44 protein-coding genes, 1 pseudogene and 2 other annotated features are annotated in these 50,069 nt (G+C 33.6%); of the genes and pseudogenes, 36 read left to right on the top strand and 9 right to left on the bottom strand.

Features of this window, described 5'->3' with window-relative positions:
- Window positions 1-266: 266 nt before the first annotated feature.
- Window positions 267-1,280, bottom strand: a complete 1,014-nt coding sequence (locus tag COE53_RS22850) for a hypothetical protein (RefSeq protein ID WP_069034605.1) — start codon at window positions 1,278-1,280, stop codon at window positions 267-269.
- A gap of 32 nt (window positions 1,281-1,312) precedes the next feature.
- A complete protein-coding gene (locus COE53_RS22845; protein ID WP_069034604.1) occupies window positions 1,313-1,603 on the bottom strand; it encodes a YtpI family protein in 291 nt (96 codons plus the stop codon).
- A gap of 93 nt (window positions 1,604-1,696) precedes the next feature.
- Here COE53_RS22845 and COE53_RS22840 point away from each other — a divergent pair, with 93 nt between their 5' ends.
- Complete coding sequence (locus COE53_RS22840) at window positions 1,697-2,635, top strand: DHH family phosphoesterase (protein ID WP_069034781.1); 939 nt, start codon at window positions 1,697-1,699, stop codon at window positions 2,633-2,635.
- A gap of 48 nt (window positions 2,636-2,683) precedes the next feature.
- Here COE53_RS22840 and ytrI read toward each other — a convergent pair whose 3' ends face one another.
- Window positions 2,684-3,187: a sporulation membrane protein YtrI gene (ytrI, locus tag COE53_RS22835; RefSeq protein WP_084006968.1), complete on the bottom strand. Its 504-nt coding sequence runs from the start codon at window positions 3,185-3,187 to the stop codon at window positions 2,684-2,686.
- Window positions 3,187-3,522, bottom strand: a complete 336-nt coding sequence (gene ytrH / locus COE53_RS22830) for a sporulation membrane protein YtrH (protein ID WP_056472224.1) — start codon at window positions 3,520-3,522, stop codon at window positions 3,187-3,189. Before ytrH ends, ytrI begins: the two co-directional genes overlap by 1 nt.
- Window positions 3,523-3,695: 173 nt before the next feature.
- Between ytrH and dnaE the strand changes: the two genes are divergently transcribed.
- From dnaE to COE53_RS22795, 7 genes are all read left to right on the top strand, one after another.
- Window positions 3,696-7,040, top strand: a complete 3,345-nt coding sequence (gene dnaE / locus COE53_RS22825) for a DNA polymerase III subunit alpha (RefSeq protein WP_069034603.1) — start codon at window positions 3,696-3,698, stop codon at window positions 7,038-7,040.
- A gap of 167 nt (window positions 7,041-7,207) precedes the next feature.
- Window positions 7,208-8,410 (top strand): NADP-dependent malic enzyme, encoded by a 1,203-nt coding sequence (gene ystJ, locus COE53_RS22820; protein WP_175403520.1) that lies wholly within the window; start codon window positions 7,208-7,210, stop codon window positions 8,408-8,410.
- Between the two features lie 370 nt (window positions 8,411-8,780).
- Window positions 8,781-9,581, top strand: a complete 801-nt coding sequence (gene accD / locus COE53_RS22815; RefSeq protein ID WP_069034779.1) for an acetyl-CoA carboxylase, carboxyltransferase subunit beta — start codon at window positions 8,781-8,783, stop codon at window positions 9,579-9,581.
- Window positions 9,582-9,586: 5 nt separating this feature from the next.
- A complete protein-coding gene (accA, locus tag COE53_RS22810) occupies window positions 9,587-10,537 on the top strand; it encodes an acetyl-CoA carboxylase carboxyl transferase subunit alpha (protein ID WP_069034778.1) in 951 nt (316 codons plus the stop codon).
- A 245-nt stretch (window positions 10,538-10,782) separates the two neighbouring features.
- Window positions 10,783-11,742: a 6-phosphofructokinase gene (pfkA, locus tag COE53_RS22805; RefSeq protein ID WP_069034601.1), complete on the top strand. Its 960-nt coding sequence runs from the start codon at window positions 10,783-10,785 to the stop codon at window positions 11,740-11,742.
- 79 nt (window positions 11,743-11,821) lie between these two features.
- Window positions 11,822-13,576 (top strand): pyruvate kinase, encoded by a 1,755-nt coding sequence (gene pyk / locus COE53_RS22800; RefSeq protein WP_069034600.1) that lies wholly within the window; start codon window positions 11,822-11,824, stop codon window positions 13,574-13,576.
- 103 nt (window positions 13,577-13,679) lie between these two features.
- A complete protein-coding gene (locus tag COE53_RS22795; RefSeq protein ID WP_069034599.1) occupies window positions 13,680-14,075 on the top strand; it encodes an FxsA family protein in 396 nt (131 codons plus the stop codon).
- 102 nt (window positions 14,076-14,177) lie between these two features.
- Here COE53_RS22795 and ytvI read toward each other — a convergent pair whose 3' ends face one another.
- Window positions 14,178-15,290, bottom strand: a complete 1,113-nt coding sequence (gene ytvI / locus COE53_RS22790) for a sporulation integral membrane protein YtvI (protein WP_091023594.1) — start codon at window positions 15,288-15,290, stop codon at window positions 14,178-14,180.
- A 123-nt stretch (window positions 15,291-15,413) separates the two neighbouring features.
- Between ytvI and COE53_RS22785 the strand changes: the two genes are divergently transcribed.
- The 4 genes from COE53_RS22785 to mdh all read left to right on the top strand — a co-directional run bounded on the left by COE53_RS22785 (window position 15,414) and on the right by mdh (window position 19,556).
- On the top strand, window positions 15,414-15,872 hold the full coding sequence (locus COE53_RS22785) for a DUF441 domain-containing protein (protein ID WP_098948769.1): 459 nt from the start codon (window positions 15,414-15,416) through the stop codon (window positions 15,870-15,872).
- A 175-nt stretch (window positions 15,873-16,047) separates the two neighbouring features.
- Complete coding sequence (citZ, locus tag COE53_RS22780) at window positions 16,048-17,166, top strand: citrate synthase (protein WP_069034596.1); 1,119 nt, start codon at window positions 16,048-16,050, stop codon at window positions 17,164-17,166.
- Between the two features lie 134 nt (window positions 17,167-17,300).
- Window positions 17,301-18,581, top strand: a complete 1,281-nt coding sequence (gene icd, locus COE53_RS22775) for an NADP-dependent isocitrate dehydrogenase (RefSeq protein ID WP_025568412.1) — start codon at window positions 17,301-17,303, stop codon at window positions 18,579-18,581.
- A gap of 36 nt (window positions 18,582-18,617) precedes the next feature.
- Window positions 18,618-19,556, top strand: coding sequence for a malate dehydrogenase (mdh, locus tag COE53_RS22770; RefSeq protein ID WP_025568413.1), 939 nt, complete (start codon window positions 18,618-18,620; stop codon window positions 19,554-19,556).
- Window positions 19,557-19,613: 57 nt separating this feature from the next.
- Here the strand turns inward: mdh and COE53_RS22765 are convergent, their stop codons facing one another.
- A complete protein-coding gene (locus tag COE53_RS22765) occupies window positions 19,614-20,078 on the bottom strand; it encodes a hypothetical protein (protein ID WP_025568414.1) in 465 nt (154 codons plus the stop codon).
- A gap of 338 nt (window positions 20,079-20,416) precedes the next feature.
- On the opposite strand from COE53_RS22765, the gene COE53_RS22760 reads away from it, so the two are divergent.
- The 17 genes from COE53_RS22760 to rplT all read left to right on the top strand — a co-directional run bounded on the left by COE53_RS22760 (window position 20,417) and on the right by rplT (window position 37,246).
- The gene (locus tag COE53_RS22760) at window positions 20,417-20,887 is read left to right on the top strand and encodes a MaoC/PaaZ C-terminal domain-containing protein (protein WP_025568415.1); all 471 of its coding nucleotides are present in this window, start codon (window positions 20,417-20,419) and stop codon (window positions 20,885-20,887) included.
- A 177-nt stretch (window positions 20,888-21,064) separates the two neighbouring features.
- A complete protein-coding gene (locus tag COE53_RS22755) occupies window positions 21,065-21,781 on the top strand; it encodes a response regulator transcription factor (RefSeq protein ID WP_025568416.1) in 717 nt (238 codons plus the stop codon).
- Window positions 21,774-23,540: a two-component system histidine kinase PnpS gene (gene pnpS / locus COE53_RS22750; protein WP_098948768.1), complete on the top strand. Its 1,767-nt coding sequence runs from the start codon at window positions 21,774-21,776 to the stop codon at window positions 23,538-23,540. Before COE53_RS22755 ends, pnpS begins: the two co-directional genes overlap by 8 nt.
- A gap of 317 nt (window positions 23,541-23,857) precedes the next feature.
- Entirely contained in the window at window positions 23,858-24,037 is a 180-nt protein-coding gene (locus COE53_RS22745; RefSeq protein ID WP_049813519.1) for a DUF4177 domain-containing protein, read from the top strand.
- Between the two features lie 238 nt (window positions 24,038-24,275).
- The gene (gene polA / locus COE53_RS22740) at window positions 24,276-26,903 is read left to right on the top strand and encodes a DNA polymerase I (protein WP_084006976.1); all 2,628 of its coding nucleotides are present in this window, start codon (window positions 24,276-24,278) and stop codon (window positions 26,901-26,903) included.
- 19 nt (window positions 26,904-26,922) lie between these two features.
- Window positions 26,923-27,756 (top strand): DNA-formamidopyrimidine glycosylase, encoded by an 834-nt coding sequence (mutM, locus tag COE53_RS22735; protein WP_069034595.1) that lies wholly within the window; start codon window positions 26,923-26,925, stop codon window positions 27,754-27,756.
- 19 nt (window positions 27,757-27,775) lie between these two features.
- Window positions 27,776-28,459: a sporulation membrane protein YtaF gene (gene ytaF, locus COE53_RS22730; protein WP_286143808.1), complete on the top strand. Its 684-nt coding sequence runs from the start codon at window positions 27,776-27,778 to the stop codon at window positions 28,457-28,459.
- Between the two features lie 76 nt (window positions 28,460-28,535).
- A complete protein-coding gene (gene coaE, locus COE53_RS22725) occupies window positions 28,536-29,132 on the top strand; it encodes a dephospho-CoA kinase (RefSeq protein ID WP_025568422.1) in 597 nt (198 codons plus the stop codon).
- Window positions 29,133-29,224: 92 nt separating this feature from the next.
- Window positions 29,225-30,244 (top strand): glyceraldehyde-3-phosphate dehydrogenase, encoded by a 1,020-nt coding sequence (locus tag COE53_RS22720; protein ID WP_029715263.1) that lies wholly within the window; start codon window positions 29,225-29,227, stop codon window positions 30,242-30,244.
- Window positions 30,245-30,732: 488 nt separating this feature from the next.
- On the top strand, window positions 30,733-31,119 hold the full coding sequence (gene speD / locus COE53_RS22715) for an adenosylmethionine decarboxylase (RefSeq protein ID WP_025568423.1): 387 nt from the start codon (window positions 30,733-30,735) through the stop codon (window positions 31,117-31,119).
- Window positions 31,120-31,953: 834 nt separating this feature from the next.
- Entirely contained in the window at window positions 31,954-32,424 is a 471-nt protein-coding gene (gene nrdR / locus COE53_RS22710; protein WP_025568424.1) for a transcriptional regulator NrdR, read from the top strand.
- A 36-nt stretch (window positions 32,425-32,460) separates the two neighbouring features.
- Window positions 32,461-33,891: a replication initiation and membrane attachment family protein gene (locus COE53_RS22705; RefSeq protein ID WP_098948767.1), complete on the top strand. Its 1,431-nt coding sequence runs from the start codon at window positions 32,461-32,463 to the stop codon at window positions 33,889-33,891.
- A gap of 14 nt (window positions 33,892-33,905) precedes the next feature.
- Complete coding sequence (gene dnaI / locus COE53_RS22700; protein ID WP_025568426.1) at window positions 33,906-34,841, top strand: primosomal protein DnaI; 936 nt, start codon at window positions 33,906-33,908, stop codon at window positions 34,839-34,841.
- A 111-nt stretch (window positions 34,842-34,952) separates the two neighbouring features.
- Window positions 34,953-35,786: a sporulation protein YtxC gene (ytxC, locus tag COE53_RS22695; RefSeq protein ID WP_025568427.1), complete on the top strand. Its 834-nt coding sequence runs from the start codon at window positions 34,953-34,955 to the stop codon at window positions 35,784-35,786.
- Between the two features lie 132 nt (window positions 35,787-35,918).
- Window positions 35,919-36,045, top strand: a sequence feature (ribosomal protein L20 leader region).
- Between the two features lie 74 nt (window positions 36,046-36,119).
- On the top strand, window positions 36,120-36,623 hold the full coding sequence (gene infC / locus COE53_RS22690; protein ID WP_069034593.1) for a translation initiation factor IF-3: 504 nt from the start codon (window positions 36,120-36,122) through the stop codon (window positions 36,621-36,623).
- A gap of 23 nt (window positions 36,624-36,646) precedes the next feature.
- The gene (gene rpmI, locus COE53_RS22685) at window positions 36,647-36,847 is read left to right on the top strand and encodes a 50S ribosomal protein L35 (RefSeq protein ID WP_025568429.1); all 201 of its coding nucleotides are present in this window, start codon (window positions 36,647-36,649) and stop codon (window positions 36,845-36,847) included.
- Window positions 36,848-36,889: 42 nt separating this feature from the next.
- Entirely contained in the window at window positions 36,890-37,246 is a 357-nt protein-coding gene (gene rplT, locus COE53_RS22680; RefSeq protein ID WP_025568430.1) for a 50S ribosomal protein L20, read from the top strand.
- 180 nt (window positions 37,247-37,426) lie between these two features.
- Here the strand turns inward: rplT and COE53_RS22675 are convergent, their stop codons facing one another.
- The gene (locus tag COE53_RS22675) at window positions 37,427-38,248 is read right to left on the bottom strand and encodes an MBL fold metallo-hydrolase (RefSeq protein WP_025568431.1); all 822 of its coding nucleotides are present in this window, start codon (window positions 38,246-38,248) and stop codon (window positions 37,427-37,429) included.
- Between the two features lie 122 nt (window positions 38,249-38,370).
- Window positions 38,371-39,441, bottom strand: a complete 1,071-nt coding sequence (locus COE53_RS22670) for a nitric oxide synthase oxygenase (RefSeq protein WP_025568432.1) — start codon at window positions 39,439-39,441, stop codon at window positions 38,371-38,373.
- Between the two features lie 204 nt (window positions 39,442-39,645).
- Between COE53_RS22670 and COE53_RS22665 the strand changes: the two genes are divergently transcribed.
- The 3 genes from COE53_RS22665 to COE53_RS22655 all read left to right on the top strand — a co-directional run bounded on the left by COE53_RS22665 (window position 39,646) and on the right by COE53_RS22655 (window position 44,199).
- Window positions 39,646-40,737 (top strand): M42 family metallopeptidase, encoded by a 1,092-nt coding sequence (locus COE53_RS22665; RefSeq protein ID WP_483295443.1) that lies wholly within the window; start codon window positions 39,646-39,648, stop codon window positions 40,735-40,737.
- Between the two features lie 515 nt (window positions 40,738-41,252).
- Window positions 41,253-42,455 carry a quaternary amine ABC transporter ATP-binding protein gene (locus COE53_RS22660; RefSeq protein WP_025568434.1) on the top strand — a complete coding sequence of 401 codons (1,203 nt, stop codon included), beginning with the start codon at window positions 41,253-41,255 and terminating at the stop codon, window positions 42,453-42,455.
- A gap of 4 nt (window positions 42,456-42,459) precedes the next feature.
- On the top strand, window positions 42,460-44,199 hold the full coding sequence (locus COE53_RS22655; RefSeq protein ID WP_025568435.1) for a glycine betaine ABC transporter substrate-binding protein: 1,740 nt from the start codon (window positions 42,460-42,462) through the stop codon (window positions 44,197-44,199).
- Between the two features lie 70 nt (window positions 44,200-44,269).
- Here COE53_RS22655 and sspI read toward each other — a convergent pair whose 3' ends face one another.
- Complete coding sequence (gene sspI / locus COE53_RS22650; RefSeq protein WP_025568436.1) at window positions 44,270-44,479, bottom strand: small acid-soluble spore protein SspI; 210 nt, start codon at window positions 44,477-44,479, stop codon at window positions 44,270-44,272.
- 103 nt (window positions 44,480-44,582) lie between these two features.
- Between sspI and COE53_RS22645 the strand changes: the two genes are divergently transcribed.
- The 4 genes and pseudogenes from COE53_RS22645 to COE53_RS22630 form a co-directional block, all read left to right on the top strand.
- Window positions 44,583-45,332, top strand: coding sequence for a TrmH family RNA methyltransferase (locus COE53_RS22645; RefSeq protein WP_098948766.1), 750 nt, complete (start codon window positions 44,583-44,585; stop codon window positions 45,330-45,332).
- A 130-nt stretch (window positions 45,333-45,462) separates the two neighbouring features.
- Window positions 45,463-45,708, top strand: a binding site (T-box leader).
- Window positions 45,709-45,764: 56 nt separating this feature from the next.
- On the top strand, window positions 45,765-46,799 hold the full coding sequence (pheS, locus tag COE53_RS22640; protein ID WP_098948765.1) for a phenylalanine--tRNA ligase subunit alpha: 1,035 nt from the start codon (window positions 45,765-45,767) through the stop codon (window positions 46,797-46,799).
- An 18-nt stretch (window positions 46,800-46,817) separates the two neighbouring features.
- Entirely contained in the window at window positions 46,818-49,232 is a 2,415-nt protein-coding gene (gene pheT / locus COE53_RS22635; protein WP_098948764.1) for a phenylalanine--tRNA ligase subunit beta, read from the top strand.
- Window positions 49,233-49,487: 255 nt separating this feature from the next.
- Window positions 49,488-50,069, top strand: a pseudogene (locus COE53_RS22630) (collagen-like protein); the annotation flags it as partial.

Below are 50,069 nucleotides of genomic sequence, written 5' to 3'. Positions count from 1 at the left end.
CCTATGGGATATGCAGGACGCCTGAGACCCTACAGGAACGAACGTGACGAGGAGGCTAAGGTCTCGCCCCATGGAAAGCGAGTATCCTGTAGTGGAAATCAACATCACACTACTCCTTTACGAAAATTTGGTAATTTAAATTGAGAAGTTTGTTTTTTAACAGCGAGGAAGCTCTATTAGGGCTTCCATTATTTTTTAATTACGTAAAAAAAAAGCAGGAAACCATTCCCTGCCTTTGAAGTTTATGAAAATATCATCCCGTATATTTATTTCGAAAGTAGTTTAGTAACTCGATTAACAAATTCATTATTTTCGTTTCTAGTATCAAAATCTTTTGCTAAGTCATATACAATTTTCTCTAATTTCTCTAAGTCATAAATAAATTCATCTTCATTTATTTTCAATTTTTTCGCCATAAATAATGCTGCTAGCCAAAACTCGAATTTATATGATAGATTTGAAAGATTATCACATAAATCAACATGTTTATAGAACAATTCAATTGCTCTGTCAGGATCACAAAAAGTTAAAAAGATCATTTGTTCACTTAGTTCAGGAATGTATTTTGTGCGATTGTATGTTACAAAATAAGCTTTTTGTTGAATAATTAATGCTTCATCTATTTTGCTTTCTTCTAATAAAGGAAGCAGTAATTTTGAGTAGGATTTGTGAATCGCTTCGTCACAATCAACTGAGCTATTCATTATTTTATTTTGTAAATTTAACGCTTCTTGAAGATGATCCGTTTTTAGTAAATAAATCATTTCACCATACATTTCACATTTTTCGCAATTACTTAAATGATCCTTTGGAGATTTTTTATATAGTTGAAAGTTTTGTTTTGCGTAATCAATTTGATTTAAATATAAATTCATTATAAATAGAGATTGAAAATAAGGTCTTAAAGAATAGTTAGCAATTACTAAACGATTCTTAAAATCCTCGAAATAATGGTGAATTTCTTCTAACGAGAATCTGAGGGACTGAGGTATTATTTCTAACAACCACTTGTACAACCATAGGATCTGCTCTTGCTCGATACGTTCTTCGTTTTGATCATATAAATCTACACACCACAAAAAGGTATCAATAAATAAATCTATTTCACCAATAGAAAAAGCAGTTTCTGCTAATTCCATATTAACGTAATATAGATATCCCCATTCCTCTTGATTTTCTAATTCTTCTGCAAAAGTAAGTAGTTTTTGAAGTTTAATACTAGAATGTGATAATTCTACTAGTTCATCAAATTTAGATGAAAATAGATCTTCTGTCATCATGTAAGTTTTCTCACTTTCTAGATTACTATAGATTAAATAGTTTGTTTATTTTCAATTGCTTTATAATGCTTATTTTGTAAGTATCCACGATATAGATTTGCCGCACCAAATAGAATGAAAAGAATACCGACACAAATTGTGATTAATTCAAGCTTTGCTACCATTTGATTTATACCGTAAAGCAATAAGAATAATCCAAAAGTTAATCTGGCACGTGACCCGGCAATTTTTTTTGTTAATAGTTCGCTTGTAAAGAAAAATTTGGTAACGTAAAATAAGAAGAATAGAAAAGATATAATTACGATTGTTGCAATGCTATTCACTTAGCTTCCACCTTTCAATGACTAATACATAATTCTATTTTACAGTCATAGAAACTATATTTCAAAAGTTTTCATATAAAGGAGAGTTTAATGTTGAAGGAACAAATTTTAAAAGATATACATTCGTTTGATACGATAATCATTCATCGTCATGTTCGCCCAGATCCAGATGCAATCGGTTCACAGTGTGGTTTAGCAGAGATGATTAAAGCAAGTTATCCCGCTAAAAAAGTATATGTAGTAGGACATTTGCCACAATCTCTAGAGTATTTATATAAAATGGATGAAATTGCAGATGAAGTATATGAGGATGCTCTTGTCATTGTTTGTGACACTGCCAATACTGAACGAGTAGATGACGCAAGATATTCATCTGGAAAGAAACTGATTAAAATTGACCATCATCCGAATGTAGATCCATACGGTGACATTATGCATGTAGATACTACTGCCAGTTCAACAAGTGAGTTAATTTTTGAACTGGCAGAGAGTAGTAATGAACAATTAGTCGTAACTGACAAAGCTGCGAGACTAATTTATGCGGGGATTATTGGAGATACAGGAAGATTCTTATTTCCAAGTACAACAGAAAGAACTTTTCATGCAGCTAGTAATTTGATAAAAAAGGATTTTTCAATTAATGAAATATATGACAATATGTACGAAACATCAATTGAGATGGCACATTTAAATGGATATGTTCTTCAAAATTTTAAACTGACAGAAGAGGGAGTCGGTCATATAAACATGACAAAGGCTCTAATGGATGAATACAATGTTAATTCTGAACAAGCTTCGTTGGCTGTAAGTTCACTTGGACATATAAAAGGAGTAAAAGCTTGGGTTATCTTTTTAGAGGAAGAGGATTTAATTCGAGTACGTCTTCGTTCAAAAGGACCAGTTATAAATGGAGTAGCTGCTATGTTTAACGGGGGTGGACATCCGCTTGCTTCTGGAGCGAAAGTCTTCTCATGGGAAGAAGCAGAAAAAGTAGTGGAAGAATTAAAAAAGGTTTGTAGGGAAGAAAAATAAAGCTTAAAAAAATAAATTTGAGAGGCTAATCGAATGCTAGCCTCTCATTTATTTTGTGCTTTTTATTTTTAATGTGATTTCTAATACGGTATCAAAGTAGATTGTATCTATTTCAAGTTTAAAACGCCGATCATCTTTAATATAAACTTTGTTTTCGATTGCACGTCTTAATAATTCCCGATTTTGTGAAACGCTTTTAATATCTTGAGTAAGTAAATTACTTAGATCATCCTTTACATCAGTAACAAGTTGATTATTAGTAAAGGCATTTATATTGTATTGTTTGTAATTTAAAATTGTCACCTTGATATCTTGAACTGTTAAATTTCGTTTCTTTTCCTTGTTCATTCGCTCCATATTTTCAATAAATATATTTTTATCTCTTAAATATTGTTTATTGAGCATTTTTAATTCAGATATTTGTTTTACTTGCTCTTCTTCAGTCACACCATAAAAATAAATAAAAACGAGCCAACTAATGATAAACCCGAAAAAAATGCCTACAAAAAATTTAGCCCAAGCGTGGGAGAGTTGTTCTGGAGGAGCTTTCATTAAACGTGTTCTCCTGTAAACCATTGGATAATGATTGTACCTGTATGAGTTCCTCCCATGGCGGCTATAATCATGAAAATTTGCTTAATGAATTCAATTGTTTCTCCTTCAAATAATCCTTTTTCAAAACTATAGAATGTATCGAATGTTCCACCAATCGCCCCAACAATTGCCCAAATTCGTAACTTCATTGATAAATCATACATGCTGCTAAGTGGTGGCTGTCCAATGACGTAGTAACCGATTGAACCAATTATCGATCCACCTATTATGATTCCTAGTGAAATAAAATACATTGAAATTAATGCTGGTATAAATGGCAACTTAAGCTCCAATTGTCCTCACTCCCTCCATTAATATATATGGACAAAGTGTTATGTGTATGATGAGTATTAAAGTAAGTTTAAAATAAAAGATATGTTTTAATTTTCACGAACAAAAATAGAATGTAAGTTCGTATTTTGTGATAGAATAGATTATATTGAAAAGATGGTAAGGAGGAATGTAGATGAGTTTTGTTCATTTGCAAGTTCAAAGTTCTTATAGTTTATTGCAAAGCGCATGTAAAATAGATGAATTAATTAATGCTGCTGTTAGAGAAGGACATCCTGCGCTTGCTATTGCAGATGAAAATGTCATGTACGGGGTAATTCCTTTTTATCATGCGTGTAAAAAAGCGGGGATTAAGCCAATTATTGGGGTGAAAATCTCAATTTTAATGGATGAACAGCAGTCTTATCCGATGATTTTTCTAGCAAAAGATCTGACTGGTTATCAAAACCTTTTAAAACTTACAAGTATAATAGGGACAAAATCACCAGAAGGAATTCCTAAAAAGTGGTTATCGGCATATAGTAACGGCGTGATTGCAATTACGCCAGGAATCGAGGGAGAAATTGAAAACTTACTACTGAATGGAGAAATAGAAAGAGCTATTGTTCATTTAAAAGAGTATCAATCAATTTTTGATCAATTTTTTGTCAGTATTCAAGATCACGGTTTACCTGAAGATCGTTTGCTATATCCACTCATTAAACAAGTACAAAAAGAAACAAACATCAGTTTAGTAGTTACAAATGACGTTCGATATATTGAAAAAGAGGATGCACTTATTCAAGATGCATTATTTTCAGTTAAAAATGGTACTAAGTTATCGGACGAATCAAGACCAAGATTACATTCCAACGAATATTATTATAAATCAAAAGCCGAATTATTGAAGCTGTTTTCTGATGAGGAAGAAGCATTTCAAAACACTATCCATATTTCAGATATCTGTAATGTAACGATTCCTTTTCATCAGCCGTTATTGCCTAAGTATCCAGTACCTGATGAATATTCAACAGTGGAATATTTAAAAATGGTTTGTGAAAATGGCATGATTGAGCGGTACGGGGAAATAAATGATGAACTTAAACAAAGATTAGAATTTGAGTTAAATACAATCAATAAGATGGGATTTAATGATTACTTCCTCATTGTTTGGGACTTTATTAAATATGCACTTGAACAAGGGATATTTGTTGGACCAGGACGTGGTTCCGCTGCGGGATCTTTAGTGGCTTACGTATTAAAAATTACGAATGTAGACCCAATACATTATAATTTACTATTTGAACGTTTTTTAAATGAAGAAAGAATTACAATGCCAGATATTGATATTGACTTTCCAGATCATCGACGAGATGAAATGATTGATTATGTCGCTTCAAAATATGGTGATGTGCATGTTGCACAAATTATTACATTCGGAACATTAGGAGCAAAAGCAGCTATTCGAGATATTGCCAGGGTAATGGGGCTTACACCAACTGAAATAGATCGGTATTCAAAGTTAATTCCATCATCATTAGGAATTTCATTAAAAGATGTCTTTGAGCAATCAAAAGCATTTAAAAATCATGTTGAACATTCTGGTATTCATAAACGGATATTTGAGGTAGCTTGCCAAGTTGAAGGATTACCTCGTCATACAAGCATCCATGCAGCAGGTGTAATTATTTCTGAACTTCCCTTAACAAATGTTGTCCCGCTACAAGAGGGGAATCATGGAGTGTTTTTAACACAATATCCTGCAGAAATCCTTGAAGAGCTTGGATTAGTAAAAATGGATTTCCTTGGTCTACGTAACTTAAGTTTATTGGAAGAGGTCTGTCGATTAATTTATGAAGCAAAAGGCGAAGTAATTAATTTGGAAGAAATTCCGTTACAAGATCTAAAAACATTTGAAGTTCTTAGTAAAGGAGATACCTCAGGCGTATTTCAGTTAGAATCATCAGGGATGAGAAGAGTACTACAGCAATTACAGCCTAATCAGTTTGAAGATATAGTGGCTGTAAACGCGTTATATCGTCCGGGTCCAATGGAGCAAATCCCTAGATTTATTCAATATAAGCATGGATTGGAGAATGTTACGTATCCTCATCCAGTTTTAGAAAAAATATTAAAACCAACATATGGTGTAATCATATATCAAGAGCAAATCATGCAAATTGCTTCGACACTTTCAGGATTTACTTTAAGTGAAGCAGACTTACTTCGAAGAGCTGTAAGTAAAAAGAAGAAGGAAGTTTTAGATGAAGAAAGAATTCATTTTGTAGAAGGTGCAATAGCTAAAGGTTATGATGAACAAGTTGCAAATGAAGTATACGATTTAATTGTCCAATTTGCTAATTATGGATTTAATAGGAGTCATGCTGTAGCGTATAGTATGATTGCGTATCAACTAGCATATTTAAAGGCAAATTTTCCTCTAGAATTTTATGCAGCACTTTTATCGAGTTTTATAGGAAGTGAAGAGAAAGTATCGAATTATATTGGGGAAGCAAAATTAAAAGGGATCCCAATCTATCCACCTTCAATAAATAAAAGTCAATACGCATTTGTAGTTGAAGGAAATGGAATTCGATATAGTTTATTAGCTATTAAAAATATAGGAATGGCAACTGTAAGAGAAATTCTACAAAAGCGGCCATATAAAGATTTTTTTGAGGTTTGCATTAAAATTTCACCAAAAGCATTAAACCGAAAAAGTATAGAAAATTTAATTTTTTCGGGATGCTTTGATGAGTTTGAGCTCGACCGTGCAACACTATTAGCAAATATTGATATGATTTTTGATTACGTGGATATAGTAAGACCTGAAAATGAAGATCAATTTGATTTATTTCTTGATGAAGATTTTGTGCCTAAACCAGAAATTATTAAAGTGGAGCCAATGAAAATTTCAATCAAGCTTGAACTTGAAAAACAAGCTTTAGGAACTTATTTATCAGGTCATCCGATTAGTCAATACGAGAAGTTGCTGAATGAAAGTAATGCCGGGACTATTACATCAATTATGATGAAGAAAGATACAGAGCATCTACTGTTTGTCTATATTAAGGACTTAAGGATTACAAAAACAAAAAAACAGCAGCATATGGCTTTTTTACAAGTTGAAGATTTAAGTTCTTCAATTGATGCTGTTGTATTTCCAACTACTTTTGAAAAATACCGTCATAAATTAAAAGAAAAAGAAGTAGTTGTAGTTAAAGCAAAAGTTGATGAACGGGATGAAAGAAAACAATTAATAATAAATGAAGTCCTTACAATCGAAGAAATGGAAGAAATAAACGACCAAAAGAAGTATACTTTATTTATTAAAATAACGGGACATACTAATAAAAATATTTCGTACACAATACAGCAAACGATCTCTAAGTATAAAGGGCATGCGAAAGTTGTGCTTTACTATGAAGAAGATAAAAAAGCTGTTCAATTATCTGAACACTATTATGTGAATCCTTCTGTGAATTGTCTTTCGATGTTAAGAAATATTGTAGGAGATGCAAATGTTGTATTAAAGAAATAGACATTCTTCTCTAAACTATTTATTATTAACATACATGTGATATCATACAAAAAGAAATTTTTACCTTTTAAAGAGAAAATCACTAAGAAATATACAGTTGAAAAGTCAACTCGTCAACATTAGGGAGAGTGAATAGTTTGTCATTATTAAGTGAAGAAGCATTACATATGCATAGAGTACATCAAGGTAAATTAGAAACAGTTTCTAAGGTGCCAGTTACAAATGCTAAAGAACTAAGTTTAGCGTACTCACCAGGTGTTGCCGAGCCGTGTAAAGAAATTTACGAAGAAAAAAGCAGAGTGTATGAATACACAATGAAAGGTAATATGGTTGGTGTAGTTTCGGACGGATCTGCCGTTCTTGGACTAGGTAATATTGGTCCAGAGGCTGCATTACCTGTAATGGAAGGTAAAGCTGCGTTATTTAAAAGCTTTGCTGGTGTTGATGCATTTCCAATCTGCTTAAATACGCAAGATGTAGAGCAAATCATTCAAACAGTAAAATTGTTAGAGCCTACATTTGGTGGAATAAATTTAGAGGATATTGCAGCTCCAAACTGCTTTATAATAGAAGAGCGCTTAAAGCGTGAAACAAATATTCCTATATTCCATGATGATCAACATGGAACGGCGATCGTTACACTTGCAGGTTTAGTAAATGCTTTAAAAATAGTGAATAAAAATATGGCTGATATTAAAGTGGTCCTAAATGGTGCAGGAGCTGCAGGTATTGCTATATTAAAATTATTGTATCGTTTTGGTGTTCGTCAAATTATTATGTGTGATACAAAAGGCTCGATTTACGAAGGGCGTCCAAATGGTATGAATAGCGTAAAAAATGAAGTTGCAAAATACACAAATAAAGATAAAATTCAAGGTAGCCTTAAAGAAGTACTCGAAGGGGCAGACGTATTTATTGGGGTTTCTGTAAAAGGAGCAGTAACTCAAGAAATGGTTCGTTCAATGAATGAAAATCCTATTATTTTTGCAATGGCTAATCCAGATCCAGAAATTATGCCTGAAGATGCAAAAGAAGCAGGCGCTTTAGTAATCGGTACTGGTCGCAGTGATTATCCTAACCAAGTAAATAATGTTCTTGCATTCCCAGGAATTTTCCGTGGAGCATTAGATGTTCGTGCTACACATATTAATGAAGAGATGAAAATTGCTGCAGTAAATGCAATTGCAAGCTTAGTAAGTGAAGCTGATCTATCTCCAGATTTTATTATTCCAGCGCCATTTGATCCTCGAGTGGCTCCAAAAGTAGCTGCTAGTGTAGCAAAAGCTGCAATGGAAACAGGGGTTGCGAGACTGAATGTTGACCCGAAAGAAATCGAAGAAAAAACAAAAAAACTAGCTTTAATTAAATAGTTTTATTACCAGATATCAATATTAATGGGGATAGTATTACAATACTAAAATTAAGTAATGTAGTACTATCCTTTTTTATCTGATATAATACTTAGATGTGGTAAAAAAGCGCAAAGATTGTTGGAAATTAAAGGAATTTCATAAAAAATGTATAAATTAATTTTTTTAGATTTTCTACAAATTTCAAGTTGGTTAAATGGTTGTAATGACGAAATTTAGCTGAATTTTATCGACAAATGTTAACAAAAAGTGTATAACATTTATAGTATCCTATTAGTATTTAGTACTAAAAAAGTTAGGAGGAATTAGGTTGCAAATCAAAGACTTATTTTCCAAAAAGAAAAAATATGCATCTATACCTTCAGAAGTAATGAGACAAGATTTACCTGACGGTGTTATGACAAAATGTCCTAAATGTAAAAAAATTAGTATTACAAAAGAATTAATAAAAAACCTAAAAGTTTGTAATAATTGTGGTTATCACCATCAAATGACAGCATTCGAAAGAATCGAAAGCTTAATTGATGAAGATACTTTTGAAGAGTTTGATCAAAATATGGTTTCTGCAAATCCGCTACACTTCCCTGATTACATAGAGAAGCTTGAAGGGGATCGTAAAAAAACTGAGCTTAACGAGGCGATTGTTACAGGAAAAGGAAAAATCGACGGAATTCCTGTTGTAATTGCAGTTATGGATGCAAGATTCCGAATGGGAAGCATGGGATCTGTTGTCGGAGAAAAAATAACTCGTGCAGTTGAGCGAGCTTCATCTGACGGTTCACCATTTATTATTTTTACTGCATCCGGCGGAGCTCGTATGCAGGAAGGTATTTTAAGTTTAATGCAAATGGCAAAAACTAGTGCTGCGCTTAAAAAGCATAGCGAGCTAGGTTATTTAGCAATTTCAATTATGACAAATCCAACTACAGGTGGAGTATCTGCTAGTTTTGCATCTTTAGGCGATTTTAATTTTGCTGAGCCGGGTGCTTTAATTGGTTTTGCTGGTAGACGTATTATTGAGCAAACGATCCGTGAAGAATTACCTGAAGACTTCCAAACTGCTGAATTCCTAATGAATCATGGTCAGCTTGATGCAGTCATTTCACGATTAGAATTACGTTCAAAATTATTTACAATCCTTAACTTACATCAAGGGGGTGTCTTGCAATAGTGGTTATGTTAGAATTCGAAAAACCGATTCATGAACTAAAGACGAAAATAGATGAACTTAAGGTTTATACAAGTCAACATGATGTTGATTTTTCTGAAGAAATCAGACGTTTAGAAGAACGTTTAAAAACCTTAGAAAATGAAATATACGGTAACATGGGAGTTTGGGATCGTGTACAAGTTGCTAGACATCCTGAACGACCAACTACTTTAGATTATGTTAATAGATTATTTACAGATTTCTTTGAGTGTCATGGTGATCGATTATTTGGAGACGATGCTGCAATCGTTTCAGGTATCGCATCTTACCGTGGATTACCGGTTACTATCGTTGGACATCAACGTGGTAAAGATACAAAAGAAAATATTCGACGTAATTTCGGTATGCCACATCCAGAAGGGTACCGAAAAGCACTTCGTTTAATGAAGCAAGCAGAGAAATTTAACAGACCGATTATCGCGTTTATCGATACAAAAGGTGCATATCCTGGTAAGGCAGCTGAAGAGCGTGGACAAAGTGAAGCAATTGCCCGAAATATTTTTGAAATGGCAGGCTTAAAAGTACCTACTATTTGTATTGTAATTGGCGAAGGTGGTAGTGGTGGAGCTTTAGCATTAGGAATTGGTAATAAGTTACTGATGTTAGAAAACTCAACTTACTCTGTAATATCACCAGAAGGTGCAGCAGCATTATTATGGAAAGATTCTTCACAAGCACGTAGAGCAGCTGAAACAATGAAAATAACAGCTCCAGACTTATTAGATTTAGGTGTAGTTGACCAAATTATTCCTGAAGTAAAAGGTGGAGCGCAAAATGATGTTGAACAACAGGCTAAGTATATTGACAAGTACTTATATGAAACATTAAAGTCACTGTTAACTATGGATAAAGAAGAGCTAGTTCAACAACGATATGAAAAACACGCAAAGTTAGGGAAAATTTCTTTTAACCAATAATATTTAGTTTAACTTCTAGAGTGTGTGAAACAATATGTTAGCATGCTCTTTTTGTATTTTTTTTATAAAATTAGTAAAAAATAGCAATATGCATAAAGATGTCGTCATACTTTTTAAAAGTGTTTCATTCATTAAAAAAAGTTTATGAAAAAGTTCACATTATTTCTATTGTTTAAATAGGCATTACATGGTACTTTATAAAAATGAATAAATGCATAAGGTAAAATCATTGAGGTGAATACATAATGAAAAGAATTGGCGTATTAACTAGTGGAGGAGACTCTCCAGGAATGAACGCTGCTGTACGTGCAGTTGTAAGGAAAGCGATTTTCCATGGTCTTGAAGTTTATGGTGTATACCAAGGTTATTCTGGTCTTATTAATGGAAATATTGAGAAGCTAGAGTTAGGTTCTGTAGGTGATATTATTCATCGTGGTGGGACAAAACTACTTAGTGCGCGTTGTCCAGAATTTAAAACATTGGAAGGACAAATGAAAGGGATCGAACAACTTAAAAAGTTCGGAATTGAAGGATTAGTTGTTATTGGTGGAGATGGATCATATCAAGGTGCAAAGAAGCTGACTGAACATGGTTATCCTTGCGTTGGTGTTCCAGGTACAATTGATAATGATATCCCAGGTACAGATTTTACAATTGGATTCGATACAGCATTAAATACTGTTATTGATGCAATTGATAAAATTCGTGATACAGCGACATCACATGAGCGTACATATGTAATTGAAGTTATGGGTCGTAACGCAGGTGATATTGCATTATGGGCAGGGTTAGCTGATGGTGCAGAAACGATTTTAATACCTGAATGTGACTATGATATGGATGATATTATTAGTAAATTAAACCGTGGTAGTGAGCGTGGCAAAAAACATAGTATCATTGTAGTTGCAGAAGGCGTCGGAAGTGCAATTGAGATAGGTAAAGTAATACAAGAGCGAACTCACTTTGATACACGTGTAACAGTTTTAGGACATGTTCAACGTGGTGGTTCACCAAGTGCTGCTGATCGAGTTTTAGCAAGTCGTCTAGGAGCAAGAGCGGTTGAACTACTTATGGAGGGCAAAGGTGGACGTTGTGTTGGAATCCAAAATAATAAGTTAGTTGACCATGACATTATCGAAGCACTATCTAAAAAGCATGAACTTGATCGAGATATGTACCAATTATCTCAAGAACTTTCAATTTAATTAGTTAGATTTAATTGGGCAATCGATTTCATAAATTTCGTAATAGTATAGAGTTTTATATAAATTTGGAGGGTAAAAAATGCGTAAAACAAAAATAGTTTGTACGATTGGTCCTGCTAGTGAATCGGTAGAAAAATTAGTAGAGTTAATTAATGCAGGAATGAACGTAGCACGTTTAAATTTCTCGCATGGTTCTCATGAAGAGCATGCTGCAAGAATTACAAGTATCCGCGAGGCTTCAAAACAAACTGGTAGAACTGTAGCGATTCTTTTAGATACAAAAGGTCCAGAAATTCGTACTTTAGATTTTGAAGGTGGCCAAGCAGAATTAACAACTGGAAATGAAGTTATTATTACTACAGAACCAGTAGTAGGTACAGCAGAAAAATTTGCGGTTTCTTACGAAGGTTTAATTGATGACGTACATGTTGGTTCTAGAATTCTTATCGATGATGGATTAATCGGATTAGAAGTTATCGGTATTGAAGGAAATGATATTCGTACTAAAGTGTTAAACAGCGGTTTAGTAAAAAATAAAAAAGGTGTAAACGTACCAAATGTACGTGTAAATTTACCTGGTATTACAGAAAAAGATATAAGCGATATCCAATTTGGTATTGAACAAAATGTTGATTTTATTGCCGCATCTTTCGTTCGTAAAGCTTCTGATGTATTAGAAATTCGTGAGCTTTTAGGTAAACATGGCGCTGAGTATATTCAAATTATACCGAAAATCGAAAACCAAGAAGGGATCGATAATATCGATGAAATTCTTGAGGTTTCAGATGGTTTAATGGTTGCACGTGGTGATATGGGTGTAGAAATTCCACCAGAAGAGGTACCAATCGTTCAAAAACTATTAATTAAAAAATGTAATAATTTAGGTAAGCCAGTAATTACAGCTACTCAAATGTTAGATTCTATGCAACGTAATCCTCGACCAACACGAGCAGAGGCAAGTGACGTTGCAAATGCCATTCTTGATGGAACTGATGCAATTATGTTATCAGGAGAAACTGCTGCAGGTTCATATCCAGTCGAATCTGTTTCAATGATGAACTCAATTGCGCTTCGAATTGAAAAAAGCTTACAATACGAAGAATTATTTAAAAAGCGTCAAAGAGAAAATAAAGGAACAATTACAGATGCAATTGGTCAATCGGTTGCAGCAACGGCTTTAAACTTAAAAGTAGCTGCAATTATTGCTCCTACTGAGAGTGGACATACTGCGAAAATGATTTCAAAATATCGTCCAAAAGCTCCTATATTAGCTATTACATCTGATATTCGTATTTGTCGCCGCCTAACTTTAGTTTGGGGAGTACAAACTGAATATAGAGAAAGAGCAAACTCAACTGACGAAATGTTACAACATGCTATGGAAGCGGCTCAAGACGCTAAATTTGTTTCAAATGGTGATACTGTCATCATTACTGCTGGATTACCAGTTGGTGAAACAGGTATGACAAATATGATGAAAATCCATGTAGTAGGTGACGTGATCGCTCAAGGTCAAGGTATTGGTCGCAAAACTGCTGCAGGAAAAGTTGTCATCGCAAAAACTGGTGAAGAAGCTGTTTCGAAAGTTACACCAGGAAGTATTCTTGTAACAAATAGTACAGATCGAGACATGATGCCAGCGATTGAAAGAGCAGCGGCTATTATTACTGAAGAAGGTGGATTAACTAGCCATGCTGCAGTAGTAGGTGTTAGCTTAGGTATTCCAGTAATTGTTGGAGTTGAAAATGCAACAAACATCTTAGTAAACGGTCAAGCTGTTACAGTAGATGCTTCAAGAGGAATAGTTAGTACAGGACATAAAAGCATATTTTAAGATATAATAAAGAGAAGGACAAAGTTTCCTTCTCTTTATTTTTTGACGTGCATAAGATTATTAAGAGATATATTTTTAATTCTAAGCAAGAGGTGAAACGATCATGAAAAAACTTGTTGGTTGGCTATTGTTAATCCCATTAATTGATTTAATCTGTTTAACATTACTTGGTAGAGTAATTGGTTCCTTATCAGTATTTCTTTGGCTAATCGGTACGCTTTTGATTGGTATATATATCATGAGAACCGTTTGGGTTACAGTTAAAAATCAAGCCGGAGAACAGATTCGGGCTGGCAAAATGCCGGATTTAATCATGATAGAGGGATTGTCATTTTTCCTAATTGGCCTCCTATTTTTTATTCCAGGACCAATTACCGACTTACTAGCAATCGTTTTGCTAATTAAACCAATTAGAATCAAATTTGTTCAACAACTTATTTATTTTGTCATGAAAAGGCTAAAGGGTAATGTTGTTTGGACAGGTTATATAAAGAAATAAACATTGGAAATACAATTGATTTTTTATCAGAGACAAAAAAACGAGAAAGCGGTTAGCTTTCTCGTTTTATTTTTGCAAAGAAATAATAAATTGATTTTCAGTTTAATTCGAACCTCTAATATAATACCAAAGTTCATGGAAGACTCTTGCTCGATACAAAGTTGATAAAATTACTAAGGTTACTGGACCGGCTATCAATCCTAGTAGACCAAAAAATTTAAAACCAACAAATATCGAGATTAAAGTAGGAAGTGGTTGTAGTCCAATATTTGAAGATAGAACTTTTGGCTCTGCAAGTTGACGTTGGACAATTACAACACCATATAAAATTGCGAGACCAATCGTTAATTTATAATCGCTAGACAGAAATGTATATAAGATCCATGGTATGAAAATTAAGCCAGTTCCTAGGTATGGAAGTAAGTCGATGAAGCCAATTAGAATAGCTATAGTGATTGCAAAAGGAACTCTTAATATTAATAATCCGATTAAGACTAGCACAGTCGTCATAGAAATAAGAGTGATATGTGCTTTAATAAAACCAAATAAAGCTTTTCGTAAATCAATAAAAATTGTTTTGCTGTAATGTTGAATTCGATCTGGTGTATATTTTGCGAATAAATTTTTTATTTTGTACCAATCTTTACTAATAAAGAAAGTTGCTAATAAAGAAACGAATATTAAGGTAGCAGTATTTGGTAATAAAGCGATTACTAACTTAATCCCTACAATAATACCATTTAATGCTTCTTTTCCTAGATTAATTGCAGAATCGCCAATCGATTGTATATTTGTGCGAATCGTATGTTGTTGACCAGCTCCGAGTTGACTATATTTACTCATAATCAAGTCATATAAAGGAATCACCTTATCAGTAACAAGATTTTCAACGAAATAAATTAATCGTTCAAAGCTTTCTGGAACAACTTGAATTAAATAGGTAGAGCCTGAGATGATTTCCGTAATTAGTAATGTAAATAATCCTGCTAGAATAGCTAATAGTAAAATAATTGATAAAAATGCTGCTATTCCTCTTGGTACTCTGGCTTTTTCGTTTAAAAAATTTACTAGTGGATTTAAAAGGTATGCAATGATTAAAGCAATGATGAAAGGGTATGTAAGTTTTGAGATGAATAGTGCCACGTAAAGACCTAGAATAGTACATGCGATAACAAATAAAAACCGAATGATCTGAAAAACTAAAGTTCTATTCAAACTTTTACCTCCTTCCAAAGTGAAATGAGTCCTCTTGTCTTATTTTATCAAGAATTATTTTTTTATAATAGTAAAGTTTGATAGTATTTATTAATAAATTATACATTAAGGGGATACTAACAAATGAGTGAATCGACAATTTTTCTCTTAGTTTTATTATTAGTTGGTGCAATCGCTAAAAATAACTCTTTAATTATTTCAATTATAGTATTGTTAGTACTAAAATATACTCCCTTAGGAGTTCGAGTATTTCCGTATATGCAATCAAAAGGTATTAATTTAGGCGTAACAATCATTACGATTGCTGTATTAGTACCAATAGCGACCGGAGAAATCGGTTTTAAAAATTTGATTGATGCATTAAAAACCCCTGTTGCCTGGATCGCACTACTCTCTGGTATCGCCGTAGCTCTTTTGGCAAAAGGTGGAGTACAATTATTAGCAACTAGTCCACAAATAACAGCAGCATTAGTACTAGGTACTGTACTGTCTGTAGCGGTATTTAAAGGGGTTGCAGTAGGGCCTTTAATTGGAGCTGGAATCGCATATCTATTCATTTGGATTGTAGAATTAATTAAGTAATTGCATAATAATTATATTTTAGTAAATTGTTTTCATTCACAAAAGTCAGATTATTGTTTATAATAAGTGATAGTAGGGTTCCTTTCTATATATACTCGGTATTTAAAAAGAGTTATACCAGTATATGTATGTATTAAATACTAGGGAAATTTTTGCGTAAAGGAGAGAGGGGAATATGACAGTTAAAAGTGGTTTAGAGGGTGTTGTAGCAGCTACGACTTCTATAAGTTCTATTATTGATGATACATTAACGTATGTGGGTATCGGTATTGATGAATTAGCAGAATATGCAAGTTTTGAAGAAGTAGTATATTTATTATGGCATCGCAAGTTACCAAATAAGGATCAACTTAAAGAACTTGCTTCTCAATTAGCAGATAATGCCGAATTACCAGAAGAAGTTATTACTTACTTAAAATCAACTAATTTAAAAAATGTACATCCTATGACTGTACTACGTACAGTTATTTCAATGCTTGCATTGTATGATAAAAATGCTGAAGCAATGGACTCAGATTCAAATTATCTTAAAGCAATCCAACTTCAAGCTAAAGTTTCAACATTTGTGGCAGCGTTTTCTCGAATTCGTCAAGGGCTTGAACCAGTTGCTCCTAATAAAGATTTATCTTATTCGGCTAACTTCTTATACATGCTAACAGGTGATAAACCTAATGCAATTGCTGAAGAAGCAATTAATAAGGCTTTAGTACTACATGCTGACCATGAATTAAATGCTTCGACATTTACTGCACGCGTTTGCGTAGCTACATTATCTGATATTTATTCAGGTATTACAGCTGCGATTGGAGCTTTAAAAGGTCCATTACACGGCGGCGCAAATGAAAGCGTTATGAAAATGTTAGCTGAAATCGGTGAGATTGAAAATGTTGAATCTTACATTCAAGAGAAAATGGATGCTAAAGCGAAAATTATGGGATTCGGACATCGCGTATATCGTGGTGGGGACCCACGTGCGAAACATTTAAAAGAAATGTCTCGTCAATTAGGTGCAATTACTGGAGAGTTAAAATGGTACACAATGTCTGAAAAAATTGAAGAACTTGTTACAACTCAAAAGAATATTCCACCAAATGTTGATTTCTACTCTGCATCTGTTTATCACAGCTTAGGAATTGAACATGATTTATTCACTCCAATCTTTGCTATTAGCCGTATGTCTGGCTGGACTGCACACATTTTAGAACAATATGAAAATAATCGTATTATTCGTCCGCGTGCAGATTATACAGGACCAGAGAAAAACTCTTACATTCCAATTGAAGAGCGTGCATAAAGAAATAATTGAATACTTAAAATAGTATTTAATATTCGAATAATAGTGGTATAGTAAAGAGAGGAAGAGGAATCTTCCTCTCAAAAGCATGTATTTTAATGAATTTAATTTATTTATACAAGGGGGAGCATGTAATGCAAGCTGAAAAAATTACATTAGTAGACGGCCAATTAAACGTGCCAAACAATCCAATTATTCCTTTTATTGAAGGCGACGGTACAGGCCCAGATATTTGGGCAGCATCATCACGTGTTTTAGATGCAGCTGTTGAAAAAGCATATAATGGTAATCGTAAAATTGAATGGAAAGAAGTTCTTGCTGGTGAAAAAGCATTTAATGTTACTGGTGAATGGTTACCTCAAGAAACTTTAAATTTAATTGAAGAGTACATGATCGCAATTAAAGGACCTTTAACAACTCCAGTTGGTGGTGGTATTCGTTCTTTAAACGTTGCTCTACGTCAAGAATTAGATTTATTTGTGTGCTTACGTCCTGTACGTTACTTTGAAGGTGTACCTTCACCAGTTAAACGTCCAGAAGATACTGACATGGTAATTTTCCGTGAAAACACTGAAGATATCTATGCAGGTATCGAATATGAAAAAGGTTCTGAAGCAGTTCAAAAAGTTATCGAATTCTTACAAAAAGAAATGGGTGTTAATAAAATCCGTTTCCCAGAAACATCTGGTATCGGTATCAAACCAGTTTCTGAAGAAGGTACAAAACGTCTTGTACGTGCAGCAATTAATTATGCAATCCAAGAAAACCGTAAATCTTTAACTTTAGTTCATAAAGGTAATATCATGAAATTTACTGAAGGTGCATTTAAGAACTGGGGTTATGAAGTTGCTGAGCAAGAATTCGGCGACAAAGTATTTACATGGGCAGAATACGATCGCATTGTAGAAACAAGCGGTAAAGACGCTGCTAACAAAGCAATGGATGAAGCTGAAAAAGCTGGGAAAATCCTAGTAAAAGACAGCATTGCTGATATCTTCTTACAACAAATTTTAACTAGACCACGTGAGTTCGATGTAGTTGCTACAATGAACTTAAATGGTGACTATATTTCTGATGCACTTGCTGCTCAAGTTGGTGGAATTGGTATCGCTCCTGGAGCAAATATCAACTACGAAACTGGACATGCTATTTTTGAAGCTACTCATGGAACAGCACCTAAATACGCTGGTTTAGATAAAGTAAACCCATCTTCAGTTATTCTTTCTGGAGTATTAATGCTTGAGCATATGGGTTGGAATGAAGCAGCTTCTATGATTCTTAAATCAATGGAAAAAACAATCGCTTCAAAAGTTGTTACTTATGACTTTGCTCGTCTAATGGATGGAGCTACTGAAGTGAAATGTTCTGAATTTGCAAACGAATTAATTTCAAATATGGAATCAGTTCTTGTATAATTAAATTGTGTTTGTAAATAAAAGGGAGGTATTTGTATGTCAATTCGTAGACGTAAAATTTCCGTAGTAGGTGCTGGGTTTACTGGTGCTACAACAGCTTTCTTGCTTGCACAAAAGGAATTAGGGGATGTTGTGATAGTTGATATTCCACAACTTGAGAACCCTACTAAGGGCAAAGCCTTAGATATGCTTGAAGCAAGTCCAGTTCAAGGATTTGATGCTAACATTATTGGTACTAGTGATTATGCTGACACAGCTGATTCAGATGTAGTAGTCATTACAGCAGGTATCGCTCGTAAACCGGGTATGAGCCGTGACGATCTAGTATCAACTAACTCAAACATCATGAAAGCAGTTACTCGTGAAATCGTAAAATACTCTCCTAACTGTACAATCGTTGTTTTAACTAATCCGGTTGATGCAATGACTTATACAGTATACAAAGAAGCTGGTTTTCCTAAACACCGCGTTATAGGACAATCTGGAGTTCTTGACACAGCACGTTTTAGAACGTTTGTAGCTCAAGAATTAAATTTATCCGTTAAAGATATTTCTGGATTTGTTTTAGGTGGTCACGGAGACGATATGGTACCATTAGTGCGTTATTCATATGCTGGTGGTATTCCATTAGAAAAATTAATTCCAAAAGATCGTTTAGAAGCTATTGTTGAACGTACTCGTAAGGGTGGCGGAGAAATCGTTAATCTACTAGGTAACGGAAGTGCTTATTATGCACCTGCTGCATCTTTAGTAGAGATGGTTGAAGCTATACTTAAGGATCAACGTCGCGTATTACCTACAATCGCTTATTTAGAAGGCGAATATGGGTACAGCGGTATTTACTTAGGAGTTCCTACAATTATTGGCGGAAACGGTATTGAACAAATTATCGAATTAGATTTAACCGCTGAAGAAAAATCAGCGTTAGATCGTTCAGTTGCAGCTGTCAAAAACGTTATGAACGTTTTAGCTTAAAAAGAAGACCCACAAGTAATTTCTAATTACCTTGTGGGTCTTTCATTTTATCCTACTTTAATATTCACCTTTAATTACAAAATATGAGCCACGAATCGTTCCAGCTAGTTTAGACTTCTGCCTAGCAAACTTAAACTTCTCTACTAACTCCATTGGAATTTCCATTCCGTCAGAAAGTTTAAAACCAACAGCACGCTTTTTAGGGTCATCAACCGTATACATAACATTTACCGAAAGTCCATCCTCATAAAAGACGTAGGTAAATTTAATATTTTCCACTTGAAAACGAGATGTTTCTAAAGGTTTAGCAGCGAATACGATATCACGTTCTTCTTTCAAAATTCGGTTAACATAATCAAGTGTCTCCTGACTTTCACTAGCTGGTACAACCGTAAATTCATGTTTGTACTTGTTCATAAAATAACGAGCTTCATTTGCACGTAAACCAGCAAGTGCATCTACTACTGGGGAAGACTCTAAACCAACCGTAGACACATTTTTAAAATCAACTGTATAAGACATGTCCATCTCTCCTTTTCACTTAGCCAAACTTTAATTTAATCATCTTATCTACTAAATTATACCAAAAACTTATGCATCTGAATTGTCGTTTCACGGTATAAGTATGTACAAGTTTTTTATGCAACAAACCACAATGATTTTTATACAGAACGAATATAGAGTATTTAATTACTTATTAAGGAGAAAGATAGAATTTTATCATCCATAAGGGGGAAAATATAAACAGACGAAAAGTAAAAATTTTTATAAGTTTTTTTATAAAAATTTTGCCGATTAAGAAGGAAATTTGCTGTTGTTTATCGAATTTTTAAAATATTAAGATAAACAGGGGGTTTAATATGTTAACTAAAAAAGCAAAAATCGGACGAAAACTTGAAGACATTTCAATTGGTGAAAAGTTAATTGTAACAGAACATATTGATGAAAAACATATTTACTTATACCTGGCTTTAACAGGCGATACAAACCCATTATATACTCAATACAACTATGCTTCTCAAACAAAATATAATAAACCGATTGTTCCAAGTTTTATTATAAGCGGGCTAGTCTCTGCAGCAGTTACAAAACATTTACCTGGTCCAGGAAGTCATATTATAAAAAAAGAACTTCAATTCGATCAACATATATATCACAATGAAACAATTTCAATTCATTTTGAGGTAGTCGAAATTAACTTAGATTTAAATGAAGTATGTATTAATGTAAGCGTTTTAAATAAAACGCAAACTGAAATTGCTAATGGAAAACTGACAGTAATTCCACCAACGGTAAACCAATCGAATGCTCTATTATATGAAAATTTTTAACTATAGAATGTCAACTCTGACATTCTTTTTTTGTTGTTTTACTTTTGAATGAACTTTCCATCCCTGCTTTTTACGTTTTACGTCTGATGGAATTTTTAGTATGATTAAAAAGTAGACATAAATAATAAAATAGTTACAAATGGATGAGGGGTTAACAATGACCTGGAGGAATATGAAATGAACAATAAAATTCTTGTAGTTGACGATGAAGAGCATATCTTAACTTTAATCAAATTTAACCTAGAACAAGCAGGCTTCCAAGTTGTTACAGCTACTGATGGGGATGAAGGTTTACAAAAGGCTGTAGAGGAAAAACCAGAATTAATTGTTCTAGATCTAATGCTACCTAAAAAAGATGGTATGGAAGTATGTAAAGAATTAAGACTACAAAGAAATACGACGCCTATTTTAATGGTTACAGCAAAAGATGATGAATTTGATAAAGTGTTAGGACTCGAACTTGGTGCCGATGATTACATGACAAAACCATTTAGCCCAAGAGAAGTCGTAGCTAGAGTTAAAGCGATTTTAAGAAGATCTAAAATTACTGAGACACCAGTACAATCAAATGACGATGCTGATACTTTAATAATAGCTGATCTAAAAATTCTACCTGAGTACTATGAAGCATATTTCCAAGGTGAAAAACTAGAGTTAACACCTAAGGAATTTGAGTTATTATTATATTTAACGAAAAATAAAGGTAGAGTATTAACTAGAGATCAATTATTAAGTGCTGTTTGGAATTATGATTTTGCTGGAGACACTAGAATTGTCGATGTTCATATTAGCCATTTAAGAGAAAAAATTGAACTAGACTCGAAAAAACCAGTTTATATAAAAACAATTCGTGGATTAGGATATAAATTAGAGGAACCAAGATTAAATGAGTAATCTTAATCGAAAATTGCTCTATGGATTCTCTGCAATCATAATCGTTATTCTTGTTATATTAGGAATCGTACTAGGGCAAATATTTAAATCCTTTTATCTGACAAACTATGACCAAAGAATTGAGAAAGAAACTAACTTAATTGCCTCAATTATGGAGTCGAATACACCATTAACAAAGAATATATCTAATCAGACGTTAAAAAAGATATCAAAGGACTTAAATATCGATATTATATTATTTGATGATCACTATAATCTGATTGCTAAATCTAGCAATGAGAATGTGGAATTGAATATATCATCAAAGGATTTAAAAACTTATCTAGAACGACTTGATAAAGTAGAGAGTGCAGCTAAATTTACTGAAAAAGATTCTGCAGCTAAATATTATGGCAAGAAAATTACAGATAAACATGGCAATAAGCAATTTTTAATTGTCGATTATTCAACTAAGTCAATCAAAGAAGTTTACCGAAGTATTTCGATGTTATTATTTTCATTATTAGGTTTTGTTTTATTTGCCATCATAGTTTTACTGATACGATACTCGCATCAATTTTCAAAACCAATTGAAGATATTACACAAGTTGCAATTGAATTATCCAAAGGGAATTATAAAGCTAGAACATTAGCTGAAAGTAATGAATCGACAACAATGTTAAGTCAAGCAATGAATGTACTTGCAAAAAATCTACAAGAAATGACTAGTCAACAAGAAATGCAGCAAGATCGATTAAACACATTAATCCATAATATTGGTAGCGGGGTTGTTTTAATTAATAGTAGGGGTCATGTAAACCTAATTAATAAAACATATCGAGAAACGTTCAAAATTGACTCCAGAAGTATACTGGGTGAACTTTATTATGACGCATTTAAACATAAAGAAGTCATTGAAATTGTGGAAGAAATTTTTCTAAAAGAAATAAAAGTTAGAAAGCAAATCATTCTGCCATTATCAATTGAAAGAAAACATTTTGAAATATATGGTGCACCAATCATTGGGATAAATCACGAGTGGAAAGGAATCGTTCTTGTTTTCCATGACATAAGTGAATTAAAGAAATTAGAGCAAGTTCGAAAAGATTTTTTTGCAAATGTATCCCACGAGCTTAAAACACCTATTACATCTATTAAAGGTTTTACTGAAACTCTACTAGATGGAGCAATGGAAAATGATGAGTTATGTAAAAACTTCTTATCGATTATTTTAACGGAAAGTGATCGTATGCAGACACTTATTCAAGATTTGTTAGACCTTTCAAAAATTGAGCAACAGAATTTTAAATTAGATCTTGCAGAAGTATCAGCAAAACAAGTTATTGAAGATGTACAGCAAATGCTTAATCAAAAAGCAGAAGAGAAGAATATAGACTTCAAATTATATTTAAATAGTCAGTTAGTTGTATATGCTGATGCGTTAAGATTAAAGCAAGTAATTATTAATTTAGTTGATAACGCAATTCACTATACTCCAGCTGGTGGTAAAGTATTTATTACTGCCTCCGAGACGAATGATCATATTGTTTTAAGGGTTAATGACACAGGAGTTGGAATTGGAAAAGAAGATATATCTCGTATTTTCGAACGTTTTTACAGAGTAGATAAAGCAAGAAGTAGGAACTCTGGAGGGACAGGCCTAGGACTAGCGATTGTAAAGCATCTTGTCGAAGCGCATAAAGGCAAAATCGAAGTTGAAAGTAAACTAGGCCATGGGACATCATTCATTGTAACATTAAATAAAAATATTTCGATGTAACATTTACATTGTTTTTACATTGTATTTATTAATAATTAATAAAAAATTGTTATAGTTATGATGAAAACCCCTTCATCCAAGGAGTTATCTTAAACCGGGAGTAGTTATACTTCCGGGATTTTTTATATTTAATACTGTTTTATTTTTTCTTTAAGGTGTCCATACTAGTGGATACCTTTTTTATTACACTTTAAGATCGTATAAATTGGCAACGAGTAATCACCACAGTCGAAGAGTTTTCTTTATTTGATCATATTACTTTTATAATTTTTGGGGAAATTATGAGTGTTGAATCATACATCGGAGGGTGGATACAGATGTACGAATACGAATTTGTAAAAGTTAACACGAAATCATCAAATAGATATTATTATGACGTAGTTGGGAACTATGCTAAAAGTGGCTGGCGCCTCCATCAGGTTGTAAATAATCAGCAAGCAGCAATAGAAGGTTCATGTGTTGAACTAATTTTTGAGCGAGAAATCGACTTGAATTAATTACAGAGGTAGTCTTACGATTCATTCTTAAAAGTCATAATTATTCAACTTTAGTCTCAAGTGAATAAAAACTTTTAATATGCCTGAATCAAAGACGACCTCTTTTTCTTTTATGAATAGTTCGTGTTAAAATGTTAAGAGCAAGTAAATGAGGAAACGACTAACCTCTTGAAAAGATAAAGTATGAAATAAAATTATACATAAAAAGATAGTGAGATTTGTAATAGGAAGGGGATCTATTTTGAAGAAAAAATTGGTTTTAATTGATGGGAATAGTATTGCCTATAGAGCTTTCTTTGCATTGCCACTTTTAAGTAATGATAAAGGTGTCCATACGAATGCAATTTATGGATTTACAATGATGTTAATGAAAATTCTTGAAGATGAAAAACCGACTCATATGCTTGTTGCATTTGATGCAGGGAAAACAACATTTAGACATAGTACATTTAAAGAATATAAAGGTGGAAGACAAAAGACTCCACCAGAGTTAAGTGAGCAGTTTCCACTTGTTCGCCAGTTATTAGATACATACGGAATTGCACGTTATGAGTTAGAGAATTATGAAGCGGATGACATTATTGGTACACTTGCAGGTCAAGCTTCTAAAGATGAATATGAAGTAAAGGTTATCTCAGGTGATCGAGATTTATTACAGCTAGTTGATGATCGTATTACAGTAAGTATGACTAAAAAGGGTATTACTGAGGTTGAAGAATATACTCCTGCAGCGATTCATGAAAAATATGAGATTACACCTGATCAAATTATTGATATGAAAGGTTTAATGGGTGATAAATCTGATAATATTCCTGGTGTACCAGGTATTGGGGAAAAGACTGCAATTAAACTTTTAAAACAGTTTCAAACTGTAGAAGGTCTTTATGAAAATATAGGGGAAGTAAGTGGAGCAAAGCTTCTTCAAAATTTAAGTGAAAATAAAGATCAAGCCTTAATGAGTAAACAATTAGCGACAATTAATAAAAACTCACCAATTGAATTAACTGTAAATGACACAACGCTTCCAGAAGCCGATACGAATAAAGTAGCGGAATTTTTTAAATCCCTTGGATTCACATCATTGTTAGCTAAATTGGATATCCAAGAAACGATGGAAGATCTAGAAGAGATTAACTATGAAGTACTAGATTCAATTGAGGAGAAACATTTAGCGAACCATTCAAGCTTAATCGTTGAAATGATCGGAGAAAATTATCATACAGAAGAAATTCAAGGGTTTGGTTTATCAAATGAAAAAGGTCATTTCTTTATTCCAACAACTGTTGGATTAGAGTCGGATTTATTTAAAAAATGGCTTGAGGATGAGAGTGTTAATAAGAATGTATATGATGCAAAAGGTGCTTATGTTGCACTAAAGTGGAGAGGGATTAATTTAAATGGTGTTAATTTCGACCCGTTACTTGCTTCATATATATATGACCCTGCCCAGTCTAATAAAGAATTTGCTGATATCGTAAATGGTAAAATAGATTTTTCAATTCAAACTGCCGAATCGATTTATGGTAAAGGTGCAAAGCAAACTAAACCATCAGATGAAGTTTTATCAGAATATATTGTTCGTAAAACAATTGCTATTAGCAAATTAAAAGAAACTTTAGAAGAATCATTGCGAAAAAATAGTCAATTTGAACTACTAACAGAATTAGAATTACCATTAACTTTTATTTTAGGTGATATGGAATTTGAAGGAGTAACAGTCAGAGAAGAGACTCTTCGTACGATGGGTTCAGAACTAGCTAATACGTTAAAAGAGCTTGAAGAGTCTATTTATGAGTTAGCCGGTGAAAAATTCAATATTAATTCACCAAAGCAACTAGGTGTTATATTATTTGAAAAGTTAAATTTACCATCTGGTAAAAAAACAAAAACTGGTTATTCGACTTCTGCTGATGTACTTGAAAAATTAGAGGCAGAACATGAAATCATACGATTAATTCTTCACTATCGTCAAGTTGGGAAATTAAATTCTACTTATGTAGAAGGTTTATTAAAAGTGATCAATGAATCAGATTCCAAGGTTCATACACGATTTAATCAAGTATTAGCACAAACTGGTCGCTTAAGCTCAATTGATCCTAACCTGCAAAACATTCCGATTCGTTTAGAAGAAGGTAGAAAAATTAGAAAAGCTTTTGTCCCATCTAAAAAAGACTGGCTGATCTTTGCTGCCGATTATTCTCAAATTGAATTAAGGGTATTAGCTCATATCGCACAAGACGATAATTTAATGGATGCATTTAAAAATGACTTTGATGTTCATACAAAGACTGCAATGGATGTTTTCCATGTTAGTGCTGATGAGGTAACAAGTAATATGAGAAGACAAGCAAAAGCTGTTAACTTTGGGATTGTATACGGAATTAGTGATTATGGATTATCACAAGGATTAGGTATTACAAGAAAAGAAGCGTCTAGATTTATTGAAAAGTACTTTGCTAGTTTTCCAAAAGTAAAAGATTATATGTCAGATATTGTTCAAAAGGCTAAACTAGAAGGATTTGTAAGTACAATCTTAAATAGACGTCGTTATATCCCTGAAATTTCAAGCTCAAATTTTAATGTTCGTGGATTTGCTGAAAGAACAGCGATGAATACGCCAATCCAAGGTAGTGCTGCAGATATTATTAAAAAGGCGATGATTTTATTAGATGAACGTCTTAAAGCAGAAAAACTTCAGGCAAAATTAATTTTACAAGTACATGATGAATTAATATTAGAAGCTCCAAAAGAGGAATTAGCAATTTTAGAAAAAATCGTACCAGAAGTAATGGAACATGCAGTCGAGCTAGTTGTGCCATTAAAGGTTGATTATAATTTTGGAGATTCTTGGTTTGAAGCAAAATAAATAGATAGGATGACTTTTTATGCCTGAATTACCAGAAGTTGAAACGGTTAGACGAACTTTACTGGATTTAATAGTTGGGAAAACAATCTCAACAGTAATCGTTTCATGGGGAAAAATAATTAAAAAACCTAATGAAGTAGATGAGTTTCAGATTTTACTAAAAGGTCAAACAGTAGAAAATATAAATCGTCGAGGTAAGTTTCTACTATTTCAATTAAGTGATTTTACACTTGTTTCGCATTTAAGAATGGAAGGGAAATTTCGCGTGTTCCCAGCGGAAGAACCTGTAGCACCTCATACACATGTTCGATTCCTATTTGAAGATGGAACTGAACTTAGATATCAAGATGTTCGTAAATTTGGCACTATGCATTTATTTAATAAAGGTGAGGAGAATGAAGGACCACCACTTGCTAAATTAGGTCCAGAGCCATTTTCCGATGAATTTACTGCTGATTATTTAAGGGAAAAGCTTAAAAATACAAACCGAAAAATTAAAGTCGTTTTATTAGATCAGGAATTAGTAGTCGGTTTAGGCAATATTTATGTTGATGAGGTTTTGTTTAGAGCTAAGATTCATCCGGAAACACCTGCATCATCATTAAAGCCTAAACAAATAAAAATACTTGCCGAATCCATTACAGCAACTTTACAAGAGGCTGTGAATTTAGGCGGAAGCACAATTCGTTCTTATGTAAATTCCCAAGGGCAAATAGGAACTTTTCAAGATATCATTAAAGTATATGGCAGAAAGGGTTTAGAGTGTCAAAATTGCGGCCAACCAATAGAAAAAATAAAAGTTGGTGGCAGAGGTACTTCTTTTTGCCCGGTATGTCAGCCTAAAAAAAATTAACATAAGGTTCCTTTCTTTCATACTATATCAAGAGTACGAAAGAGAGGAGCCTATTTTTATGGTAAATATGCTATCATTAATACTACTAGCATGCGCACTAAGCTTAGATAGTTGCAGTGTTGGATTTACTTATGGACTTCGAAAAGTAAAAATTCCTTTAAAATCAATCATTACAATTGCATCTTGTTCAGGAATCATATTAATGACATCCATGGGGATTGGGCATGCAATTACAGACTTTTTTTCACCAATAATAGCAAAAAGAATCGGAGGATTTGTACTTGTATGTATAGGATTATGGGTACTGTTTCAATTTTACCGATCAAATAAAGGATCCAATATAGAAGAAAAGAATGAGTTAGAAGATAAAGGGATTGACTGGGAATTTGAAATTTTAGGTGTAGTCGTAAAAATTTTAAAGAAGCCTACAACTGCAGACATAGATCGTTCAGGTAGTATTAATGGATTGGAAGCGATGTTACTTGGGTTTGCACTTTCACTTGATGCCTTTGGGGCTGGTATAGGTGCATCATTACTTGGATTTTCTCCACTATTGACGGCAATTGTAACATCTACTGCAAGTGCTTTATTCTTATTATTTGGTATGAAATTAGGAAATGTGTTATCGAAAACATTGTGGCTTCAAAAGTTAACCTTCTTACCAGGTGTTTTCTTAATATTAATTGGATTAATGAAGATGTAATAAAAATAATGAAAGAGTGTATCCGAATGGATTTATTCCATTTGGTCCTCTTTATCTAGTGTAAGGAGAATAAAAGATGGGTAAAATTTTTGGACTAACTGGTAGTATTGCAAGTGGAAAAAGTACAGTCTCCAATTACTTAAAGGAATTAAATGTTCCAATTGTTGATGCAGACGTAATTGCAAAAGAAGTGGTTGAAATTGGACAACCTGCATTTAAAAAAATCGTTGAAGCTTTCGGAAGTGAGATTCTTTTAGAGTCTGGTGAAATTAATCGACCATTTCTCGGAAGTATTATTTTTAATAATAAAGAAAAGCGCTTACAACTTAATGAAATAGTACATCCGGAAGTCAGACGTGAAATGAAAGAACAAGCTGATCGATACATAAAACAAGGTGAACCACTTGTTATTTTAGATATTCCTCTTTTATATGAGGGTAACTCAATTGAATTGGTTGAAAAAGTAATCGTAGTGACAGTGTCGGAAGAAAATCAATTAAAGCGTTTGATGAATCGTAATGGTTTATCGAAAGAGGATGCACTTTTACGTATTGCATCTCAAATACCAGTTAAAGAAAAAGCAGCACGTGCTGACTACGTAATAAATAACAATGGTGACTTTGAGGATACAAAAATACAAGTTAAAGACCTATTAAATAAAATTATTTCATAAAATAATGTAAATAGTTTAACCAAAATCCAAGTTATGTGTTATACTAATTGCAGGGAGATAATAAACAGTATAACTTAATTGGGGGTTTACTTATGGTAAATGTAGCAATAAATGGATTTGGTCGAATTGGACGCATGGTTTTCCGTCAAGCAATTAAAAATGGAGATTATAATATCGTTGCAATTAATGCAAGTTATCCTTCTGAAACTTTAGCGCACTTAATTAAATATGATACAGTTCATGGCAAGTTTGATGGTGAAGTAATTGCAAATGCAGATCATTTAATCGTTGATGGTAAGCGTGTGGAATTAATTAGTGAAAGAAATCCTGAGTTACTTCCATGGAACGAGCTTAATGTTGATATAGTAATTGAAGCAACAGGAAAATTTAATGATGCTGAAAAAGCAAAAATGCACATCACTGCTGGAGCTCAAAAAGTAATTTTAACAGCACCTGGTAAAAATGAAGATATCACAGTAGTAATTGGTGTAAATGATGATAAATTAGACCTAGAAAATCATCATATTATTTCAAACGCATCTTGTACAACAAACTGTTTAGCGCCAGTTGTAAAAGTATTAGATGAGCAATTTGGTATTGTTAATGGATTAATGACAACTGTTCATTCATTTACAAATGATCAAAAAAATATTGATAATCCACATAAAGATTTACGTCGTGCACGTGCTTGCAGTCAATCAATTATTCCAACAACTACAGGTGCAGCAAAAGCATTATCTAAAGTACTTCCACATTTAAATGGCAAGTTACATGGTATGGCTTTACGTGTTCCTACTCCAAACGTATCACTTGTTGACTTAGTTGTTGACTTAAAGAGAGAAGTAACTGTTGAAGAAATTAATGAAGTATTTGAAACTGCTTCTAAAGGATCAATGCACGGAATTATCGAATATTGTAACGAACCATTAGTATCAATTGATTTTAATACTAATACACACTCTGCAATTATCGATTCTCTTTCAACAATGGTAATTGATGGTACAAAAGTTAAAGTATTAGCTTGGTATGATAATGAGTGGGGCTACTCAAGACGTGTAGTTGACTTAGTGTCAATCGTTGCTTCTAAAATAAAAAAGCTTGAAACTGTTTAATCATTAAAATCTTGTACTTATAAAAAATTGTAAACGAATACAAAAGGCTAACTAGTTTATCTGGTTAGTCTTTTTGAAGTTATATAACATATTAAGAAGAAATGTGAATTTATGACTAAATAAAAGAGGGATCTATGACTTAATATCTATTACATGAGGAACGTTGATTTTCACCTAAGAAGTCTTGATTTACAATACCAAATAACGATCGATCCCCTAAAAAGCATGTACCCTTCGTTTCCCTGCTATACATGCATTTATCGCACTTTTAGACTTATTTTCTTCACAATTAATTCAGTAAATAACAAAAAAATAAAATTTATCTTGCAATTCAAATTTAAAAAAAGTATACTAACTTTCGTGAACTTCTAAAAGTATAACTAATTACTTAAAGGGTTAGGACCTCTTTGGACTAACTTTCCCCCGTGGTAGTTGATCATACTTTCGCAATAGAAGTCATGACAAATTATTTTAAGGGGGAAATGAATATGGATACTATGGGTCGTCACGTCATTTCAGAATTATGGGGTTGTAATACAGAAAAATTAAATGATATGAAATTTATTGAGGAAACTTTTGTTGATGCTGCGTTACGCTCTGGTGCAGAAGTTCGTGAAGTTGCTTTTCACAAGTTCGCTCCTCATGGCGTTAGTGGTGTCGTAATCATTTCAGAATCACACTTAACTATTCACAGTTTTCCTGAGCATGGTTATGCAAGTATTGATGTTTACACTTGCGGTGATAGAATTGATCCGAATGTAGCTGCAAACTTTATCGCTGAAGCTTTAGAAGCTGATACTCGCGAAAACGTTGAGTTACCAAGAGGAATGGGTCCCATTCAAGTTGATAATGTAAAAATTGTAAATGGTAACTAAAAAGAATTGAGAGAGGTGATTTTTCATCTCTCTTTTTTGTTTTGTTAAATTGATTTAAAGAGTTTGGTATAATGCTGCATTTAGGCTAAATTTTGGAGCTAAAATCAGATTATCTAAACAAACTTGTTTTCAATAATCTTTACATAGTAAAAAAATATTTTCATTAAATTAAAATAAAGAAGTTTTGAACGGCTTATTATTAAAATTGTTTAACATCAACATAATATTAATTTTTTATTGATAATTTCCAACTCGTTGAAAAAACTTTAATTTATCAAGAGTGTTGAAATATATTAGAGTCAATATGAAAAGTATGAACATTAAGTTTAAGTTTTTACAAGAGGCTCTGAAACTCGTTGATTAAAAAATGTTTTTTATGTTTTTAATTGACTTAATAATGATTTCGCTAAGAAAAAATTATTTCAGCTAAAGAGCAATGTCATAAAGGGGTTTACCATATTTTATAAATTTGTATAAGTAGAATTTGAATTTTGGGTACATTTTTTAGTCAATAAAAGACAATTATTTAAAATGATCATTATTCTAATGATCTAAAGATTAATTTTTATATTTGAAGAGTTGATTGGAACGAAGGGATGTTCGACTCCTATGGGAGATGCAGGAAGGGTGAGACCCCGCAGGAACGAGGAGGCTCAGCTCATGCCCCATGGAAAGCGAGCATCTCGTAGTGAAAATCAACAAGGCATTCTTATTTAATTGACAACTTCTTTTTTCGACAGCATGAAATAAACTTTAGTTTATTTTGAATTTGTTATAGTATAGAGTTATAATAATACGTTTAAACAATTAAGTGTTTGGAGTTGAACTATAACGATGAGATGTCCAACGTGTAACTTTAATGGGACAAGAGTACTTGATAGTAGACCAGTAGATGAAGGTCGTTCAATTAGAAGAAGACGTGAATGTGAAGAATGTCAGCATCGTTTTACAACTTTCGAGCGAGTTGAAGATAATCCTATTTTAGTTGTAAAAAAAGAGGGAGCTCGTGAAGAATTTAGTAAAGATAAGATGTTAAGGGGTCTGATCAAAGCGTGTGAAAAACGCCCTGTCTCTTTATCTCAGCTAGAAGATATTATTCATAGCATTGAAAAAGAACTGAAAAATAGTGGCACATCAGAAGTTCCGAGTGAAGTTCTAGGTGAAATGGTCATGGAGCATTTATCTAAAGTAGATGAAGTTGCATACGTACGATTTGCATCAGTTTATCGTCAATTTAAAGATATTAATGTATTCATTGATGAATTAAAAGATTTAATTAACAAAGAGCGAGGTAAAGACGAATAATACTTCGCTCTTTTGATACAAGAAAGGAATGTTTGAATGTCTATTGATAAGCAACACTGGATGGATGTTCTACCTGCGGATCCTTATACTGTAATGGCAGCTGGGTATTTACATAATTTTCATAGGCAAGTATTGACGATGTTGTATCAACCAATAATTGGTAGTCAAGCTTTAAGTTTATATATGACGCTTTGGAGTGAATGTGAACAAACGGACCTTAATCCTAATACTTTAACACATCATTCTTTAATGCTTGGAATGAAAAGTAATTTAAAATCAATTTATGAACAAAGATTAATCCTTGAAGGAATCGGCTTACTTAAAGTTTATGAAGGATTTGAAAATAGTACAAAAAAGCTTCTGTATGAGCTTCAATCTCCGCTAGATCCTCATTCTTTTTTCGAAGACCCTATCCTAAATATTTTTCTGTTTAAAACAATTGGAAAAACACAATATCAACGAACCAAAACCTTTTTTAGTAGACAGGCATTTTCGAAAGATGGGTTTCGTGAGATTTCACGTTCATTTGATTCGGTATTCCAGGCAATTACAGTTGAGCAATTAAATGAAATTCAGCAAAGTAACGATCTTTCTACGGCAAATGATCGTAGAATTTTACAAGACAATCAGCCAATTAAAATATCTGTCAAAATGGAAGAGTTTGACTATGCTCTATTTTTAGATGGACTTTCAGATTCATTTGTTCCAAAAAGAGCATTTACTACAGAAGTAAAAGAAACAATTTTAAAACTTGCATTTTTATATGGAATAAATCCAATTCAAATGAAAACGATTGTTATGCGCTCATTAAATGAAGATAATAAAATCAATATTGAGACGCTTCGACTTGAAGCAAGAGACTGGTATCAATTCCAACATCATGAAGCGCTGCCTACTATTGTGGAAAAGGTTCAACCGATTCAGCATAGACAAATGATCAATGAGCAGCCATCAACTCAAGAAGAAAAATTAATTCATTGTTTCGAAACAATTTCTCCTCGCCAGTACCTTAAGGAGATATCGGGTGGAGCTGAACCAAGTGAAGCTGATTTGAAAATTATCGAAGAGATTATGATCGATCAAAAGCTTCTACCTGGGGTCGCAAATGTGTTAATTGACTATGTAATGATCCGTTTAGATAAAAAACTTTCTAGAAATTACGTAATTAAGATAGCAAGTCATTGGGCGAGAAAAGGTGTAACAACAGTTAAACAAGCTATGGATCTTGCCCGTAAAGAGTTTGAAGAAACTAAACAAAGTGCAACTGCTGCAAAAACTCGCTCAAGTAATAGACGAAATAAAACAATTCGAACTGAGATTGTACCTGACTGGCTTCAATCGAGTGAGTCGAATGAATCACAGACTGCACCGGCAACAATCAATAACCAAAACGATTCTTCGATAGATGAAGAACGAAAACGATTAGAAAAAGAACTAGAAATGTTTAAAAATAAAAAGAAACGTTAAATGGGAGGACGCTAATGGAACCTATTCAAAACGCATTTAGTGCATTAATGAAAAATAAACAATTCCAGGACACATTTCAAAAAATGCGACAAGAAGTCCGTAGTCACCCAAAAATCATTTCATTTTTAGCTGAGCATAAAAATGAAATTACGGATCAAATGATTGATAGTAGCTTAGTTAAGCTATATGAGTATATTGGACAAAGTGTAAATTGTGAAGATTGCCCATCTTTTAATGAGTGTAAAAATATGGTGCATGGTTATCATCCTCATTTGATTATTCAAGGAAAACGTATTGATGTTCAATATGATCGTTGTCCAAATGGTGTCAAACATGATAAACGCAAAAAACATGAGTCATTGATAAAATGCATGTACTTACCAAAGGATGTTCTTCAAGCATCTATGTCAAACTTGTCTTTAGAAGACCCTGGCCGTTTTGAAGCAATTTCTGCTGCTAGACAGTTTATTATGAACTATGAAAAAGGAAAAATGGCTCAAGGTTTATATTTACATGGTCCATTTGGGGTTGGAAAAACGTATATTCTTGGGGCTATAGCAAATGAACTAGCAGAGGAAGAAATAACTTCAATGCTCGTTTATTTACCAGAATTTTTACGCGAACTAAAAAGCTCTATTAGTGATGGCACATTAGAGGAGAAAATTGAAGCTGTAAAAAAAGTGGAAGTTCTTATGTTAGATGATATTGGTGCAGAGCAAATGTCTAGTTGGGCAAGAGATGAAATATTAGGCACAATACTTCAATACCGCATGCTAGAAAAATTGCCTACCTTCTTTACATCGAATGCTGATTTAAATCAATTAGAGCATCACTTAACATATTCTCAACGTGGAGAAGAAGAAAGGGTTAAAGCAGCACGTATTGTAGATCGTGTTAAGTTTTTAGCCAAACCAGTTAAAATTTCTGGTTCAAATTTAAGACATTCATAAAAAAATCAAAAAATGGCGTAAAATCACAAATTACTAAGTGATTTTGCGTCATTTTTTAATTATTTCTTTAATATATATAGGACTAGGTGGTGCTAGAAAGGGGGGAACAGGGTGATTGAAATTTTTTTCAATGAACCCATTGACGCAGCTTATGTCTACGAACGATTACAAAAACGTTTAAAAAAGCAATCGAGACCATACATTTTACGAAGACACAAAATCAATACAATTTTAATCACATTTCCTCAAAACACTGAAGATTTAATAAAAAGTATTTTAGTTCCGACACTAGTACAATTTATTTTACTTCAAAAAGAAGATAAGTGGATTCAATCCATTTTACATACATCTTTTTTCTATGAGGAAGACGAGCAAAATCAAATCATACCTATTGCACAATCATTATTAAGAGGAACTAGAAGAAGCATACCAAACCAGAAAAAAATTCGTAGAAGTAAGAATCTAGTTTCTTATGCACTTTCTGAGTATTTAAAAGATGGAGTAAATTTTAGCTTCGATTCATTTATTACTTTTCGTTTGAAGGAATATTACAAGCAGTTAGCTTATGTTTGTGAAATTGCAATAGATGAGTACAAATTAGAAAACGAATACCAGAATCTTATTGAGAGTTTAAGACAGCAGGTACTTAAAACGGATGCGCTTATTCCACATGTGCATATAGTTTTTGACGGGAAATTTAGCGTATATGATCATCTATTTTTACCACTTACTAAAGATGTATTAAAAGAATATGGCAAACAAGTGGAAAATAGAGAGTATATTGATAACGAATTAATTTTGCCCTTAACAGCAATTGCACCTAAAAGAATTCATTTATACACTTCATCAGTCGATATTTCATTAATCATTACACTCCAAAATATCTTTCAAGAAAGAGTCCTAATACATACATTACAAGAGTTTTCACAGGAAAAATTGAAATGAAAATTTATAATTTAAAAAAGCATTGTCATAAATAAGTTTCTTTGATATAATAAATTTCGTTGCGAACAAAGCATACGAATATTGACAACATCATGTCGCTATGTTATAGTAACGAAAGAAAAGAATACTTATTTGTTGAAGAAGAAGCACCCGCTTCTCACCTGGATGACGCTACAAGCTGTTATCAGGTAACAGAATCATTAATTACTTTGATACTGTCAGTGTGGGTGTATTTATATACCCACACTTTTTTGTTGGGTTATGATTGCTTCAACGAAACAAATTAAGATCATTCTTACAATACCTTGGAGGTGTTTTACTATTAGCAAAGACATGATGGTAAACGATGGAATTCGTGCTCGTGAAGTTCGATTAATTGGTCCTAACGGAGATCAACTTGGAATCAAGACAAAACAAGAGGCTCTTGAGTTAGCTTCGAATGTTAATCTTGATCTAGTGATGGTAGCACCAACGGCAAAACCACCTGTATGTCGTATTATGGACTACGGAAAATTCCGATTCGAGCAACAAAAGAAAGACAAAGAGAGCCGTAAAAACCAAAAAATTATTAGCATGAAAGAAGTTCGTTTAAGTCCTACAATTGATGAACATGACTTTAACACAAAACTTCGTAATGCAATTAAGTTCTTAGAAAAAGGCGATAAAGTTAAGGCGTCTATTCGCTTCAAAGGACGCGCTATTACGCATAAGGAAATTGGACAACGAGTACTTGATCGTTTCTCAACTGCTTGTGCAGAAGTTGCAACTGTTGAGTCACATCCAAAAATGGACGGTCGTAGTATGTTCTTAGTCTTAGCACCTAAAAACGAAAAGTAATTTATTTGAGGAGGAAACACGATATGCCTAAAATGAAAACTCACCGTGGTTCAGCAAAACGTTTTAAAAAGACTGGATCAGGTAAATTAAAACGTGGTCGTGCTTACACAAGCCACTTATTCGCTAACAAATCTACAAAAGCAAAACGTAAATTACGTAAAGCTTCATTAGTAAGCAAAGGCGATTTCAAACGTATCCGCTTTATGCTTACAAACATGAAATAAGAACGATAAACGTATTAGATAGATATCTAGGAGGGAAACAATATGCCAAGAGTTAAAGGCGGTACAGTTACACGCGCTCGTCGTAAAAAGGTTATTAAATTAGCAAAAGGTTATTACGGTTCTAAACATACATTATTCAAAGTTGCAAACCAACAAGTTATGAAATCATTAATGTATGCTTACCGTGACCGTCGTCAAAAGAAACGTGATTTCCGTAAATTATGGATCACTCGTATCAACGCGGCTGCTCGTATGAACGGACTTTCTTACAGCCGTTTAATGCACGGATTAAAATTAGCAGGTATCGAAGTTAACCGTAAAATGTTAGCTGACCTAGCTGTTGCTGACGAAAAAGCATTTGCTGAATTAGCAAACGCTGCAAAAGCTAACTTAAAATAATTCGTTTAAAAAATCCTTAACATTTGTTAAGGATTTTTTTCACTTTAAAGGATAAATTGGCAACGAGGAAGTTAATTCGACGTGGTATCCAATTTTAGGAATAAAGTATAAGTGCAACTAAACCTCTGTCTTCGCCTTTAGGCTTGCCAATAGGCAAGTTTTCTTTATTTTAATAATTTTTTAAACGAAACTAAATTCTTTTTTCATGTTAGTAACGTTTGATTCATGACAATATTTTGTGAAACCAGATGGAAATGAAAACTCTTTTTCTAACGAATTTATTTCTGTCTCATTATTATTCTGTACAGCTTTTTGAAGTCTTTTTAAGTAACTTCTACCTAGCTCAATTCGAGTAGCAATCTCTTCTATATTTGATGAAACTTGACCGTGGCCTGGAACTAACAATGAGAATTCAAACTTACTAATTAGTTCTTCTGCCTTATCTAATGTATTGTAGTAACTTTTTACACTATCAAATACAATCGGAAGTTCAAAATCAGATAAATAATCCCCTGTAACCCATATACCTAAATTTTCAATATAAAGGAATAAACCATCTTTAGTATGTCCAGGAGAATGATAAAATCTTAATGTTGTTTGTCCGATTTTAATTTCCTGGCCATCTTCACTAATAATTAAATCAATTTTTGGAAATTGTATTGGCTGAGCATAATTAATATAATTATCATTGTAAAATTGACGGATTTTTGATAGTTTAATCTCTTTTTCAGGATGGTTATGTAAATTTTCACTACCAATCGTTTTAGCGTTAGGAAATGCATAATAACCTATAATGTGATCAAAATCTCCATGTGTAAAGTATAAATAAATTGGTCGTTCATTTTTAATTGATTCAACAAATTCCTTTATTTCATTGATTTCATGCGGTAACCAAGTTGGATCAACAATAATGATACAATCGTCGGTTGCTACAACGGTTGAATTTGTTTGAAATAATGCACTTTGAAATACAGTAATATTGTCATTTTGATATAAAATCATTTTGAATTACTCCTTTAATTTTTAGAAAATTATGTTGATACTTAATATTGTATCAAATAATAGAAAAAACCTTAATGAATTAACTACAAATGTGTAGTTCATTAAGGTTATAACTATAATGATTATCTTGGAAAGAAATTTGGCTTAACAATTGTATCATCGTATCGTTTATGAAAAACATGGGTTGAAGCAGGCGACATAGGCGGAATTAACCACTTCCAATTACCCGTTAATTCACGGCCACATGATTCTTCTTGTTTTTCAAATTGGAGAAATTGCTGTGCGGCAGAATGATGATCAACAATACTAACACCATTTTTTTTATATGAATATAAAACGGCAATATTTAATTCAACTAATGCACGATCTTTCCAAAGTGTACTGTTTCTATTTGTATCTTGGCCGATAATTTTTGCTACTTTCGGCAATAGATTGAAACGAAATTCATCAGCAAGATTTCGAGCACCGATTTCCGTTCCCATATACCATCCATTAAATGGGGCAGCACTATAAGATATACCACCAATCTCTAAAATCATATCTGATATCATCGGAACAGCATACCATTTAGTATTTAGAGGGGAAAAATCATATTCAGGATGTTCGATAGGTACTTCGAGTACAAATTCATTTGGGATCGTAAAATAGTTTGGTTCATGATTGTCTAAGGAATAAACAATGGGCAAAATATCGAAGTTAGTACCATTTCCTTTCCAACCAAGACTCTCACATGCCTCTGTAAATTCAATCGATTTTGGGTCTCCAATTATTCCATTTTCTGTTTCGTAGCCAGCATAGCGTATCAGCTGGTGATTATGGATTTTAAGAGTGTTATTTGTTCCTAGATTTGGTTTGAAAATTGTAATTGTAGGTAGAATCTTACCTGAATTTGTTGCATAGCTTATATGATGTAATATTTCGTGCTCTATACTTTTATCATCGTTAATATGGCGAGCATCTAAAACATGAAGCTTATCCCAAAATAGTCTACCGATACAGCGGTTGCTATTGCGCCACGCCATTTTCGCGCCGTGCTCTAATTCCTCATAAGTATGAGTGTAAAAACCAGTATCTCGAATTTCAGCTTCGATACTTTTTAATCGTTTTTCTATTTGATCGGATTTATCGAGTTCCTTATAGCATTGTGATATAAAGGAAAATGCTTCTTTATATAAAGCGGAAGTTGTTATCATATTAATCTCCAGATGGTTAATTTTAAAAAAACTAGTAATTATTTATAAGCTTCATTATTATACCCCACAAACAATTAGGAGAAAATTAATATAAAATTTATATGTTTTAATACGAGGGCTGAAGAACTATCTAAAAATTTTGTCAAAAGGAATCCCAAATTGTATAATGTTATATGTACATAATCTTATTTAAAAAAAGGATGGATGAGTTTGTCTACTTTAGATGCAAAGTTACAAATGTTAAAAGAACTAACAGATGCAAACGGCGTAGCTGGATTTGAACATGAACCACGTGAAGTAATGAGAAAATATATTACACCACTTGCTGATGAGGTTGTAACTGATAATTTAGGAAGCTTAATAGCAGTTAAAACCGGAGACCCAAATGGTCCAAGAATTAAAGTTGCTGGACATCTTGATGAAGTGGGATTTATGGTTACACAAATTGATGACAAAGGATTTTTACGTTTTCAAACAATTGGTGGCTGGTGGGCACAAGTAATGCTTGCTCAGCGTGTTACCATTTCAACAAAAGAAGGTAATATTACAGGTATTATTGGTTCAAAACCGCCTCATATTATGAGTGCAGAAGCAAGAAGAAAAGTAGTAGACATTAAGGATATGTTTATTGATATCGGTGCTTCAAGTAAAGAAGAGGCATTAGAATTTGGCGTTCGTCCTGGAGACCAAGTTGTTCCATATTTTGAATTCCAAACGATGAAAAATGAAAAATTATTATTAGCAAAAGCATGGGATAACCGTATCGGTTGTGCTATTGCAATTGACGTTTTAGAACAATTACAAGGCCAAGCACATCCAAATATTGTATTTGGAGTTGGAACAGTACAAGAAGAAGTAGGACTTCGTGGTGCAAAAACATCTACATATAAAGTTGAACCAGATATAGGTTTTGCATTAGATGTCGGTGTTGCAGGTGACATGCCAGGTGTATCTGAAAGAGAAGCACAAGGTAAATTAGGCAAAGGCCCACAAATCGTTCTATATGATGCATCAATGGTGTCTCATAAAGATTTACGTGAATTTGTAGTAAATGTAGCAGATGAAATTGGAATTCCATATCAATACGAATCGATGCCTGGCGGAGGAACTGACGCTGGTTCAATGCATATTACTATGAAAGGTGTTCCAGCATTAGCAATCACAATTCCAACGAGATATATTCATTCTCATTCTGGTATCCTTCATCGTGATGACTATGAAAATACAGTTAAATTAATCGTAGAAGTAATCAAACGATTAGATCGCGAAACAGTGGAGCGTTTAACATATAACTAAGAAAATCAATCCCTCATTTATTGAGGGATTTTTTTTTATAGTACCTTATGAAGCTCTTATGAGAAACTAAATTACACCATCTGCCTTTTTTACATCCTCATGAATCTTACTTGATAAAGTTAATTTTCATATCTCCGAAAAAACCTTATTTATAAAGGGTTTTTTTGCTTCTTCTACTTACCTAACCAACCTGATATTCCCACTTTTTCCTTCTTTAACGTTATCGAACTGAAACAAATTGTATTATTCCTATAACTTGTTTGAAATAGTTTTGTCATATCTTATTGTTATCATGAATGCACGCTTTTCAAATAAGGATACTCGGAAATATAGTTTGAAAAATGGTTTCTTACGGAATTTTTTAAAGCTAATAAATAAAATTTAGACTCCAATTTTGTAGATGGAGTTTTTAAGGAGCCAAGACTTAAATAGTACTTGGCTGATTTTTTTTATAGGGAGAATCCTTATTTCATAGATAGAGAAGCAAAATAAATAAAAAGTTTTGAGGTGAGTTAATGAAAGCGAAAGTTAAAGTGAAAAACGTAACAAAGGTTTTCGGTAAGTCTCCTAAGAACGCCATAAAGTTACTAGAAAAGGGTTATTCAAAAAAGCAAATATTAGAGCAGACAAACTCAACAATCGGGGTAAATAATGCAAGCTTTGAAATATTCCCGGGTGAAATTTTTGTTGTAATGGGACTGTCAGGTAGTGGTAAATCGACTTTGATTCGAATGCTCAATCGATTAATTGAACCAACTACTGGACAAATCTTAATCGATGATGAGGATATTGTAAAAATGAATCCTCAGCAGTTAAGAGATGTTCGTCGTAAAAAAATTAGTATGGTTTTTCAAAATTTTGCTCTGTTCCCACACAAGACAATTCTTGAAAATACAGAATATGGTTTAGAAATACAAAATATTTCACAGGAAGAAAGAACAGAAAAAGCTCTGAAGTCATTAGAAATTGTAGGCTTAAAAGGATATGAGCATCAGTTCCCATCACAATTAAGTGGTGGTATGCAACAACGTGTTGGCCTTGCAAGGGCACTAACAAGTGACACGGATATTTTATTAATGGATGAAGCATTTAGCGCGCTCGATCCATTAATTCGTAAAGATATGCAGGACGAATTATTAGAACTGCAAGAGACGATGAAAAAAACGATTATATTTATAACACATGACCTTGATGAGGCCCTTCGAATTGGAGATAGAATTGCTCTAATGAAAGATGGTAACATCATGCAAATTGGTTCTCCTGAGGAGATCATGGTAAATCCAGCCAATGAATATGTTGAACGATTTGTAGAAGATGTAGACCTATCAAAAGTTTTAACGGCGGCTCATGTGCAGAAGCGTGCTGAAAGAATTACGCCTGACCGTGGACCACGTGTAGCTTTACAAGTAATGCGAGACCAAGGATATTCAAGTATATTTGTTGTTGATCGTAGACAAAAGCTGCTTGGAGCCATTACTGCTGATGATGCTTCAAATGCGCTTATTAAAAATAAATCGGTAGAGGAAGCTATGCAGAAGGAAATTGTGTCTGTTTATGAAGATACTTTATTAACGGATGTAATTGGAGCACTTGCAACATCTGTACTACCATTAGCAGTTATAGATAAAAATGATCGATTAAAAGGTGTCATTATCCGTGGAGCAGTAATCGGTGCATTAGCGGGTAAAACAGACGATTTAAATATAAAGGGAGGTTAAATATATGGGTATTCCAAAAATTCCGTTAGCAGAATGGATTGATAAAATTGTCGATCTAATTATTAAAACGTTCCATCCTCTATTTGGCGCAATAACCAACATCACAGAAACCCTTTTAAATAACCTTGTTAAAGTTTTAGGACTTGGCCCATCTATTATTCTAATAATATTAATTTCATTACTTGCTTTTTATACAAGTAGGTGGACAGTTGGTCTGTTTACATTACTTGGCTTGTTATTAATCGATAATCTTGGACTTTGGGATGCTACAGTTGAATCGTTAGCATTGATCTTATCATCAATCGTTATTACGGTTGTAATTGGAATTCCTTTAGGGATTTGGACGTCGCAAAACGATCGAGTAAAACAAGTGATTACACCAATACTAGACTTTATGCAAACAATGCCAGCATTTGTCTATTTAATTCCAGCAATTCTCTTTTTCGGAATTGGTGTAGTTCCTGGTATTTTAGCTTCTGTCATTTTTGCAATTCCACCAACAATTCGATTAACGAATTTAGGTATTCGAGAGGTTCCAAGTGATTTAATAGAGGCATCTAATGCTTTTGGATCAACAACGTGGCAAAGACTCTTTAAAGTACAGCTACCTTTAGCAGCACCTACAATTTTAGCTGGTATAAATCAAAGTATTATGCTTGCATTATCGATGGTAGTTATTTCATCACTAGTAGGAGCTCCAGGATTAGGGGCAGAGGTTTACCGTGCTGTAACTCAGATTAAAGTAGGTGAGGGCTTTGAGGCAGGTATATCAATTGTTATCGTGGCAATTATTCTTGATCGAATTTCACAAAACCTTCGTCAACCTGCTTATGGGAAAAAATTTGCTAAAAAATATGTTTATGGATTTACTTTATTAATCTTTTGTATTTCGGCCATATCAGTTGCCTTTGCAGGTGGCAAGGATCAAAAAACAGCTTCAAATAAAATAGGTTCTCAGGTTAATTTTGAGATTACCGGAATTGATCCAGGAGCTGGGTTAATGAAAGCAACTGAAAAAGCGATGAAGGATTATGATTTAAAGGATTGGACTCTAAAAGAAGGATCTTCAGCAGCAATGACTGCTGAATTGAAAAAAGCGTATGAAAATAAGGAACCTATAATCGTTACAGGATGGACACCACACTGGATGTTTTCAAAATATAAATTAAAGTATTTAGAAGATCCAAAAGGGTCATTTGGTAAGGATGAAGAAATTCATACAGTGGTTAGAAAAGGATTAAAAGAAGATGCTCCTGGTGCGTACAAGATTTTAGATAACTTTTCATGGAAACCATCTGATATGGAAGAAGTGATGAGTAATATTCAAGACGGTGCAAAACCTGAAAATGCAGCGGCGAAATGGATTAAAAAGCATCAAGATCAAGTAAATAATTGGACGAAAGATGCTTCAAAAGGAAATGGCGAAAAAATTAGTCTCGTTTATGTTTCATGGGAATCTGAAGTTGCCAGTACAAATGTGATTGGAAAAGTACTTGAGAATCAAGGATATGACGTTACATTAAAACAAGTCGAGGCAGGACCGATGTTTGCTGGTATCTCAGATGGAAGTGCTGATGCAATGGTCGCAGCTTGGCTTCCGACAACTCATCAAGATTACATGAATGAGTACAAAAAACAATTGGTTGATCTTGGGCCGAATTTAAAAGGGACAAAATTAGGCTTAGTCGTCCCAAAATATATGAAGATCAATTCAATCGATGATTTAAAAGGTAAAACAAAATAGCAAAAATAAAAGGACTAACGAAAAGTTAAAAACTTTCGTTAGTCCTTTTCTATGTTTATAACAGATTAGATTACTGACTTACTCCATTTTCTAAAACTGTAAGTAGTTCATGCTTTTGATTTTCTGACGCGTGATTCCAAAAAACTTCGAGAAGTACACCTAAACCTGGCAATACTTTTTCCTCGCCACTTTGAATAGCATCTACAATTGTTGCTTCTAATTGATCACTTTTATTACCTGAAATATTGTGAAGAACTGCTCCGCGAATATTAAAATTCATTTGGATTCTCCTTTCATATTAAGCTTTATGTAGTATTTGTAAACGGAAACGATTTTATGTATGATAAACTCATATGAGATACGATGAAAGGTAAAGGAAACTTATGAAACAAATTGATTCCATACAAAATAATTCTGTTAAGGCTTGGAAAAAGCTACATACAAAAAAAGGAAGAGATAAAGCTAAACAATATATCGTAGAAGGTTTTCATTTAGTCGAGGAGGCAATTAAGCATGATGCACCGATTCTTCATTTATTAATTAGTGAAGAGATTGACTTACCTTCTAATTTTTCATCAGGGTCATTTGACATTACGTATATATCTAAAGAGGTTTGCAAAGAATTAAGCGAAACGGAAACATCTCAAGGTATTTATGCAATTATTGAATTTTCTTTTGTAAGAATTGATTTTGAGAAAGTGTCAAAGTTATTACTAATTGATGAGGTTCAAGATCCGGGGAATGTTGGAACAATGATTCGAACAGCGGATGCTGCTGGTTTTGATGGGGTTATTTTAGGTTCAGGTACAAGTGACCTATATAATGCTAAAACAATTCGATCCACCCAAGGATCATTATTCCATTTACCAATATTACGTGGTGATTTAGTTGAAGCAGTTTCTAATTTGAAAGATAAAGGAATAACTGTTTACGGAACTTCTCTTCAAAATGCAAAACCATTTAATGAAGTAAATGTTACAAATCGTTTTGCCATTATTGTAGGAAATGAAGGAAAAGGTGTGAATTCAACATTACTTTCATTAACTGATGAAAATCTATATATACCGATTTATGGTAAAGCGGAATCATTAAACGTTGGTATTGCAGCAGGGATCCTAATGTATAGCCTGTGAAAAAATATAGAAGGCTCATTCGAGCTTTCTAGGTCAGTAAAAATGATTCAAATCATTTAGTAAATAATTCTGTTGAGCAGTTGCATTAATTGTAAAAAATCAATATAATTAATTAAGAAAATTTAATACATAAAAAGCTTTGACAGAGAATAGTAAATTTGAATCTCTATTTAGGGAAAAGGTGCCGTAGACTGTAAGCACTTTTATAGTAGACCAAATTGAATTCACCTCTTGAGCTAGCGCCGGGACCATTTTTGAATGTAAAGGCGACTCGGTCTATCTAAGTAGATCGTTATATGAATGAAGTGAGCAGTTAGTTTCTGTAACATAATAACTGTTAATTAGGGTGGTACCGCGATCAATCCTCGTCCCTTTTTTGGGAGCGAGGTTTTTTTATGTTTAAATTTATGAATTTGAATAGGAGGATTATTCATGCAAGAGCGTTTAGTTTCTTTACAAGCAGAAGCGATTAAGCAAATAGAAGAAGCAACAGATTTAAAAGCATTAAATGAAATAAGAATTGCCTATCTAGGAAAAAAAGGTCCGATTACTGAGGCAATGAAAGCAATGAAGGATTTATCTCCTGAAGAGCGCCCAAAAATGGGGGCTGTTGCTAATGAAGTACGTGCGGCAATCCAAGAAAAACTTGAAGCAAAGCAAGTTGTATTAGAACAAAATGCAATTAATGAAAAATTAGAAAGCGAATCAATTGACGTAACACTTCCAGGAAGACCAGTTCATGCAGGTGGAGCTCATCCATTAAGAGCGGTTATTCAAGAAATTGAAGATTTATTTATTGGAATGGGATATGAGATCGCAGAAGGTCCAGAAGTAGAAAAGGACTATTATAATTTCGAAGCATTAAATTTACCAAAAGGTCATCCAGCTCGTGATATGCAGGATTCATTCTATATTTCTGAAGAAACATTAATGAGAACGCATACTTCACCTGTTCAAGCTAGAACAATGGAAGCAAACGTGGAAAAAGGACCAATTAAAATAATTTGTCCTGGAAAAGTTTATCGCCGTGATGACGATGATGCTACTCATTCTCACCAATTTATGCAAATAGAAGGACTTGTAATTGGTGAAAACATTTCAATGAGTGACTTAAAAGGTACTTTACAGCTTTTTGCGAAAAAAATGTTTGGTGAAGATCGTGAAATTCGCTTACGCCCAAGCTTCTTCCCGTTCACTGAGCCTTCAGTAGAAATGGATATTTCTTGTATGAAATGTGGAGGGAAAGGCTGTAACATGTGTAAGCACACTGGATGGATTGAAATTTTAGGTGCGGGAATGGTTCATCCGAACGTACTTGAGATGGCAGGATATAATCCAAAAGAAGTTCAAGGATTTGCTTTCGGTATGGGTCCAGAACGTATTGCATTATTAAAATATGGTATTGATGATATTCGTCATTTCTATACGAACGATATAAGATTCTTAAAGCAATTCCAACAAATGTAAGGTAGGAGGGGACAAAAGATGTTTGTATCAACAAAATGGTTACAAGAATACGTTGATTTAAGTGGTGTAACACCAGACGAGCTTGCAAAATTAATAACAAAAGCAGGTATTGAAGTTGAAGGTGTTAATCATCTTTCAGAAGGAATTAAAAATGTAGTTGTTGGTTATGTAATGGAACGTGAACAACATCCAGAGGCAGATAAATTATCAAAATGTACTGTTGATGTTGGAGAAGAACAACCAGTACAAATTATTTGTGGCGCACCAAATGTTGCTAAAGGTCAAAAAGTAATCGTAGCAAAGGTAGGCGCTGTTTTACCGGGGAATTTCAAAATTAAAAAAGCAAAATTACGTGGAGAAGTTTCTGAAGGAATGATTTGCTCTCTTCAAGAGTTAGGAATTGAAGGCAAAGTAGTTGCAAAAGAATTCTCAAATGGCATTTTTGTTTTACCAAGTGATGCAGAAGTAGGAGCAGACGCATTAGACGTATTATATCGTGATGATGCAGTATTAGAACTTGGTTTAACACCAAACCGTGCTGATTGCTTAAATATGATTGGTGTTGCCTATGAGGTAGCTGCAATTTTAGATCGTGATGTGAAACTTCCAGCGATTAGCGCACAATCAGCATCAACTGCTGATTATGTTTCAGTTTCAATAGAATCAAAAGAAGATGCACCATATTATAGTGCTAAATTAGTTAAAGGTGTAAAAATTGGTCCTTCTCCATTATGGATGCAAGCTCGTTTAATGAGTGCTGGTATTCGTCCGATTAATAATGTGGTTGATATTACGAACTATATTTTAATTGAATATGGTCAACCTTTACATGCGTTTGATTTTAATAAATTAAATAGTAATCAAATTATCGTTCGTCATGCGAAAGAAAACGAAAAGATCGTTACACTTGATGGTGAAGAGCGTACATTACAGCCACATAATTTAGTAATCGCAACTGAGAAAGAAGCTGTAGCAGTTGCAGGTGTAATGGGTGGTCAAAGTACTGAAGTTGATGTGGATACTGTAGACGTTTTAATTGAATCAGCTGTTTTCAGAGGTCAAAGTGTTCGCCAAACTTCAAAAGACCTAGGCTTACGTAGTGATTCAAGTGCTCGTTTTGAAAAAGGTATTGATGCTTCTCGTACATTGCCTGCTTCTGAACGTGCTGCTCAGTTAATGGCTGAACTAGCTGGTGGAACTATTGAAGAAGGTACTGTAATTGCCGACAATTTAGTTGAAGCTGCTAAAAAAGTATCAGTTTCTGTAAGTAAGATTAATGGTGTACTTGGTACATCAATTGATGCTGAGACAGTAAAAGATATTTTCCGTCGCTTAAGATTAGATGCTACTGGAAATGGTGAAGTATTTACAGTTACTGTACCAAGTCGTCGTGGAGATATCTCAATAGAAGAAGATTTAGTTGAAGAAGTAGGAAGACTATATGGCTATGATCATATTCCTGCTACTTTACCAACAGGTGTTGCTAGTCGTGGACAATTAACACCTTATCAAGCAAAACGTAGAAAAATTCGTCAGTATTTACAGCATGCAGGTCTTTACGAGGCTGTAACTTACTCTCTAACTAGCAATAATAAAGTAAAACGCTTTGCACTAGAAACAGTAGATGCAGAACCTGTACGTTTAGCATTACCTATGAGTGAAGAACGCAGTGAGCTACGTTTCAGTTTAGTACCACATTTATTAGATGCTATTTCCTATAATGTTGCACGTAAAGAAGAAAATGTTCAACTATTCGAAACAGGCTCTGTATTCTTAACAAAGGAAAAGAACGATCTTCCTCATGAAGAAGAATATTTAGCAGGAGCATTAACTGGTTTATGGTTGCAACATGCTTGGCAAGGCGAGAAAAAAGCTGTGGATTTCTATGTTGTAAAAGGTATTTTAGACGGTTTATTTAATGAATTAGGTTTATCAAATAAAATAACTTATCTTGCTTCTAAAAAAGAAGAATTACATCCAGGACGTACAGCAAGTATCTTATTAAACGGAGAAGAAATTGGTTTTATCGGTCAAGTTCACCCTGTTACTCAAAAAGAGTGGGATCTTAAAGAAACATATGTATTCCAATTATCTCTTGAAAAGTTATTAAATACTGAATTTGATGATATTTTATATAATGCAATTCCTCGTTTCCCATCAATGAACCGAGATATGGCATTAGTAGTTGAATCAAAAGTATTTGCTGGTGATATTTTATCTACAATTCGTTCAACTGGTGGAAGACTTCTAAAGGATGCTACAATCTTTGATTTATACGAAGGTGATAAGATGGAAGCTGGTAAAAAATCAGTTGCCTTCTCATTAACATATTTCGATCCAGAACGCACTTTAACAGATGAAGAAGTAACTAAAGCTCATTCAAAAGTTTTAAAAGCTGTAGAAGAAACACATAATGCTCAATTACGTGGGTAAATAATTGATATAATTAATGTAAAAAAAACCAAATTCTTTTTTTAGAATTTGGTTTTTTTGTGCTGTAGGTATACCTGGATTTCCTATTTTTAACCAATATGAATAAAAAAGTATTTAAGGTTAGAATTATTATATTAAAATAATAATGAATTTGTACATGTTTTTTGACTCATTTTTTTGATAATAATGAACCAATTTGTCCTTTTTTTATACTATAAATTGTACAATTAAAATTTTTTTGAGAGGTGTATTTTTTTGCCACTACCACCAATTCCACCACTACCACAACAACCATCAGAAGAACCAAATCAATCAGATACTACACAAAGCACAGAACAATCAGAGTTATTACAACAAATTTCTTCATTCCTTCCAAGACCAGTAATGGGTCCAACAGGTCCAACAGGAGCTACAGGTCCACGCGGTCCTGAAGGTCAACAAGGTCCTCGTGGAGAAAGAGGTAAACGAGGAAAAGAAGGGGAAGATGGAGACAGAGGTCCAAGAGGTCCAATTGGTCCAATGGGTCCAATGGGTCCAATGGGGCCAATGGGACCAGCAGGAACTCCGGGTACTGCAGGAGCAACAGGAGCAACAGGTCCAGCGGGAGTTACAGGTCCTTCAGGAGGCCCAGCAGGCCCAGCAGGAACACCAGGAGCAGCGGGAGCAACAGGTCCACAAGGAATCCCAGGTCCAGCAGGAGCAACAGGCTCAGCAGGTCCAGCTGGAGTTCCAGGAGCAACAGGTCCAGCAGGTCCACAAGGGTCACCAGGTCCACAAGGAGCAACAGGCCCAGCGGGAACACCAGGAACACCAGGAACACCAGGAGCGACAGGCCCA

The organism is Bacillus sp. AFS029533, assembly GCF_002585125.1.
Taxonomy (GTDB): Bacteria; Bacillota; Bacilli; order Bacillales; family Bacillaceae_G; genus Gottfriedia; species Gottfriedia luciferensis_B.
Note: the sequence above shows the minus strand (reverse complement) of the source record. Positions and strands in the feature narration are given on the sequence as shown.

Bases quoted from the DNA above. Each gene is read 5' to 3' on its own strand.
- COE53_RS22850 (WP_069034605.1), bottom strand. From the start codon at position 1,280: ATGATGACAGAAGATCTATTTTCATCTAAATTTGATGAACTAGTAGAA.
- ytrI (WP_084006968.1), bottom strand. From the start codon at position 3,187: ATGAAAGCTCCTCCAGAACAACTCTCCCACGCTTGGGCTAAATTTTTT.
- dnaE (WP_069034603.1), top strand. From the start codon at position 3,696: ATGAGTTTTGTTCATTTGCAAGTTCAAAGTTCTTATAGTTTATTGCAA.
- ystJ (WP_175403520.1), top strand. From the start codon at position 7,208: ATGCATAGAGTACATCAAGGTAAATTAGAAACAGTTTCTAAGGTGCCA.
- accD (WP_069034779.1), top strand. From the start codon at position 8,781: ATGAGACAAGATTTACCTGACGGTGTTATGACAAAATGTCCTAAATGT.
- accA (WP_069034778.1), top strand. From the start codon at position 9,587: ATGTTAGAATTCGAAAAACCGATTCATGAACTAAAGACGAAAATAGAT.
- pfkA (WP_069034601.1), top strand. From the start codon at position 10,783: ATGAAAAGAATTGGCGTATTAACTAGTGGAGGAGACTCTCCAGGAATG.
- pyk (WP_069034600.1), top strand. From the start codon at position 11,822: ATGCGTAAAACAAAAATAGTTTGTACGATTGGTCCTGCTAGTGAATCG.
- COE53_RS22795 (WP_069034599.1), top strand. From the start codon at position 13,680: ATGAAAAAACTTGTTGGTTGGCTATTGTTAATCCCATTAATTGATTTA.
- COE53_RS22785 (WP_098948769.1), top strand. From the start codon at position 15,414: ATGAGTGAATCGACAATTTTTCTCTTAGTTTTATTATTAGTTGGTGCA.
- citZ (WP_069034596.1), top strand. From the start codon at position 16,048: ATGACAGTTAAAAGTGGTTTAGAGGGTGTTGTAGCAGCTACGACTTCT.
- icd (WP_025568412.1), top strand. From the start codon at position 17,301: ATGCAAGCTGAAAAAATTACATTAGTAGACGGCCAATTAAACGTGCCA.
- mdh (WP_025568413.1), top strand. From the start codon at position 18,618: ATGTCAATTCGTAGACGTAAAATTTCCGTAGTAGGTGCTGGGTTTACT.
- COE53_RS22765 (WP_025568414.1), bottom strand. From the start codon at position 20,078: ATGTCTTATACAGTTGATTTTAAAAATGTGTCTACGGTTGGTTTAGAG.
- COE53_RS22760 (WP_025568415.1), top strand. From the start codon at position 20,417: ATGTTAACTAAAAAAGCAAAAATCGGACGAAAACTTGAAGACATTTCA.
- COE53_RS22755 (WP_025568416.1), top strand. From the start codon at position 21,065: ATGAACAATAAAATTCTTGTAGTTGACGATGAAGAGCATATCTTAACT.
- pnpS (WP_098948768.1), top strand. From the start codon at position 21,774: ATGAGTAATCTTAATCGAAAATTGCTCTATGGATTCTCTGCAATCATA.
- COE53_RS22745 (WP_049813519.1), top strand. From the start codon at position 23,858: ATGTACGAATACGAATTTGTAAAAGTTAACACGAAATCATCAAATAGA.
- mutM (WP_069034595.1), top strand. From the start codon at position 26,923: ATGCCTGAATTACCAGAAGTTGAAACGGTTAGACGAACTTTACTGGAT.
- coaE (WP_025568422.1), top strand. From the start codon at position 28,536: ATGGGTAAAATTTTTGGACTAACTGGTAGTATTGCAAGTGGAAAAAGT.
- COE53_RS22720 (WP_029715263.1), top strand. From the start codon at position 29,225: ATGGTAAATGTAGCAATAAATGGATTTGGTCGAATTGGACGCATGGTT.
- speD (WP_025568423.1), top strand. From the start codon at position 30,733: ATGGATACTATGGGTCGTCACGTCATTTCAGAATTATGGGGTTGTAAT.
- nrdR (WP_025568424.1), top strand. From the start codon at position 31,954: ATGAGATGTCCAACGTGTAACTTTAATGGGACAAGAGTACTTGATAGT.
- COE53_RS22705 (WP_098948767.1), top strand. From the start codon at position 32,461: ATGTCTATTGATAAGCAACACTGGATGGATGTTCTACCTGCGGATCCT.
- dnaI (WP_025568426.1), top strand. From the start codon at position 33,906: ATGGAACCTATTCAAAACGCATTTAGTGCATTAATGAAAAATAAACAA.
- infC (WP_069034593.1), top strand. From the start codon at position 36,120: ATGATGGTAAACGATGGAATTCGTGCTCGTGAAGTTCGATTAATTGGT.
- rpmI (WP_025568429.1), top strand. From the start codon at position 36,647: ATGCCTAAAATGAAAACTCACCGTGGTTCAGCAAAACGTTTTAAAAAG.
- rplT (WP_025568430.1), top strand. From the start codon at position 36,890: ATGCCAAGAGTTAAAGGCGGTACAGTTACACGCGCTCGTCGTAAAAAG.
- COE53_RS22675 (WP_025568431.1), bottom strand. From the start codon at position 38,248: ATGATTTTATATCAAAATGACAATATTACTGTATTTCAAAGTGCATTA.
- COE53_RS22670 (WP_025568432.1), bottom strand. From the start codon at position 39,441: ATGATAACAACTTCCGCTTTATATAAAGAAGCATTTTCCTTTATATCA.
- COE53_RS22665 (WP_483295443.1), top strand. From the start codon at position 39,646: ATGAGTTTGTCTACTTTAGATGCAAAGTTACAAATGTTAAAAGAACTA.
- COE53_RS22660 (WP_025568434.1), top strand. From the start codon at position 41,253: ATGAAAGCGAAAGTTAAAGTGAAAAACGTAACAAAGGTTTTCGGTAAG.
- COE53_RS22655 (WP_025568435.1), top strand. From the start codon at position 42,460: ATGGGTATTCCAAAAATTCCGTTAGCAGAATGGATTGATAAAATTGTC.
- sspI (WP_025568436.1), bottom strand. From the start codon at position 44,479: ATGAATTTTAATATTCGCGGAGCAGTTCTTCACAATATTTCAGGTAAT.
- COE53_RS22645 (WP_098948766.1), top strand. From the start codon at position 44,583: ATGAAACAAATTGATTCCATACAAAATAATTCTGTTAAGGCTTGGAAA.
- pheS (WP_098948765.1), top strand. From the start codon at position 45,765: ATGCAAGAGCGTTTAGTTTCTTTACAAGCAGAAGCGATTAAGCAAATA.
- pheT (WP_098948764.1), top strand. From the start codon at position 46,818: ATGTTTGTATCAACAAAATGGTTACAAGAATACGTTGATTTAAGTGGT.